The 57,671-nt window shown below is 50.6% G+C and carries 49 protein-coding genes and 1 other annotated feature (2 of these 50 running past the window's edge); of the genes, 14 read left to right on the top strand and 35 right to left on the bottom strand.

What is annotated here, in order from left to right:
* The 4 genes from GS12_RS00670 to GS12_RS00655 all read right to left on the bottom strand — a co-directional run.
* A protein-coding gene (locus tag GS12_RS00670; protein WP_084089518.1) for an MFS transporter crosses the window boundary here: on the bottom strand, positions 1–1,006 show its 5' portion. It extends 104 nt beyond the left edge of the window; 1,006 of the gene's 1,110 nt are visible here — the first part of the coding sequence; the start codon lies at positions 1,004–1,006; the stop codon falls past the left edge of the window.
* A 39-nt stretch (positions 1,007–1,045) separates the two neighbouring features.
* Positions 1,046–2,482 (bottom strand): EmmdR/YeeO family multidrug/toxin efflux MATE transporter, encoded by a 1,437-nt coding sequence (locus GS12_RS00665; protein WP_034943081.1) that lies wholly within the window; start codon positions 2,480–2,482, stop codon positions 1,046–1,048.
* Between the two features lie 154 nt (positions 2,483–2,636).
* Positions 2,637–2,957 carry a DUF496 family protein gene (locus GS12_RS00660; RefSeq protein WP_034915818.1) on the bottom strand — a complete coding sequence of 107 codons (321 nt, stop codon included), beginning with the start codon at positions 2,955–2,957 and terminating at the stop codon, positions 2,637–2,639.
* Between the two features lie 160 nt (positions 2,958–3,117).
* Positions 3,118–4,176 carry an FUSC family protein gene (locus GS12_RS00655; RefSeq protein WP_034915820.1) on the bottom strand — a complete coding sequence of 353 codons (1,059 nt, stop codon included), beginning with the start codon at positions 4,174–4,176 and terminating at the stop codon, positions 3,118–3,120.
* Positions 4,177–4,339: 163 nt separating this feature from the next.
* Between GS12_RS00655 and sbcB the strand changes: the two genes are divergently transcribed.
* Complete coding sequence (gene sbcB, locus GS12_RS00650) at positions 4,340–5,767, top strand: exodeoxyribonuclease I (protein ID WP_034943080.1); 1,428 nt, start codon at positions 4,340–4,342, stop codon at positions 5,765–5,767.
* A 52-nt stretch (positions 5,768–5,819) separates the two neighbouring features.
* On the opposite strand, the gene GS12_RS00645 is transcribed toward sbcB, so the two are convergent.
* On the bottom strand, positions 5,820–7,184 hold the full coding sequence (locus GS12_RS00645; protein ID WP_034943078.1) for an APC family permease: 1,365 nt from the start codon (positions 7,182–7,184) through the stop codon (positions 5,820–5,822).
* Between the two features lie 727 nt (positions 7,185–7,911).
* Here GS12_RS00645 and GS12_RS00640 point away from each other — a divergent pair.
* The gene (locus GS12_RS00640) at positions 7,912–9,189 is read left to right on the top strand and encodes an NAD(P)/FAD-dependent oxidoreductase (protein ID WP_034943076.1); all 1,278 of its coding nucleotides are present in this window, start codon (positions 7,912–7,914) and stop codon (positions 9,187–9,189) included.
* Between the two features lies 1 nt (position 9,190).
* Here the strand turns inward: GS12_RS00640 and GS12_RS00635 are convergent, their stop codons facing one another.
* Entirely contained in the window at positions 9,191–10,018 is an 828-nt protein-coding gene (locus tag GS12_RS00635) for an SDR family oxidoreductase (protein WP_034943075.1), read from the bottom strand.
* A 167-nt stretch (positions 10,019–10,185) separates the two neighbouring features.
* Here GS12_RS00635 and hisL point away from each other — a divergent pair, with 167 nt between their 5' ends.
* From hisL to hisIE, 9 genes are all read left to right on the top strand, one after another.
* Positions 10,186–10,233 carry a his operon leader peptide gene (hisL, locus tag GS12_RS24180; RefSeq protein ID WP_152601326.1) on the top strand — a complete coding sequence of 16 codons (48 nt, stop codon included), beginning with the start codon at positions 10,186–10,188 and terminating at the stop codon, positions 10,231–10,233.
* Positions 10,209–10,329, top strand: a sequence feature (His leader region). It overlaps the preceding gene by 25 nt.
* Before the next feature lie 67 nt (positions 10,330–10,396).
* Complete coding sequence (hisG, locus tag GS12_RS00630; RefSeq protein ID WP_034915831.1) at positions 10,397–11,296, top strand: ATP phosphoribosyltransferase; 900 nt, start codon at positions 10,397–10,399, stop codon at positions 11,294–11,296.
* A gap of 3 nt (positions 11,297–11,299) precedes the next feature.
* Positions 11,300–12,607, top strand: coding sequence for a histidinol dehydrogenase (hisD, locus tag GS12_RS00625; protein WP_034943074.1), 1,308 nt, complete (start codon positions 11,300–11,302; stop codon positions 12,605–12,607).
* The gene (gene hisC / locus GS12_RS00620; protein WP_034943072.1) at positions 12,604–13,692 is read left to right on the top strand and encodes a histidinol-phosphate transaminase; all 1,089 of its coding nucleotides are present in this window, start codon (positions 12,604–12,606) and stop codon (positions 13,690–13,692) included. Before hisD ends, hisC begins: the two co-directional genes overlap by 4 nt.
* A complete protein-coding gene (gene hisB / locus GS12_RS00615; protein WP_034943071.1) occupies positions 13,689–14,756 on the top strand; it encodes a bifunctional histidinol-phosphatase/imidazoleglycerol-phosphate dehydratase HisB in 1,068 nt (355 codons plus the stop codon). Before hisC ends, hisB begins: the two co-directional genes overlap by 4 nt.
* Entirely contained in the window at positions 14,756–15,346 is a 591-nt protein-coding gene (gene hisH, locus GS12_RS00610; protein ID WP_034915840.1) for an imidazole glycerol phosphate synthase subunit HisH, read from the top strand. The genes hisB and hisH overlap by 1 nt, the downstream gene beginning before the upstream one ends.
* Positions 15,347–15,351: 5 nt before the next feature.
* Positions 15,352–16,089: a 1-(5-phosphoribosyl)-5-[(5-phosphoribosylamino)methylideneamino]imidazole-4-carboxamide isomerase gene (hisA, locus tag GS12_RS00605; RefSeq protein WP_034943069.1), complete on the top strand. Its 738-nt coding sequence runs from the start codon at positions 15,352–15,354 to the stop codon at positions 16,087–16,089.
* Positions 16,071–16,847, top strand: coding sequence for an imidazole glycerol phosphate synthase subunit HisF (hisF, locus tag GS12_RS00600; RefSeq protein WP_034943068.1), 777 nt, complete (start codon positions 16,071–16,073; stop codon positions 16,845–16,847). Before hisA ends, hisF begins: the two co-directional genes overlap by 19 nt.
* On the top strand, positions 16,841–17,452 hold the full coding sequence (gene hisIE, locus GS12_RS00595) for a bifunctional phosphoribosyl-AMP cyclohydrolase/phosphoribosyl-ATP diphosphatase HisIE (RefSeq protein WP_034943067.1): 612 nt from the start codon (positions 16,841–16,843) through the stop codon (positions 17,450–17,452). Before hisF ends, hisIE begins: the two co-directional genes overlap by 7 nt.
* 57 nt (positions 17,453–17,509) lie before the next feature.
* Here the strand turns inward: hisIE and wzzB are convergent, their stop codons facing one another.
* From wzzB to wbaP, 26 genes are all read right to left on the bottom strand, one after another.
* Entirely contained in the window at positions 17,510–18,514 is a 1,005-nt protein-coding gene (gene wzzB / locus GS12_RS00590; RefSeq protein WP_407637839.1) for an LPS O-antigen chain length determinant protein WzzB, read from the bottom strand.
* 408 nt (positions 18,515–18,922) lie between these two features.
* The gene (locus GS12_RS00585) at positions 18,923–20,149 is read right to left on the bottom strand and encodes a lipopolysaccharide biosynthesis protein (protein ID WP_034943063.1); all 1,227 of its coding nucleotides are present in this window, start codon (positions 20,147–20,149) and stop codon (positions 18,923–18,925) included.
* Positions 20,150–21,049, bottom strand: coding sequence for an ATP-grasp fold amidoligase family protein (locus GS12_RS00580; RefSeq protein WP_052118309.1), 900 nt, complete (start codon positions 21,047–21,049; stop codon positions 20,150–20,152).
* A gap of 247 nt (positions 21,050–21,296) precedes the next feature.
* Positions 21,297–22,703: an NADP-dependent phosphogluconate dehydrogenase gene (gene gndA / locus GS12_RS00575; protein ID WP_034943061.1), complete on the bottom strand. Its 1,407-nt coding sequence runs from the start codon at positions 22,701–22,703 to the stop codon at positions 21,297–21,299.
* 127 nt (positions 22,704–22,830) lie between these two features.
* On the bottom strand, positions 22,831–23,847 hold the full coding sequence (locus GS12_RS00570) for an EpsG family protein (protein ID WP_034943060.1): 1,017 nt from the start codon (positions 23,845–23,847) through the stop codon (positions 22,831–22,833).
* Between the two features lie 17 nt (positions 23,848–23,864).
* The gene (locus tag GS12_RS00565; RefSeq protein ID WP_034943059.1) at positions 23,865–24,608 is read right to left on the bottom strand and encodes a glycosyltransferase family protein; all 744 of its coding nucleotides are present in this window, start codon (positions 24,606–24,608) and stop codon (positions 23,865–23,867) included.
* On the bottom strand, positions 24,605–25,573 hold the full coding sequence (locus GS12_RS00560; protein WP_034943058.1) for a glycosyltransferase family 2 protein: 969 nt from the start codon (positions 25,571–25,573) through the stop codon (positions 24,605–24,607). The genes GS12_RS00565 and GS12_RS00560 overlap by 4 nt, the downstream gene beginning before the upstream one ends.
* A complete protein-coding gene (locus GS12_RS22885) occupies positions 25,566–26,321 on the bottom strand; it encodes a glycosyltransferase domain-containing protein (RefSeq protein ID WP_052118308.1) in 756 nt (251 codons plus the stop codon). Before GS12_RS22885 ends, GS12_RS00560 begins: the two co-directional genes overlap by 8 nt.
* Positions 26,322–26,376: 55 nt before the next feature.
* On the bottom strand, positions 26,377–26,925 hold the full coding sequence (rfbC, locus tag GS12_RS23135; RefSeq protein ID WP_034943057.1) for a dTDP-4-dehydrorhamnose 3,5-epimerase: 549 nt from the start codon (positions 26,923–26,925) through the stop codon (positions 26,377–26,379).
* Positions 26,926–26,928: 3 nt separating this feature from the next.
* Complete coding sequence (rfbA, locus tag GS12_RS00545) at positions 26,929–27,804, bottom strand: glucose-1-phosphate thymidylyltransferase RfbA (RefSeq protein ID WP_034943055.1); 876 nt, start codon at positions 27,802–27,804, stop codon at positions 26,929–26,931.
* A gap of 46 nt (positions 27,805–27,850) precedes the next feature.
* Positions 27,851–28,750 carry a dTDP-4-dehydrorhamnose reductase gene (gene rfbD / locus GS12_RS00540; protein WP_034915868.1) on the bottom strand — a complete coding sequence of 300 codons (900 nt, stop codon included), beginning with the start codon at positions 28,748–28,750 and terminating at the stop codon, positions 27,851–27,853.
* Positions 28,747–29,835 (bottom strand): dTDP-glucose 4,6-dehydratase, encoded by a 1,089-nt coding sequence (gene rfbB / locus GS12_RS00535; RefSeq protein ID WP_034943053.1) that lies wholly within the window; start codon positions 29,833–29,835, stop codon positions 28,747–28,749. Before rfbB ends, rfbD begins: the two co-directional genes overlap by 4 nt.
* Positions 29,836–30,221: 386 nt before the next feature.
* Entirely contained in the window at positions 30,222–31,235 is a 1,014-nt protein-coding gene (gene galE, locus GS12_RS00530) for a UDP-glucose 4-epimerase GalE (RefSeq protein ID WP_034915873.1), read from the bottom strand.
* A gap of 49 nt (positions 31,236–31,284) precedes the next feature.
* Entirely contained in the window at positions 31,285–32,181 is an 897-nt protein-coding gene (gene galF, locus GS12_RS00525) for a UTP--glucose-1-phosphate uridylyltransferase GalF (RefSeq protein WP_034915875.1), read from the bottom strand.
* A gap of 194 nt (positions 32,182–32,375) precedes the next feature.
* Positions 32,376–33,716 carry a lipopolysaccharide biosynthesis protein gene (locus GS12_RS00520; RefSeq protein WP_034915876.1) on the bottom strand — a complete coding sequence of 447 codons (1,341 nt, stop codon included), beginning with the start codon at positions 33,714–33,716 and terminating at the stop codon, positions 32,376–32,378.
* Positions 33,713–34,936: a glycosyltransferase gene (locus tag GS12_RS00515; protein ID WP_034943051.1), complete on the bottom strand. Its 1,224-nt coding sequence runs from the start codon at positions 34,934–34,936 to the stop codon at positions 33,713–33,715. The genes GS12_RS00520 and GS12_RS00515 overlap by 4 nt, the downstream gene beginning before the upstream one ends.
* 4 nt (positions 34,937–34,940) lie before the next feature.
* On the bottom strand, positions 34,941–36,188 hold the full coding sequence (gene wcaK / locus GS12_RS00510; protein ID WP_034943049.1) for a colanic acid biosynthesis pyruvyl transferase WcaK: 1,248 nt from the start codon (positions 36,186–36,188) through the stop codon (positions 34,941–34,943).
* A 147-nt stretch (positions 36,189–36,335) separates the two neighbouring features.
* On the bottom strand, positions 36,336–38,555 hold the full coding sequence (locus GS12_RS00505; RefSeq protein WP_034915881.1) for a phage tailspike protein: 2,220 nt from the start codon (positions 38,553–38,555) through the stop codon (positions 36,336–36,338).
* 79 nt (positions 38,556–38,634) lie between these two features.
* Positions 38,635–39,435: a glycosyltransferase family 2 protein gene (locus GS12_RS00500; protein ID WP_034943048.1), complete on the bottom strand. Its 801-nt coding sequence runs from the start codon at positions 39,433–39,435 to the stop codon at positions 38,635–38,637.
* Between the two features lie 12 nt (positions 39,436–39,447).
* Positions 39,448–40,503: a glycosyltransferase family 4 protein gene (locus GS12_RS00495; protein WP_034943047.1), complete on the bottom strand. Its 1,056-nt coding sequence runs from the start codon at positions 40,501–40,503 to the stop codon at positions 39,448–39,450.
* A gap of 116 nt (positions 40,504–40,619) precedes the next feature.
* Positions 40,620–41,747 carry an EpsG family protein gene (locus tag GS12_RS00490; protein ID WP_034915886.1) on the bottom strand — a complete coding sequence of 376 codons (1,128 nt, stop codon included), beginning with the start codon at positions 41,745–41,747 and terminating at the stop codon, positions 40,620–40,622.
* Positions 41,748–41,780: 33 nt separating this feature from the next.
* Positions 41,781–42,686: a glycosyltransferase family 2 protein gene (locus GS12_RS00485; protein ID WP_034915889.1), complete on the bottom strand. Its 906-nt coding sequence runs from the start codon at positions 42,684–42,686 to the stop codon at positions 41,781–41,783.
* A 100-nt stretch (positions 42,687–42,786) separates the two neighbouring features.
* Positions 42,787–44,967 (bottom strand): tyrosine-protein kinase Wzc, encoded by a 2,181-nt coding sequence (gene wzc / locus GS12_RS00480; RefSeq protein ID WP_034943045.1) that lies wholly within the window; start codon positions 44,965–44,967, stop codon positions 42,787–42,789.
* A gap of 12 nt (positions 44,968–44,979) precedes the next feature.
* Positions 44,980–45,414 carry an arsenate reductase/protein-tyrosine-phosphatase family protein gene (locus GS12_RS00475; RefSeq protein ID WP_034915894.1) on the bottom strand — a complete coding sequence of 145 codons (435 nt, stop codon included), beginning with the start codon at positions 45,412–45,414 and terminating at the stop codon, positions 44,980–44,982.
* A 10-nt stretch (positions 45,415–45,424) separates the two neighbouring features.
* Positions 45,425–46,558, bottom strand: a complete 1,134-nt coding sequence (locus GS12_RS00470; protein WP_034915895.1) for a polysaccharide export protein — start codon at positions 46,556–46,558, stop codon at positions 45,425–45,427.
* A gap of 272 nt (positions 46,559–46,830) precedes the next feature.
* On the bottom strand, positions 46,831–48,264 hold the full coding sequence (gene wbaP, locus GS12_RS00465; protein ID WP_034915896.1) for an undecaprenyl-phosphate galactose phosphotransferase WbaP: 1,434 nt from the start codon (positions 48,262–48,264) through the stop codon (positions 46,831–46,833).
* A gap of 800 nt (positions 48,265–49,064) precedes the next feature.
* Between wbaP and GS12_RS00460 the strand changes: the two genes are divergently transcribed.
* Positions 49,065–50,636, top strand: a complete 1,572-nt coding sequence (locus GS12_RS00460) for a TerC family protein (protein ID WP_034943043.1) — start codon at positions 49,065–49,067, stop codon at positions 50,634–50,636.
* 25 nt (positions 50,637–50,661) lie between these two features.
* Here the strand turns inward: GS12_RS00460 and asmA are convergent, their stop codons facing one another.
* From asmA to udk, 3 genes are all read right to left on the bottom strand, one after another.
* On the bottom strand, positions 50,662–52,494 hold the full coding sequence (gene asmA / locus GS12_RS00455; protein ID WP_034943041.1) for an outer membrane assembly protein AsmA: 1,833 nt from the start codon (positions 52,492–52,494) through the stop codon (positions 50,662–50,664).
* A gap of 116 nt (positions 52,495–52,610) precedes the next feature.
* Positions 52,611–53,192, bottom strand: coding sequence for a dCTP deaminase (gene dcd, locus GS12_RS00450; RefSeq protein WP_034915902.1), 582 nt, complete (start codon positions 53,190–53,192; stop codon positions 52,611–52,613).
* A 12-nt stretch (positions 53,193–53,204) separates the two neighbouring features.
* Positions 53,205–53,846 carry a uridine kinase gene (gene udk, locus GS12_RS00445; RefSeq protein ID WP_034943040.1) on the bottom strand — a complete coding sequence of 214 codons (642 nt, stop codon included), beginning with the start codon at positions 53,844–53,846 and terminating at the stop codon, positions 53,205–53,207.
* Between the two features lie 277 nt (positions 53,847–54,123).
* On the opposite strand from udk, the gene GS12_RS00440 reads away from it, so the two are divergent.
* Both GS12_RS00440 and GS12_RS00435 read left to right on the top strand, forming a co-directional pair.
* Complete coding sequence (locus tag GS12_RS00440) at positions 54,124–54,783, top strand: phosphatase PAP2 family protein (protein ID WP_034915906.1); 660 nt, start codon at positions 54,124–54,126, stop codon at positions 54,781–54,783.
* Positions 54,784–54,884: 101 nt separating this feature from the next.
* Positions 54,885–57,671, top strand: the 5' portion of a protein-coding gene (locus tag GS12_RS00435; protein ID WP_034943038.1) for a diguanylate cyclase. 546 nt of this gene lie beyond the right edge of the window; the window shows 2,787 of its 3,333 coding nt (coding positions 1–2,787); it begins with the start codon at positions 54,885–54,887; its stop codon lies beyond the right edge, outside the window.

The following is a 57,671-nucleotide window of genomic DNA, read 5'->3' as shown; positions in this document are numbered from 1 at the left end:
GGACCAGCGAACCGCGAATGACCACGCTGACCATATCAAATCCGCCGAGCAGAAACAGCGCCAGCAGCGACAGCCCCAGGTGAGTGGACAGCGCAAAAGCCACCGTCGCCACGCCAAATCCCGCCACTGACGCAAACATGATCATCCCCACGTTGCGCTCCAGCGTACGGCGGCTGAGCCAGAAACCGACCAGTAGCCCGCCGACCGCTGGCGCGCCGCGCAGCAGTCCCAGCCCCCAGGGGCCGGTATGCAAAATATCTTTAGCAAAAATCGGCAGCAGCGCCGTAGCGCCCCCAAGCAGTACGGCAAAGAGATCGAGTGATATCACGCCCAGCACATCGGGCCGGTTGCGAATAAACTTCACCCCGGCAAACACCGTGGCAAAGGTGGCAGGCGCGCGCGGCGGCGGTGCCTTTTCATAACGCAGGCGGCTGACCATCAGCACGGAAATGAGGTAAAGCGCGCCGGTAGTCAGGTAAACCACGCCCGGCCCGGCGACGTAGAGAAAGCCGCCCAGCGCCGGGCCCAGCATCGACGCGGTCTGCATCGACGCGCCGTTGGCGGCCGTAGCGCGTGAGAGCAGCGACAGCGGCACCAGCGCGGGCAGCATTGATTGCAACGACGGCGCTTCCAGCGTGCGCGCTACCGAAATGATAAAAATCAGACCGAGGATCACCGCCTCATCGGTACGGTGTGCGAGCGTCAGGCCCGCCAGCGCCATAATCGCCACCCATTCCGTGATCTGCCCGAACAGCACCACGCGGCGGCGGTCGAACTGGTCGGCGATGTGTCCGGCGGGAAGCGCCAGCAGTACGGCAGGCAGAAACTGCGCCAGCCCTATCAGCCCCAGATCCAACGCGCGGCCGGTCACCGCGTAGATCTGCCAGCCGACGGCGATGGAGAGCATCTGGAAAGCAAAGCTGGAGGTGGTTCGGGCCAGCCAGAACGCCACAAACGAACGATGTTGAAACAGCGATTCCGCCGCAGCGGAGGAAGAAGACGGCATAACGTTTCCCGTGCAGGTCAGGTGAATATTTTTATTTTTTTACGGCAGCTTCGCCGGTTTAGTATACTTCCACAGCCAGCGACCGCTGACCAGTCTGCGATAGAAGAACAGCGCGCGTACGATCCAGTCCAGGAACATACCCATCCAGATGCCGACCACGCCAAATCCCAGCATTACGCCAAGCGTGTAACCTGCCACAATGCGGCAGCCCCACATGCCAAGCAGCGACACCCATATGGTGAATCGGGCATCCCGCGCGCCTTTCAGGCCCGCAGGCAGCACCCAGGAGGCGGCCCAAAACGGCATAAAGGCGGCGTTCAGCCAGACCAGCATTTTAACCACGTGAATAACTTCCGGGTCGCGCGTGTAGAAAGACGCCAGGATGCCGGCAAACGGCACCGTCAGGGCCGACACGATGCACAGTCCAACCGTAGACAGCATGAAAATATTGTGTAGCTGCCGTTCCGGCTGGAGAAGCTGCCCTTTGCCCAGCCGCGTGCCGACGATGATGGTTGACGCCGATCCCAACGAGTTGCCCGGCAGGTTGATCATGGAGGCGATGGAAAAGGCGATAAAGTTACCGGCAATCACGTCGGTGCCCATCCCGGCGACAAAAACCTGCGTGAGCAGCTTGCCGCCGTTGAACAGGACAGATTCAATGCTCGCCGGTACGCCGATGCCGAGTACTTCTTTCAGAATGCCAATATCCAGCTTGCGGAAATAGCTTTTCAGCGAAATTTTCAGCTGTGGCGTAAAGCCAGTCATCAGCACGTAAATCACCGCAATCGCGCCGACGTAGCGAGAAATCGTCAGTCCGACGCCTGCGCCGGCAAAGCCCATGCCTTTCCATGAGAAGCAGCCGTAGATCAGCACTGTACTAAAAATGATATTGAGGATATTCATGCCGCCGTTGATCAGCATGGGGATTTTGGCATTGCCCGCGCCGCGCAGCGCGCCGCAGCCGATCAGGGCGATCGCCGCCGCCGGATAGCTCCACGCGGTAATTTGCAGATAGACCAGTGCCAGCGCTTTCACTTCGGGTTCGGCGCTCCCTGCAATAACGTCAATAATCGCTTCGCCAAACAGGGCGATCAGCAGCGCCAGCGCCACGGCAAACAGCGTCATCAGCACCAGCGACTGACGCGCGGCGGCCTGCGCCCGTTCGCGGTTGAGTTTACCCAGGCTGAAAGCCACCACCACGGTTGTGCCCAGATCGATAGCGGCAAAGAAGGCGATGATCACCATATTGAAACTGTCGGCCAGCCCGACGCCCGCCATGGCCTCTTTACCCAGCCAGCTGACCAGGAAGGTGCTGAGCACGCCCATCAGCAGTACGCAGAGGTTTTCGAAAAAGATTGGCACCGCCAGCGGTGTAATTTCCCGCCAGAAAAGTACGCGTCTTGAGCGCCGTCGGGTGTACCACATCGAATTTTTGAAAGTTTGAAGCAGAGAAGCGCTGAAGTATTGCAAGGTCATTCCAGCCGGAAAAGGGAAAAGGCTTTAGTGATGATGATTACTGGCGACGATTTATGCAAAGTTTTTTATTAGCAAAAAATGTGATAGGCGGCGGGCGTTGGGGAAAAGAGAGAGAAATGCAGAAAAACCGGGGCAACGGCCCCGGTGGCGGAGCTTATTGCGCTTTGGGTTCACCCATCGCCTTCAGCTTTTTAGAGAGTTCACGACGCTCTTTCGACAGGTCAGCGTTTTTGATGATGTAATCATCAACGCGATCTTCATAGTCACTGCGCATGCTGGCGATAATCTCCTGGATGGCCTCGACGCTCATGCCTGGTTTGATGTATTCACTGAGGTTGTCGAGCAGCAGCACGCGTTTCTGGTTGTCGCGAATTTTCTTTTCAATATCGTGGATTTCGCGCTGAAGCTTATTTTTGCGACGAAACATCCGTACGAATTCCAGCACGTTCTGGAATGACTGTTTTGCATTTTCCATGAAGCCACCTTTTATTCAGGCCTGTTAGTACAGGCACCATTATCATAGCCATCAGCTTAGCGGTTTGCCGCCCCAGATGGCAATTTTCAGATTGCAGAATAAGACCTGCGCTCATCTTATCGTGAAGCGCTCTTTCGCGCAGTAAGTTGTTGCAAATCGCTTATTTACGCAGCGCCATGCGGATCAGATCGGACAATCTTTCCAGCTGTCCTGCCATCTCCAGGCTGAGCCAGACATAGCCATGAATCGGCGTTTCAACCTGTACGCTGCTGTTGGACGCGGAAATTAACTCCCGCAGTTCACGGCTGATTTCCGCCAGCTCGTCGCTGTTGGCGTCGATTTTCCCCGCGTTGCCCTCCACCACCGCCGTCGACAGCGCGCGGAGCGTCTTCTCGGTCATCTGCTGCGTGCGCCGCAGCGTTGGCGCGTTCAGCATGATCAGGTGGCTTTCGCGCAGCGCCCACCAGGCATTGATCTGAAGCTCAAGCGTGCAGACCATATTGCGATTCAGCGTCTGAATCCCTTCAAATACCGAGCGCGGCGTGCGCGTCTCTTTGCTGGCGGGATCGAGCATTGCCCGCATTTTCACCACGCCGGTGAGTAAACGCTGAAGAGGCTGCGTCAGGCGCGGTTTATCCACCAGATTCGGTGAAAAGCCCGCATGGTAAATCTTCGCGGTCTCAAGCAACGAGTCTGAGAGCTTAATTCGCCAGTGCGTGTAGGCTTTTTGCGGATAGATGCTGGTAAAGAGCAGCGCCAGCAGTGAACCGAAAATCACATCGCCTCCTCGCCACAGCGCCGTGGTCATGTCCCCCGGCGGCGCGCCGCAAATCACCGCCAGCGTAATGCCGATAAGCAGCGCCATATAGGGATGTTTGCCAAGCGTCAGAAAGCCGCAGAGAAACATGACCACCGTGCACCAGAGCAGCATCACCGGCAGCGAAAGCAGCTCCAGCTTCAGCGCTATCAGCCCGGAAACCGAACCGAAAATGGTGCCGCCAATCCGCTGCACCGCGCGCGGAAAAACGTTTCCCCACGACGAAACCGGCCCCATCACCACCACCAGCGTGATCAGCGGCCAGCTCCCTTCCGGGATCTGAAGCAGCCGGACCAGCAGAAAGGTGAGCACAAACGCCAGCGCAATGCGGGCACCGTGCACGATGCGATAGTTACGGTAAAGCGTGAACTCGAAGGGTGAAAGCGGCTTGTCGGGACGCACTACGTTCTCCAGAAACTCAATCGTCGCCCCGCAGCATAGCGCATCGGCCCCGCGCCGTAATTGATTCGGGTCGTTTTCTTGCCCACTTTTAACCTGTTGGCTTCGAACTTCCCATCAAATGCTCTACCATAAGGGGAATTTTCCCTGACTGGATGCGAGCCGAGTGAAACAAGACGCCCCACAACCCACCTTCCTGTTCCACGACTACGAAACCTTCGGCAAGAGCCCGTCGCTGGACAGGCCCGCCCAGTTTGCCGGGGTGCGTACCGATATGGATTTCAATATTATTGGTGAACCGGAGGTGTTTTACTGCCGTCCTGCGGATGACTATTTACCGCAGCCCGAAGCCGTGATGATCACCGGCATCACGCCGCAGGTGGCGCAGGAAAAAGGGGTTGATGAAGCCGCGTTTGCCGGTCGTATCCACCGGCTGTTCAGCGAGCCCAATACCTGCGTGGTTGGCTATAACAATGTGCGTTTTGATGATGAAGTCACGCGGAATCTGTTTTACCGCAACTTTTACGATCCCTACGGCTGGAGCTGGCAAAACGGCAACAGCCGCTGGGATCTGCTTGACGTTATGCGCGCCTGCTACGCGCTACGCCCCCAGGGCATTACGTGGCCTGAGAACGATGACGGCTTTCCCAGCTTTCGCCTGGAACACCTGACCAAAGCCAACGGTGTGGCGCATGAAAACGCGCACGATGCGATGTCCGACGTTTACGCCACCATTGCGATGGCAAAACTGGTAAAAGAGAAGCAGCCCCGCCTGTATGATTTTCTGTTCAGCCATCGTAACAAACAGAAGATCGTTACGCTGGTTGATATACCGCAGATGAAGCCATTGCTGCACATTTCCGGCATGTTCGGCGCATTTCGCGGCAATACCAGCTGGATTGCGCCGCTCGCCTGGCATCCGGAGAATAAAAATGCGCTGATCGTATGCGATTTGGCCGGCGATATCACGCCGCTGCGCGAGCTGGATGCGGAGGCGTTGCGCGAGCGCCTTTACACGCGACGCGACGATCTGGGCGACGCTGCGCCGGTGCCGCTCAAGTTACTGCATATTAACAAGTGTCCGGTGGTGGCCCCGGCGAATACGCTGCGCCCGGAGGATGCCGGGCGCCTCGGTATCGATCGCCAACGCTGCCTGGATAACCTCGCCCTGCTGCGTCAACTGCCTGACGTTCGTGAAAAAGTGGTGGCGCTGTTCGCGGAAGCTGAACCCTTCCCCCCTTCTGATGATGTGGATGCACAACTGTATGACGGTTTTTTCAGCGATGCTGACCGTTCGGCGATGCGCATTCTTCAACAGACCACGCCGGAAAATCTCCCGGCGCTGGATCTCACCTTTAACGATGCCAGAATCAATAAGCTGCTGTTCCGCTATCGCGCGCGCAACTTCCCCGGCACGCTGGATGAAGCCGAGCAAAAACGTTGGCTTGAGCACCGCCGTGACGCGCTCAACCCGGAACGGGTGCGAAATTATGTGCAGGAACTGGAGATGTTGTTGCATCAGTACGAGGGCGACCAGGAGAAGATGAAGCAGTTGAAGGCGCTGTTTGACTATGCACGCGAGCTGACGTCGTAAGTCTGTTTCGCGCAGCAAAAAGGGCGCCGGAGCGCCCTTTTTTATCTCACCGTTACATCGGCTCTTCAGTACACTGCGGCACCGGATTGCGGAAGCTGCGCGTCACCCAGGCCAGATAAATCAGACCAATAGTGCCCCACACCAGCCCCAAAATCATAGAGCTCTCTTCAAGATTGATCCACAGTGCGCCTACCGTCAGCGCGCCGCACAGCGGCAACAGTAAAAAGTTAATGTTGTCTTTCAGCGTCTTGTTGCGCTTCTCGCGGATCCAGAACTGCGAAATCACCGACAGATTCACAAAGGTAAAGGCAACCAGCGCGCCAAAGTTGATCAGCGCCGTGGCGGTCACCAGATCGAAGGTAACTGATGAAAGCGCGATCGCCCCCACCAGCAGCACGTTCAGCGCTGGCGTACGCCATTTCGGATGGATATAGCCAAAGAAGCGCTCAGGAAAGACGCCGTCGCGGCCCATTACGTACATCAGCCGCGAGACGCCCGCATGCGCCGCCATACCGGACGCCAGCACGGTGACGCACGAGAAAATCAGGATGCCGAACTGGAAGGCTTTACCCGCCACGTACAACATGATCTCCGGCTGTGAGGCATCGGGATCTTTAAAGCGCGAGATGTCCGGGAAATAGAGTTGCAGGAAATAGGACACCACAATAAAGATCACGCCGCCAATCAGTGCGGTAAGGAAAATCGCTTTTGGTATTACGCGACCGGCGTCTTTGGTCTCTTCCGACAGCGAGCTGATGCCGTCAAAGCCAAGAAATGAGAAGCAAAGAATGGTCGCACCGGTGATCATCGGCACAACGTGCGCGTTTTCCGACCAGAACGGACGCGGGCTGACCAGCGTGCCGGCGCCTTCGCCATGCGCAACGCCGTAAATCACCATGCCCATGATAACCACCATTACCGCGACCTGAAGCACAACAATGACGCTGTTGAAATTGGCGACGGTTTTGATGCCTTTCAGATTAGAAAGGGTCATAAAACCGACCAGCAGTACCACAAAGAGCGATGACGGAATGCCCGGCACCAGCGCTTCAAAATAGATTTTTGCCAACAGGATGTTGATCATCGGCATGAACAAATAGTCGAGCAATGATGACCAGCCGACCATAAAACCCACATGCGGGCTGATGGCTTTTTGCGCGTAGGTATAGGCCGATCCGGCGGAGGGGAAACGGCGAACCAGCTTTCCGTAGCTCAACGCGGTAAATAAAATCGCGATCAGCGCGAAAGCGTAGGCGGTGGCAACATGGCCGTCGGTCAGGCCGGAAACAATGCCAAAGGTATCGAACAGGGTCATAGGCTGCATGTAGGCAAGGCCCATCATGACCACCGGCATCAGCGTCAGCGTTTTTTTCAGGTGCGCGCGCGGCGCAGCAGCGGTCGGCTTATCAAGCGACATGATTCAGCCTCCCCATAGCGCCAACCTTTTCAGGCTGAACCACAGGGAAACTTCGCGTTATGCGTAAGCGCTTCTTCAGAGGAGAAAGGGAGTGGCAGGAACAGAGAGACGTGGAACCTGCTGCGGCACCGTAATCATCCCGCAGTCGGTTTCCAGCGTAAGCCGGTGTAAATAAGTGAAGCCCCATTTTTCTTTTTCCTCAACGCGCGTGTAAATGACGAATATCTATCCGGGCTGGCCCGGCCTCTTAAATGCGATTAAGTTTCTGCAAAAAAATAACCGGCGCGGTGAGCGTCGGCTATCAATGCGATTTTGCAGGGCGCATATTTTGCCTGGTCGCCGGTCAGAAGACAAGACATTACGACCGTGAGTGACGCTTTCTTTATTTACGATCAACGCAGTCTGTGTTGCTTCAGCTATTTTTCAGCGTCCGGTCAATCCTTCTGACGCTCACCAGCCGTTCAACCTGCATCTGCGCGTGTTTTTTGCGGTGTGCCGGACGAAGCCGAAGCGTTCTTCCGCCAGTGGAGGCAGGGATCAACGCTGCGCAGCTTCTCGCAGCGCGTCGCGTCGGGGAAGCGCAGAATCGCTGCTATCCACCGGCCTGCATTTCAGCCATGCGTGGTTCAAAAAAACGCCAGGAGAGTTGCCATAGACCTGACGCGAATTATGGGCAAATATTACAGTAGCCGTCACGCATGGCCAAAAAAATAAACAGGATGGTGGGATGGAACATGTTAACAGCTACTACGTCGCAACGGTGAACCCTCACTCTTCCTGGCCGCCGCTTCAGGACGCTATTCTCTGCGATGTCTGTATCATCGGTGCCGGTTTTGCCGGACTCTCCGCCGCGCTGCATCTGACTGAAGCAGGCTACGACGTGGTGGTGCTGGAAGCCGCGAAAGTGGGCTTTGGCGCCAGCGGCCGCAGCGGCGGGCAGATGGTGAACTCCTACAGCCGGGATATGGATGTGATTGAACAACGCTACGGACAGGAGAGCGCGAGGCTGCTGGGCAGTATGATGTTTGAAGGCGCAGGCGTGATCCGCGACCGCATCGATCGTTACGCCATCGCCTGCGATTACCGGCCGGGCGGCATTTTTGCTGCGCAGAATAAACGTCAGCTCAACGCTCTGCGCGCGCAGCGCAAACGCTGGCAGCAGTTTGGTAACAGCGAGCTGGAAATGCTGAGTGAAACGGGTATCCGCCGCGAAATTGCCAGCGAGCGCTATAAGGGCGGCCTGCTCGATCATCGCGGTGGCCATCTTCACCCGCTCAATCTGGCGCTGGGCGAAGCCGAGGCAATCCGCCGTCACGGCGGCAGGATCTATGAACAGTCGGAAGTGATTTCCGTGACCTATGGCATACCGCACGTCATCAAAACGGCACGGGGAAGCGTGACGGCGAAAATCGTGATTTTCGCGGGTAACGCCTACCTTGCGCCCCATCTGGAGCCACGTCTGACAGGAAACAGCATTCCCTGTGGTTCGCACATTGTTACCACAGAACCGCTCTCCGCCGACCGGGCGCTGTCGCTGTTACCCAATAATCGCTGCGTCGAGGACGTCAACTATCTGCCGGACTACTTTCGCCTGACCGCCGACAACCGGCTGCTATACGGCGGCGGCGTCGTCTATGGCGCAAGGGAACCCGGCGATGTCGCGTCGATCCTCCGCCCAAAACTGTTGAAAACCTTTCCGCAGCTCGCCGGCGTGAACATCGATTATGCCTGGAGCGGCAACTTCCTGCTGACGCTCTCCCGCCTGCCGCAGATCGGCAGGCTGGATAACAGCGTGTTTTATATGCAGGGCGACAGCGGTCACGGCGTCACTCTGACGCACCTGGCCGGAAAGCTGGTGAGGGAAGCGATTGGCGGACGTCCGCAGCGCTTCGACGCGTTTGCCCGGCTGCCGCATCTGCCGTTTCCGGGCGGCCGGCGCCTGCGCGTGCCGCTGACCGCCATCGGCGCGGCGTGGTATTCGTTAAGGGACAGGCTGGGCGTGTAACTCAGCCCAACGGCATCGCCGACGGGTCCGGATAGCGATACTCGAAACCCAGCTCGCGACAAATTTTCCCTCCATCAATGACTTTACCTTTATCACCGCTTTCGTCTGGCAAAAAGGTGGGCGGTGCGAGGTTAAGCTGCCGCGCAACCGCAGGATAAAAATCGCGGCGTGCCGGATGTGCCGGCGCGCACAGATTGTAAATGTGCCCGCCCTTTGGCGTTTGCAACAGCAGCGTAATCGCATCGATCACGTCTTCCAGATGCACCAGATTGACGCCGTGCGCGCCATTACTCAGCCCGCTTTTTCCCGCCAGGAAGCGTCCCGGATGACGATCCGGCCCCACCAGGCCGCCGAGTCGGAGGATATCCACCGAGGTGCCGGGCAGATGATGCAACCACTCCTCAAGCTCTTTCAGCGTGCGGCCAGCCACCGTTGTCGCCTCCAGCGGACTGTTCTCTTTCATCACGCCCGACCCGTTGCCGTAAACCGAGGTGGAACTGGTGAAAATGATACGCGGAATATGATAAGCCAGCGCGCTGTCTACCATCTGCTGCACGGCAAGCAGGTAGTTTTCGCCGCCCGCTGCCGTACGACTGGCCGGCAGCGTAACAATCAGCGCTTCGACATTCATCAGCGCCGCCAGGTCGTCCGGCTCGCAGATCAGCGCCGGTGTCAGTTCCAGCAGGCAGCTCTCTATGCCGCACATGCGTGCAGCCTCCACGCCATCCGGGGTCGTTTTCGTGCCTTTCACCTGCCAGCCATGTGCCGTTAATGAAAGCCCCAGCGGCATGCCGAGCCATCCTAATCCAACAATCGCAACGCTTTTCATGCCGTGGCTCCTGATAATTCCGTTAATTTCCGTTTACGCTACGCCAGCCGTACGTCGATGACAATCCACATTGTGTTGCTTTTCAGGTAAAAAAGGGTTGCGCGCGGCCGTTATCCCGGTTAGGTTAATCGTTACCGAATGAATAGACATCCATCCAAGAGAATTTTATGACACGCGTTCAGTTTACTCACCGCCATCACCATCATCCTGACTAGTCTTTCAGGCGATGTGTGCTGGAAGACATTTGATCTTCCAGCGGTGCAGAACGCAAGATAAGCCCCCGGAAGATCGCCTTCCGGGGGCTTTTTTTTGAGCCGGGTTTGGACGAAGCGCAAACGAAATTTGGTCGAAGCAGACAGGAAAAGAGGATAAGCACCGATGTTAGATAACTCACGTTTACGCATAGCTATGCAGAAATCAGGCCGTTTAAGCGACGAATCACGCGAACTGCTGGCCCGCTGCGGTATTAAGATTAATCTTCAGCAACAGCGGCTGATCGCCTTTGCCGAGAACATGCCCATTGATATTCTGCGCGTGCGTGACGACGATATTCCGGGGCTGGTTATGGACGGCGTGGTTGATCTCGGCATTATCGGCGAGAACGTGCTGGAAGAGGAGCTGCTGACGCGCCGCGCACAGGGCGAAGATCCGCGTTACTTCACCCTGCGACGCCTCGATTTTGGCGGCTGCCGCCTGTCGCTGGCAATGCCGGTTGACGATGAATACAGCGGCCCGCAGTGTTTACAGAACGCCCGTATCGCCACCTCCTATCCTCACCTGCTGAAAAAGTACCTCGACAAACAGGGCATTGCCTTTAAATCCTGCCTGCTTAACGGCTCCGTCGAAGTGGCGCCGCGTGCCGGTCTGGCCGACGCGATTTGTGATCTGGTCTCCACCGGCGCCACGCTGGAAGCCAACGGCCTGCGCGAAGTCGAAGTCATTTATCGCTCCAAAGCCTGCCTGATCCAGCGCGACGGTGAACTGCCGGCCGCCAAGCAGGCGCTGATCGACAAGCTGATGACGCGCATTCAGGGCGTGATCCAGGCGCGCGAGTCAAAATACATTATGCTGCACGCGCCGAGCGAGCGGTTGGAGGACATCATTTCGCTGCTGCCGGGCGCCGAGCGCCCAACCGTCCTGCCGCTTGCGGGCGATAAGAGCCGCGTGGCAATGCACATGGTCAGCACCGAAACGCTGTTCTGGGAAACCATGGAGAAGCTGAAAGCCTTGGGCGCCAGCTCAATTTTAGTTCTGCCTATTGAAAAAATGATGGAGTAGACCATGGCTGATTTCGCAACCCCCATTGACTGGCAGACATGCAGCGCGGCGCAGCAACAGGCGCTGCTGATGCGTCCGGCAATGTCCGCATCAGAGAACATTACCGCCACCGTTCGCACCATTCTCGACCGGGTAAAAAACGACGGCGACGCGGCGCTGCGTGAGTACAGTGCAACCTTTGATAAAACGCAGGTTGACGCGCTGCGCGTCAGCCCGGAGCAGATTGATGCTGCCGCCGGCCGGTTAAGTGACGAGCTGAAACAGGCGATGGTGCTCGCCCTCGGAAATATTGAAACGTTTCATCTGGCGCAGCGGCTGCCGGAAGTGGACGTCGACACGCTGCCGGGCGTTCGCTGCCAGCAGCTCACCCGCCCTGTAGCCTCTGTAGGATTGTATATTCCGGGCGGCTCCGCGCCGCTGTTTTCCACCGTGCTGATGCTGGCGACGCCGGCGCGCATTGCCGGATGTCAGCGCGTCGCGCTCTGCTCGCCGCCGCCGATTGCCGATGAAATTCTTTACGCGGCGCAGCTTTGCGGCGTGAACGAGGTCTATCAGGCCGGGGGCGCGCAGGCCATTGCCGCCCTCGCCTTCGGCACCGAATCTGTGCCGAAAGTTGATAAAATTTTCGGCCCGGGCAATGCGTATGTCACCGAAGCCAAGCGGCAGGTCAGCCAGCGGCTCGACGGCGCGGCCATCGACATGCCCGCCGGCCCGTCTGAAGTATTGGTGATTGCCGATGAGCAGGCCAATCCTGCTTTCGTCGCGTCTGATTTGCTGTCGCAGGCGGAACACGGACCCGATTCGCAGGTCATTTTGCTGACGCCATCAGCAGCCATGGCCGCTGCGGTAGCGGAGGCGGTTGACGCCCAGCTTGCCGCTCTGCCGCGCGCGGAAACGGCGCGTCAGGCGCTGGCGAGCAGCCGCCTGATTGTGGCGCGCGATCTTAAACAGTGCATTGAGATAAGCAATCGCTACGGGCCGGAGCATCTGATTATTCAGACGCGCCAGGCCCGCGATCTGGTCGCCGATATCACCAGTGCCGGATCGGTTTTTCTTGGCGACTGGTCGCCGGAGTCGGCGGGCGATTACGCCTCCGGCACTAACCATGTTCTGCCAACCTATGGCTATACCGCCACCTGCTCCAGCCTGGGCCTGGCGGATTTTCAGAAACGCATGACGGTGCAGGAACTGACGCCCGCAGGCTTTCTTTCGCTGGCACCGACTATTGAGATCCTCGCCGCGGCGGAGCAGCTTGCCGCCCATAAAAATGCCGTAACGCTGCGCGTTTCCGCGTTGAAGGAGAAGCCATGAGCAACAGTATCGACGCGTTGGCCCGCGCCAACGTCCGCGCCCTGACGCCTTATATGTCCGCTCGTCGCCTTGGCGGCAACGGCGACGTCTGGCTCAATGCCAATGAGTATCCGCTGGCGGTGCCGTTTGAGCTGAGCCAGCAGACGCTGAATCGCTATCCTGAGTGCCAGCCAAAGCAGGTTATTGAGCGTTACGCCGCCTATGCGGGCGTGTCACCGGAGCAGGTGCTGGTAAGCCGCGGCGCAGATGAAGGTATCGAACTGCTGATCCGCGCCTTCTGCGAGCCGGGAAAAGACGCGGTACTGTTTTGTCCGCCAACTTACGGCATGTATAGCGTCAGTGCCGAGACGTTTGGCGTCGAATATCGTACGGTTTCCGCGCGGGAAGAATGGCAGCTTAATCTGCCCGCCATTGCGGACCAGCTCGACGGCGTCAAGCTGGTCTATATTTGTAGTCCGAATAACCCGACCGGCAACCTGTTGAACCCGGAAGACATCCGGCAGCTGCTGGAGATGACGCGCGGCAAAGCGCTGGTGGTAGCCGATGAGGCCTATATCGATTTTTGCCCGGAAGCCTCGCTGGCTGGCTGGCTGAAAGACTACCCGCATCTGGTGGTATTGCGCACGCTCTCTAAGGCTTTTGCGCTCGCCGGGCTGCGCTGCGGGTTTACGCTGGCCAACCAGGACGTGATCGCCCTGCTGTTGAAGGTGATTGCGCCTTATCCCCTCGCCACGCCGGTTGCCGATGTGGCAGGCCAGGCCCTGAGCGACGAGGGTTTACGTATCATGCGCGATCACGTGCGCGTGCTTGTCGCCACGCGGGAAAACCTGATTGAGCAACTGCGTAACTGCGACGGCGTGGAGGCGGTGTTCCCCAGCAATGCCAACTACGTGCTGGCCCGCTTTACCCATGCCAGCACCGTGTTTAAAGCGCTGTGGGATCGCGGCATTATTTTACGCGACCAGAGCAAGCAGCCGGGCCTGACAAACTGTCTTCGTATTTCCATCGGCACGCGAGAAGAGTGTGACCGCGTAATTAACGCGCTGAAAACGTTAAGCGCCTCTGACGCTCCGGAGCAAGCATGAGTCAGAAAGTTCTTTTTATCGATCGTGACGGCACCATAATTACCGAGCCGCCGGAAGATTTTCAGGTGGATCGTCTCAACAAGCTGGCCTTCGAACCAGGCGTGATCCCGGCGCTGCTGGCGCTTCAGGAGGCGGGCTACCGCCTGGTGATGATCACCAACCAGGATGGACTCGGCACCGACAGCTTCCCTCAGGCGGACTTCGACGGCCCGCACAACCTGATGATGCAGGTGCTCAACTCGCAGGGCGTACGTTTCGACGACGTGTTGATCTGCCCCCACAAGCCGGAAGACGGCTGTGACTGCCGCAAGCCGAAGACAAAAATGGTTGAAGCCTGGCTGGCCGACGGCGCGCTGGATGCGGAACACAGCTACGTCATCGGCGACCGGGCGACCGATATCGAACTGGCGGAAAATATGGGCATCAGCGGCCTGCGTTACCATCCACGCGATCTGAACTGGCAGAGTATCGCTGAGAAGTTGACGCATCGCGATCGCCACGCGCTGGTGAGCCGTAAGACCAAAGAGACGCAGATAGAGGTCGAAGTGTGGTTGGATCGCGAAGGAGAGAGCCAGTTCAACACCGGCGTGGGTTTCTTCGACCACATGCTTGATCAAATCGCCACGCACGGCGGTTTCCGTATGAACATTCTGGCGAAGGGCGATCTGCATATTGACGATCACCATACGGTCGAAGATACCGGCCTGGCGCTGGGCGAAGCCTTGCTTAAGGCGCTGGGAGACAAGCGCGGCATCGGTCGTTTTGGATTTGTGCTGCCAATGGATGAGTGCCTGGCGCGCTGTGCGCTGGACATTTCCGGACGGCCACACCTTGAGTTTAAGGCCGAGTTTTCTCATCAGCGCGTGGGCGATCTGAGCACCGAAATGGTCGAGCACTTTTTCCGCTCCCTCTCCTACGCAATGGCCAGCACGCTACATTTAAAAACCAAAGGCAAAAACGATCATCACCGCGTGGAAAGCCTGTTTAAAGCCTTCGGGCGCACCCTGCGCCAGGCCATCCGCGTAGACGGTAACACCCTGCCCAGTTCAAAAGGAGTGCTGTGATGGAGGTGGTGATTCTGGATACCGGCTGCGCCAATCTCTCTTCGGTTAAGTGGGCAGTGCAACGCCTGGGTTACGATCCCCTCGTCAGTCGCGAATCGGACATTGTGCTTCAGTCCGACAAGCTGCTGCTGCCGGGCGTAGGAACCGCACAGGCGGCGATGGATCAGCTCCGCGAGCGTGAACTCATTGAGTTAATTAAAGCCTGTACGCAGCCCGTATTGGGCATCTGCCTTGGCATGCAGTTGCTGGGCGCTGAAAGCGACGAAAGCGGCGGCGTCAAAACGCTGGGAATTATCGATACGCCGGTACAGCACATGACCGATCACGGCCTGCCGCTGCCGCATATGGGCTGGAACAGGATCGTTCCGCAGGCAGGAAATCACCTGTTTCGCGGCATTCCCGACGGTTCGTACTTCTATTTTGTACATAGCTACGCCATGCCGGTTAATGAATACACCATCGCCCAGTGTCAGTATGGTGAAGCGTTCAGCGCAGCGATACAGAAAGATAACTTTTACGGCGTGCAGTTTCATCCGGAACGCTCCGGCGCGGCGGGCGCACAGCTGCTGAAAAATTTCCTGGAGATGTAAAGGTCATGATTATTCCTGCGTTAGATTTAATTGAGGGCAAGGTGGTACGCCTTCATCAGGGCGATTACGGCCAGCAACGCGATTACGGCAGCGATCCGCTGCCGCGCCTTCAGGACTACGAAGCACAAGGCGCCAGCGTACTGCACCTCGTCGATTTGACCGGCGCGAAAGATCCCGCCGCGCGTCAGATCCCCTTGCTGAAAAAGCTGCTGGCGGGCGTCAGCGTGCCGGTACAGGTTGGCGGCGGCATTCGTACCGCGCAGGATGTTGAAGCGCTGCTTGAGGCGGGCGCGCGTCGTGTGGTGGTTGGCTCAACGGCGGTGAAACAGCCTGAAGAGGTGCAGCGCTGGTTTCAAAAATACGGCGCGGAGGCCATTGTACTGGCGCTCGACGTGCGTATTGACAGCCGCAACCGTAAAGAGGTGGCCATCAGCGGCTGGCAGGAAGCGGCAGGGGTGACGCTGGAGCAGGTGATTGAACAGTTTTCACCCTCGGGACTGAAGCATGTGCTGTGTACGGATATTTCGCGCGACGGCACGCTCAGCGGATCGAACGTCGCGCTTTATCAGGACGTGTCGTCGCGTTTCCCATCGATTGCCTTCCAGTCATCCGGCGGTATCGGCTCGCTGAATGATATCAGCGCGCTGCGCGGCAGCGGCGTACAGGGCGTTATCGTTGGCCGCGCGCTGTTGGAAGATAAATTCACCGTTAAGGAGGCCATTTCATGCTGGCAAAACGGATAATTCCCTGTCTCGACGTACGCGAGGGTCAGGTGGTAAAAGGCGTGCAGTTTCGCAATCATGAAATTATTGGCGATATCGTGCCGCTGGCGCAGCGCTACGCGCAGGAAGGCGCCGACGAGCTGGTCTTTTATGACATCACGGCCTCCTCTGACGGACGCGTGGTGGATAAAAGCTGGGTATCCCGCGTGGCGGAAGTGATCGATATCCCCTTCTGTGTGGCAGGCGGTATCAAAACGCCGGAAGATGCCGCACAAATTTTGTCATTCGGCGCCGACAAGATCTCCATTAACTCCCCTGCCCTGGCCGATCCCGATCTGATTACGCGTCTGGCGGATCGTTTTGGCGTGCAGTGCATCGTGGTGGGCATCGATACCTGGTTTGACAGTGAAAGCGGTAAGTATCACGTTAATCAGTACACCGGCGATGAAAGCCGTACAAAAGTAACGTCGTGGGAAACGGTGGCGTGGGTGCAGGAAGTACAGCGGCGCGGCGCGGGCGAGATCGTACTGAATATGATGAATCAGGATGGCGTGCGCAACGGTTACGATCTCACCCAGCTACAAAAGGTGCGGGAAGTGTGTAAAGTGCCGCTGATCGCCTCCGGCGGCGCGGGTACAATGGCGCATTTCCATGAGGCTTTTCGTGATGCAGACGTAGACGGCGCGCTGGCCGCTTCCGTATTCCATAAACAAATTATTAATATTGGTGAGCTGAAACGTTACCTGATTGAGAAAGGTGTGGAGATTCGCGCGTGTTAACACAACAACAGCAAGACCAGCTCGACTGGAAAAAAACCGACGGCATGATGCCTGCTATCGTTCAGCACGCCGTTTCGGGCGAAGTGCTGATGCATGGTTATATGAACCCGGCCGCGCTGGAGAAAACGCTGGCAAGCGGTCAGGTCACCTTCTGGTCGCGCACGAAGCAGCGCCTGTGGACCAAGGGCGAAACGTCAGAAAACTTTTTGAACGTGGTCAGCATTACGCCGGACTGTGACAATGATACGCTGTTGATCCTGGTAAACCCGCTTGGGCCAACCTGTCACCTTGGAACATCAAGCTGTTTCTCTCCTGCCGCCCCAGACTGGACGTTTCTCTATAAACTGGAGCAGCTACTGGCAGAGCGCAAGCATGCCGATCCTGAAAGCTCATATACCGCCAGCCTGTATGCCAGCGGCACCAAGCGCATCGCGCAGAAGGTGGGTGAAGAAGGTGTGGAAACCGCACTGGCCGCAACGGTAAATGACCGGGAAGAGTTGAAGAACGAGGCTTCCGATCTGGTTTATCATCTGCTGGTGCTGTTGCAGGATCAGGAACTGGATTTGAGTGCGGTGATAGGGAATTTACGGGAAAGGCACAGGTAAATTAATGCAAAAAACGGGCGCCGTAAACTCAGGCGCCCGTTTTTTTTGCCAACGATTTTATACTTTCTGTTTGTGCTTAAGCAGCGCATTGCGACCGAGCACAATTCCCCCGCCTACAATACCGCCTAATAGCAGAGCCAGCATCATCGTTACAGCGCGCTTTGGACTATCGCGACGGAACGGCAATGTTGGCTTCATCACGTAGCGGTATGCATGAAAGTTAGTGACTATCGAGTTATTATTACTGTTGGTGGTCGTCACTAAATTATTGACATCCAGTAGCCGCTGGCGAACCTGATAATAGCTATCCGGAAAGGTAAGTGGGCGAGTCGCCTCGTTTTTCACCATTGATGATAACGCATCGCTCCCCAGCATGAACATTGTGTCCTGGGATACCTGCTCTGCCTGTTGGACCTGCGGAGTTTTGATTTTAGCCTGTTCGGCTATTGTCAGCGCCTGAGCAATCTGCGCAATGCGCAGCGCTTTCTGCTCGGTAGCCACTTTCTCACTACTCACTAACAATTGTTCCAGTTCGCTTTTGCGAGAAATGATGCTGGAATCAAGATCTGCTTTAACCGCGTTTACCACGTCGTCATCAATCTGCTGAATATACTGCGCCAGAATTTTCTGTGCTTGTTCCGCAGAATTTGCAACATATGAGACACGCAAAGGCAAATTCTGCCCTTTAATTGCAGCTTCTACATTAAGTCTTTCTGGTTTTTCCTGATTGTCCAGTTTTTCTGATAACGCCGAGAAAGACGAGTTAAAATGTGAAATAAGATTCTGCTGAATAGTCGTAATTGTCGGCGCGTTAGTATCATACAGAATGTTCATAGCATTAGCGTAACTGGAGACCTGACCAGAATCAGGCTGAGTAATCAGCGCCGTTGATGTCCATTTTTCTTTAGCGAAAAATAAATAACTCGTTGCGAGTAAAATAGCCACAATCATGCACACGATAACAGTGAGCTTTCCATGCCAGATCTGTATACCCAAATCAATCAGATCGACCTGCTCAGGTTCACTGTAGCGAGCGGTACTGCTGTTATTATTATCCTGTATCATATAAACCTTAACAACATGTTATAAGAGAATGCATACCATGAACGATAGTTTACCTGGACGCATGAGAATTGCTACCAATCTAATGACTGATTTTTGCATGGAGTCCGAAATATAATTCAAATCCGCCACTGTTAAAACCGGCAGGCATCAGAGAAGGTCCGTTAAAGATAACAATTTTATTATATAAACCTTTTACTTATAGGGGTTTACATACAATAAGATAGTGCCATTTTCAGAAAGGCTTAAGATTCAAAGATGACATACTCTTCTTATCACACAGTACACTACCTTATAGCCTGATATTTGCTGGATCATGAAGACGCACTTCTGAGTAACTTCCTACGCAGCATTATTTATAGCATTGCGTATTATAAAAAATCACATTCAGCTTGTAATAGGAGTGCTTCAGATCGCAGAGCCCTTTTTTAATTTAAAATAATAGTATGCGAATAGAGATGCAAATAGTAGCCTTGCCATTAAGAGCATCAAAATTGCACCATAAGCATGGTAAATTTGAATTAAAGGGTAGCAAACTACAGCGGGAAGAATTGAAGATATTATTGAAATTCTTTTAAAATGTGTATCCAGCCTTTGCGGCAAGAAAAAACCATAGGAAAACGAGCACAGAATTGAATATAAAACAATACCTGGCGAACACAACAGTAAATATTTTTGGGCCAATTCATATCCCTGGCCTAAAAACAGATAGATAATTTCTTTTCTGAAGAGAATAATAGCTATAAAAGGAATTGCTGAAAGCGATAAATTTATTAACAACAAAGCCTTCAACGTAGACTTTCCTTTTACGACCATAGGATACACGGATTTCGCTGCGATAGCCTGAAAACTTCCCGCAATGTTTATAATCCTCAATGCAATTGAATAACAGGCAAAAACCATTGGACTAACAATTGCACCAATAACCAAAGGCGGTATATTACTATAGAGATTCGGTGCAAACTCGCCTATAAATGCATCAAGGCCTTCTTTAAAATCTTTACCTATAGAGTTCGTATTACTTATTTTTTTAACTTTGATCCGATGAAGTCGATAGATATACATTATAACGCCAGCTATCAGGAAAGCATATGCATTTAACCTGACAGCCGATGACACTGAATCATGATCCTTAACAAATACAAAAATCAGTAATAACTGTAAAATTCGTGTTGCGACTGTTACAAGGGAAAAGAATTTCAGTGTGGACGTACCTTGATGGAACCATGGCGCTGACAAATAATATCCAACCGCCGAAGCCACCATCACTTCGAAATAAAAAAGCAAACTAAAGCCAGGAATAAAAAAATGACAATATATAAGGGATAAAGGAATAAAAAGCAGAGTTAATAAAAAACGAATCCGTTGATACCTTGAGTAAACATAGTTCAGTGCCTCTTTATCGCCTTTTTTTTCAGCAGCGTCTCTCACCCCTGTAATATTTGTACTGTAGTCTATGATAATAAGCATAAATATAGACAGTGTACTAAAAAGTAAAACTGTACCATATCCATTTACACCAAGTACCCGGGAAAGGTAAGGCATTGTTATGATAGGAATCAACATTCCAATAATATTTATCGATGATAATCCGATAAAATTACTGAGAAACTCTTTATTGAAAAACTTTAACATTCACGAAGCCTGTTCAGAAGATTTATTTTCATTATATTTTTCCTCATAGTCGTCATTCCAAAGCTCTCCCCATATATCATTATACTTTTCCGGATTAAAGGTTTCACCTGCACAGCCATGGGTCAAAGTTATCTCACCGAACAGAGGCTTATTGTTAACAATATACCAATCAATGCGCACATAGGCTAATCCTTCGCTGAGTTTCTTTGACAGTGATAATAACTCATCAAGTTTATTTGGTTTTTCAGCAGGTATCGTGGAATTGGGGTGATCCAGGGTAAAAGGTATAAAATTCCAGTCCTCATCGAAAAAATCACGAGTATGCGCATCGCCATTATCTTCAAACCTGTCATAATCAACCTGGATGAAAAATTTAGATCCTTGCTTAGAATTAAAACAGTGCACCTTATAATCATATGGAATTTTGCCGTCATCAGAAACAAGTAGTTGTTCAACCATAAGACTAGGCTTTATATATTTATAATGTTTTTCGAAATTTATTCGACTGAAATCCATTTCAAGCCAGCTATTAGTCAACGATAAAACATCGCTAAAGGCATGTTCAGCTTTCGATGTAACAATTAAATTTGTTCCACTGGCATGATTAGCTTTAATAACAAATGATTCAGGAAAGTGGTTCCAGTCATTTATGGTGAGTTTATCGCCTTGCCACAATAGAGGGATTAAATAATCCGTACCAATACGGTTTTTAATATATTCACGGACAGCTAATTTATCAGCCAATAATGCATAAAACTGCTTAGGCCTACGCATTCTTAAAGCAATTTTTTCATTAAATTTTTTCGGGTGAATTATATTGGGAAGAACACCATGATGAAAATAATAACGATAAAGTGAATGAATTGAATCAGGGATCAATTTTTTAATTAGACGTTTCATTTCAAGAATTCTTCTGAAGAGTTGGAGTTTAGATTGTGGAATCTGATTTTAGAATCTCACTAATGCAATATTCTCATTAATAACAGGTGAAGTTTTCCTCAAGCCATATAACCTTCTCGGGTTACCTCCAACAATTATCATCGGCGGCACATCAGCTTAATGCAGTATAATAATTATTGCTAAAAACACGTAACTAATAAAAAACCCGGAAAAATTTCCGGGTTTTATACAGATAAAACGAAAACGATTAATTCATCCAGTCAGTGTGAAATACACCTTCTTTATCGGTACGTTTATATGTATGCGCACCAAAATAATCACGCTGAGCCTGTATTAAGTTTGCTGGCAGTTTTTCTGAACGATAGCTATCGTAATAGGCGATTGCAGCAGAGAACGTCGGAACCGGAATACCATTTTGCACGGCATAAGCCACTACATCGCGTAGCGCCTGCTGATAGTTGTCAGCGATTTGCTTAAAGTATGGTGCCAGCAAAAGGTTTGCAATGCCCGAATTTTCTACGTAAGCATTGGTGATTTTTTGTAGAAACTGAGCACGAATGATACAACCTGCGCGGAAAATTTTCGCGATCTCACCGTAATTGAGATCCCAGTTGTTTTCATCAGAAGCCGCACGTAATTGAGAGAAGCCCTGTGCATAGGAAACAATTTTACCCAGATAGAGCGCACGGCGTACTTTTTCAATAAACTCTTTCTTATCATCTGCGGGTTTGGATTGTGGACCGCTCAATACTTTTGAAGCGGCGACACGCTGGTCTTTCAGAGATGAGATATAGCGTGCAAAAACAGATTCAGTGATTAAAGATAGCGGCTCGCCAAGATCAAGGGAACTCTGGCTAGTCCATTTTCCTGTTCCTTTATTAGCGGCTTCATCCAGAATAACGTCAACCAGATATTTACCGTCTTCATCCTTTTTATTAAAAATATCTTTAGTGATATCGATTAAGTAGCTACTTAACTCGCCACTATTCCACTCGGTAAAAGTCTGTGCCAACTCTTCATTTGAAAGATTCAGACCGCCTTTAAGCAGAGCATAGCTTTCTGAAATTAACTGCATATCTCCGTATTCGATACCATTATGAACCATTTTGACATAGTGTCCTGCTCCGTCCGGACCTATATATGACACGCAAGGTTCGCCATCCTCTGCAACAGCGGCAATTTTTGTCAAAATAGGTGCAACCAGTTCATAAGCATCCTTTTGACCACCAGGCATTATTGAAGGCCCTTTCAAAGCCCCCTCTTCTCCACCTGAGACGCCCGTACCGATGAAGTTGAAACCCTCTTCCGAAAGTTCCCGATTACGGCGAATTGTGTCATGATAGAAAGTGTTACCCCCGTCGATAATGATGTCGCCTTTATCAAGGTAGGGTTTGAGGGAATCGATTGCTGCGTCAGTACCAGTGCCCGCTTTTACCATTAACAGGATACGCCGTGGCGTTTCGAGAGACTCAATAAATTCCTGTACTGTATAATAAGGAACGAGTTTTTTTCCCGCATTCTGCGCGACAACTTCTTCAGTTTTTTCGCGGGAACGGTTAAAGACGGAAACAGTATAACCACGGCTCTCGATGTTGAGCGCCAGGTTGCGCCCCATGACTGCCATACCGATGACGCCGATCTGTTGCTTGGACATTATATACTCCTGTCTGGTGTATCACCGCGAGCTAAGTTCGCGGATTAGTAATAATTTTAATATTACTCTATCTGACAATACGATCTGTTGAAGTATTTCAATGAAATCGCTAATCACACTAATTCTGTCAAAACGAGAGCAAACGATATGGTTCAATAATGGCTGCCTTGTTGTAAGTCAAATATAATTGCAAAGCAGAAAAGACAAACAAAACTGAACTATATATCCATCGTTGATCGCTTCTGACAAACTTTATGGTATTGGCTAACAGAACAACCTGATAAATTAAGAAAAATTCGCTTATCCTGAAACTCAACACAGGAAAATCAATAAATACGTAAAATGAAATAATGGAAATACCGTAAAGTTTAAAAGCCACATTCATTTTGGAATCAATAAATGCCTTCTTGAAAAAACAATAGGTAACAAAAATAGCCACGTTAAGAACTGCTAATACGTTTAAGGGATTAACAGTTGAATTATTAGCGTTATCAATATAAGTCAGGTAGTTAAGAGGTAAATGTAAGTATATCATTGAAATATAAAGATAATACTTAATATTAATAAAAGAAAACCCTAACCCGCATAATAATGCAACAAGCCAGAATGTCGCATTCGGCTTTTTTCGATTAACAAAAAATATGACGATAAACATTATTGAGCTTAGATGAAAAAAAAATGCAAGTATTATATATATGAATGCCATTACTTTTTTATTTTTTATATAAGCATCGAATGACAAAAGGCATACAGATACAGCAACAGCCGCTCGCACTTGCGTCAGGTCTAAAAGTAAAAATAGCTTTCCAAAATACACTAAGAAAAAGAGACTAACAGGCAATGATAATCGTCGCAGAGCTTTAATCTTTAGAACCGTCGCCAAAAAAGCCAAAATTATAAAACTAACTGCTATAGGCAACGAAAAATGCTGAGCGCCACTAAATATTAAACTGGATATTGGTTCAGGAAAATATCTGGGTTGAGCTAAATAATATCCGTTATAATAGTTTTGGAAATCATGACTTACCTCTGGAGCAATGAAACCCGCCATAACAAATAAAGCAACTAAAACTAAAGCAATTAAATAATTATTACGCGCAAGGGTGCTGATAAAAAGAATAAAAAGTACCACCCAATAAGCCATAATTTCAATTTCCAATATTAATATTTAGCAAAAAAGCAATATCTAAATACACTTTTAATATGCCATAAAAAATGTTTAGAGAGGATATTTCTATTGTTATGCGCTGCGAGGTGAAGCGCTTCTATTCCAGGAATGTACAGAACACGTTGATTAGTAAGCGAATAAATCCTACGACATATATCAAGGTCTTCACAATACATAAAGAATTTCTCATCAAAGCCATCGACCTTGTCATACAAACTACTTTTTATAAGTAAAAAAGATCCTGAAGCCCAATCTACGAGGCATGGTTCTTTTATTTTAGATTTATCAATTATTGTCTCATTTTTATTTAAAAGAAAAGATTCAATAAAATGCTTGATAGTAGGGAAATTCCGAATATTAGCATCCCGTTCAGTTTCTTTTTTTACCAGATCTATTGTCGCAATGTTAGCTGAATATACTTTCATCTCATTCATTGCATCTATTAATATTTCGGCAGTGACACTAACATCTGGATTAAGCACCAGGAATAAATCATCAGGTTGCAGATTCAGAATATCTTTCGCATATCTATAATTTTGGTTGTTATTTTCGCCAAAGCCTTTTTTTTTACTATTTTTAATATAATGTAATTTATGCCGAAGGCAATAATTTTCTAATTCGCTCTCACCGACATTATCGGTCACAATTACAGGGAAGTTTTGAGCTAATTTCAGTAATGTTCCAAGTTTTTTTATTAATGAGTAATGCCCATGAGACACTATTGAAATAAAAATCATTTACCTATGCCTTTAAATATAATTAAATATGTTCCGACAGTTTTTAGTGACGAACTTTTTTTTAAGTTTACTTTTAATGCTGCGTATACTCTTTTTATTTTAGACGATTTCGCATCGACATATAAAGATAAAGCATCAATATAAGCTAAGCTTTCATCTGAAAGATCATTTAAATAACGTAGTTTGATATCCAGCATTTGTTGAATAGTGCGTTCATAATTACGACTTGCAGAATAAAATGACTTTTTAAAGTTGAAAAATGCATTCAAAAAACTATTACTTTTTGCGCCTACTTGATTGTTGGCATGTTGCCTGTATTTAATAAATGTCTCATTGCTGATAAATCGAATCTCTCCATATATTTTACAGACTACTATGAGCCACCAATCATGCATCAGACATTTATCTGGTAATGGAAAACTCTTTTGAATTAGTTTTTGATTGAACATCATAGTACATCCTGGAGAAAGATTTTGAATCAAGAGATTATTGATATTATTCACCCAGGACTCTTTGATCGATTGATAATGCAAAAATGATTTATCCACCAAACGTAAATCAGAATCAACAACTTCCAGATCGCTAAATATTAGCAATGGCAGGTTTTTGTTACACTTCTCTGCTTCTTTAATATATGCAATAATTTTATTCGGCATCCAGATGTCATCCTGATCAGACAGCATAATAAATTCACTGTTTGCCAATCTGATGCCTCGTTCAAAATTTTTTGCGGGACCATAAGGCTTTCCCTGGTCACTTTTAACTAATATTAATTTATTGGGAGGGATTGTCCTGGCAATAATATCTAGTGTATGGTCCGTCGAGTTATCATCGCAAACAATGATTTTATTAATTATTTCGTCGAAACTATGCATTGCGAGGATAGAATTAAGTTGTTCGGATAAATACTTCTCTCCATTATATGTCGCCAACACAATATCTATCTTTCCTGACACGTCATACATTAAATAGACTTCCTATTGTTCTGTTAATAATTTTCTTAAATTTTGTCTCTAATGTTTTGTGTCTGTTATTTGCATGCCCCATATAACGGAAATATTTATTCTCATATCTGGCATCGCTAGGCCCCATATTATTAACACGGAATTCCGTTCTCCATATTACATAGGGTAATGCAAGCTGATCTCTCTTTGCATTAAATTTATCTATATATTCCAGCCACCATTTTTCCATCAACTCGATGACTTTAGGTTCATTATGTGAACGCAATAATATGTTCGCTTCATATAATGCATCATGGCAGAAATTCTCTTTCTTGTATTTCCGTAATTGCCTGTTAATAATCCAGAAATAATCCGTCCCTATGAAAGAGCAAATTTTACCTTCATCAAAAATATTATCTCTCTCAGGGTGCGAAAAAATTGAGAAATCAGACTTAGAAAGTTGACTGGAACTCCACTCAAATATATCTCCACACAGTAAAATATTCCCATCAATATAGAGGGAATATTTGTAATCAGGAAATACAAGATGAGGGTTTAATTTATAAAAACGGTTAAAATCTTTATTATTAAGATTTTTTTTAGGTGGTGTCAGCAATTTCCATGGGGCAGGCAGGTCAATATATTCATTACTGATGATAAAATAGTCGCATCGTTCATCTATTGATTTAACCGGCAATATCTGATCGTAACCACCCGTGATGACACTATAAACTGCAAGCTCTTTGGTTTTAACTTCTTTAATTTTCATAGCGTTTCAATATAAATTGAATATATATTTCAAATACAATGCAATAATCTTGCATTCATTGAAATATTTCAGCCTGGCCAAGTGTTGGTTGCTTGCTATCTTTAGTAGAAAGAATTTTTTCCGAAATCTTTGGCCAATCGATACCAATATCAGGATCATTCCAAAAAATTCCGCGATCGCTTTCAGGATGATAATAATTTGTAGTTTTGTATACAAATTCAGCAGTATCACTTAGTACTAAAAATCCGTGCGCGAATCCTTCTGGGATCCACAGCTGTCGTTTATTTTCAGCAGATAAATGTACGCCGACCCATGCTCCAAATGTAGGAGAAAATCGTCGGATATCTACTGCTACATCAAACACTTCGCCAACTACGCAACGTACTAGTTTACCCTGAGCGTGCGGAGCGAGCTGATAATGAAGCCCTCGCAATACTCCTTTAGCGGACTTTGAATGGTTGTCTTGAACAAATTCAATTTTTCGTCCAACTGCTTCTTCGAAAACTTTCTGACTGAAGCTTTCAAAGAAGAATCCGCGTTCATCGCCAAACACATTCGGCTCGAAAATGAGCACATCAGGTATATCAGTCTTTATAACATTCACAGGCTAGTACCCTTTCACCATCTTGAGCAAATACTGCCCATATTCGTTTTTTGCCAGAGGCGCTGCTAATTTTTTTACCTGATCGACATCAATGAAGCCTTTACGATATGCAATTTCCTCTGGACAGGAAACTTTTAAACCCTGACGCTGCTCTATGGTCTGGATAAAGTTGCTTGCTTCAATCAGACTATGATGTGTTCCCGTGTCCAGCCATGCATAGCCACGTCCCATCATCGCGACGGAGAGATTGCCCTCCTCCATATACAGGCGATTGATATCGGTAATTTCCAATTCACCACGCGGTGAGGGCTTAAGTTTTTTCGCCATTTCCACTACGCGATTATCGTAGAAATAGAGACCTGTAACTGCGTAATTGCTTTTAGGCTTCAACGGCTTTTCTTCAAGGGATACAGCTATACCATTTTCATCAAATTCAACCACGCCATAACGTTCAGGGTCATTAACGTGATAAGCAAATACAGTTGCTCCGGTAGTTTGATTCACGGCTGCCTGAAGCTCTTTAGGTAAATCGTGCCCATAAAAAATATTGTCACCTAAAACCAGAGCACAGTTTTCATTACCGATAAACTCTTCACCAATAATAAAAGCCTGGGCCAGACCATCAGGACTGTTCTGTACCTTATAGGTAAGATTCAGCCCCCACTGGCTTCCATCACCAAGTAGTTGCTCGAAGCGTGGCGTATCCTGCGGAGTGCTGATAATCAACATATCGCGAATACCCGCGAGCATCAGTGTGCTAATCGGATAGTAAATCATGGGTTTATCATAGATTGGCAGCAGTTGCTTACTTACTGCCATGGTCACCGGATACAGACGGGTACCCGAACCACCAGCCAGAATAATGCCTTTACGTGTCATGCTATCTCTCTAATTTTTTGATATTCAGAATATCTTTCCTGCAAGATTATATTGCCCGCAAGGCGATCAATTCTTCAAGCATGCGCCTCACACCATACTGCCAGCCAGGAAGCGTCAGCCCAAAGGTCTGACGAAATTTCTGCGTATCCAGTCGGGAGTTACCAGGCCGACGGGCAGGTGTTGGATAGCTGCTGGACGATACCGAATGAACCGTATTCAGCGCCAGCTCAATTCCAGCACTCTCAGCCTGTGCGAACACAAGGTTTGCATAATCGAACCATGTTGTTGTACCCGCCGCCGCCAGATGGTAAAGACCGGCAACCTCTGGCTTTTGTTGCGCCATCAATAAGGCATGAGCAGTGGCGTCGGCGAGTAAGTCTGCGCCCGTTGGTGCTCCGAACTGATCGTTGATAATCGATAATTCTTCACGAGCCTTTGCCAGATTCAGCATGGTCTTCGCAAAATTATTCCCTTTAGTCGCATAAACCCAACTGGTGCGAAAGATCAGATGCTTCGTGCAATATTGCTGTATTGCCTGCTCGCCCGCCAGTTTGCTTGCGCCATAGCTGTTCAACGGCCCGGTAGCATCATCCTCATTCCAGGGTCGATCTCCGTTTCCCGGAAAAACATAATCGGTAGAATAATGTACCAACCAGGCATTTAAACGCTGGGCTTCTTTAGCGATAGCGCCAACCGTCACAGCATTAATCTGCCGCGCCAGTTCTGATTCACTTTCAGCTTTATCCACTGCGGTATAGGCTGCCGCATTGACGATAATTTCCGGTTTAAGATGTCTGATAGTCGCAATAATGCCGTCGGTGTCAGTGAAATCGCCACAGTAGTCTTGAGAACAGGTAGCCAGTGCAGTCACCTCGCCCAGTGGTGCAAGTGCTCGTTGTAAAGCCCACCCAACCTGGCCATTTTTACCAAAAAGCAGAATATTCATGGCTGGCGTTCGCTATAATTTTGTTTGATCCACGCCTGATATGCGCCGCTCTTAACGTTTTTTACCCACTGGCTGTTTTCAAGATACCAGTGAACGGTTTTTCGGATGCCGCTTTCAAAAGTTTCAACGGGTTTCCAGTTAAGTTCTTTGCTAATTTTTTCTGCATCAATGGCGTAGCGGCGATCATGGCCGGGTCGGTCTTTTACATAGGTAATCTGACGATGATAACTGTCATCTTTTGGCACCAGCTCATCCAACAGATCACAAATAGTCTCCACTACCTGTAGATTCTGTTTTTCATTATGACCGCCAATATTATAAGTTTCACCCACCTTCCCTTGGGTAACCACGGTATAAAGCGCGCGTGCGTGATCTTCTACATATAACCAATCACGAATTTGATCTCCCTTGCCGTACACCGGTAGTGGTTTTCCTTCAAGTGCATTAAGTATGACCAGTGGGATGAGTTTTTCGGGGAAATGATAAGGGCCATAGTTGTTGGAGCAGTTAGTAACAATCGTTGGGAAGCCATAGGTGCGCAACCAGGCACGAACTAAATGGTCACTGGACGCTTTTGACGCTGAGTAAGGGCTGCTGGGGGCGTAACTCGTTTTTTCAGTAAAGAGAGGTAGTGGCGCCCCTCCCTTGACTTCATCAGGATGCGGCAGGTCGCCGTACACTTCATCGGTGGAGATGTGGTGAAAACGAAAAGCGGATTTACGGGCCGCATCCAAATTTTGCCAATAGGCGCGGGCCGCTTCGAGCAATACATACGTGCCGACAATGTTTGTTTCAATAAAATCTGCTGGCCCGGTGATAGAGCGATCGACGTGACTTTCAGCGGCCAGATGCATTACCGCATCAGGCTGATGCTCAGCAAAAATTGCGTTAATCGCAGCTTTATCACAGATATCTGCCTTCACAAAAGCATATCGCGGGTCCTTACTCACCGCCGCAAGCGATTCTACATTGCCTGCATAGGTTAATTTATCAACATTGATTACGCTATCTGGCGTAGACGTAATAATATGACGCACCACTGCTGAACCGATGAAACCCGCTCCGCCTGTCACTAAAATTTTCACGCAAAATTTCTCTCTTGTCTGTTCACCCGGTATTTTGACACGCTACCGCCCCTGGCTTTTGCTACCAGTTGCAATGAATCGTCTTAAGGCCCGATTTTCATAATTGTTAACGTGATTAACATCTCCGGGGCTGCAATCTCACTGCGGCCCTGGTTAGCAAAAACGCTACAATTCTCGTACGATCCCTGTCTGCATACAAGACATAACCTGCACTAAATGCCCAAGAGCAGATAAAAATTGTTAAGAAAGCTGCATCATGATGAAAAAATAGCTGAAAGGGATACTTAATTTTGAAGTGTTATCAGAGCGGCGCTTAATTTTTAAGCTATTACATATTGATTGAAAACAAAAAAACTCCCCTCAGGGAGTTTGTCAGTTGGGTATGTCTAGCGGTATCCGTTAGGATTCTGGCTCTGCCATTTCCAGGTATCGCGCATCATCTCATCAATACCGCGTGATACGCGCCAGTCCAGTTCTTTATCCGCCAGGGAGGCATCGGCCCAGAATGCGGCCAGGTCGCCATCGCGGCGTGGTGAAACCTGATAAGGGACAGAACGGCCTGAAGCCTGCTCAAAGGATTTCACCATTTCCAGCACTGAATACCCTTCACCCGCCCCAAGGTTATACGCTTTATAACCCTGAATCGCCGGTAAATGATCCAGCGCTTTCAGATGTCCTTCGGCTAAGTCCATCACGTGAATATAATCGCGTACGCCGGTACCATCTTTGGTGGGATAGTCATCACCAAACACGCCCAGCTTCTCAAGGCGACCAATGGCAACCTGCGCAATGTAAGGCAGCAGATTGTTTGGCGTACCGTTTGGATCTTCGCCAATCTGGCCGGATTCGTGCGCGCCAACCGGGTTGAAGTAACGCAACGCAATGGTTTTAAAATCAGGATTGGCTTTGGCGTAGTCACGCAGGATGAATTCAACCATCAGCTTTGAGGTGCCGTAGGGGCTGGTCGTCCCGCCGATTGGCGTGGTTTCCACATACGGAACCGGCGCATCCGCCCCGTAAACCGTGGCAGAAGAGCTGAATATAAACTGATTGACGCCCGCTGAACGCATCTCTTCCAGCAGCACGAGTGTGCCGGTAACGTTATTCTGATAATACTCCAGCGGCATACGGGTAGACTCGCCTACCGCTTTCAGGCCGGCAAAGTGTATTACCGCAGTAATATCGTGCTGTGCGAACAGATCGCGCAGGCAGGCGCGATCAAGAATATCGCCTTCGCAAAAAACGGCTTTTTTACCGGTTAGCTGCTCAACACGCGTGAGAGATTCACGTGAAGCATTGCTCAGGTTATCCAGCACCACCACGTCATCGCCGCGCTCAAGCAGCGTCAGAACCGTATGAGAACCAATATATCCGGCGCCGCCCGTTACTAAAATAGCCATGTGGACTCCTTGCTACCGCGCGCACTGGCGCGATCGAATTCGAAAGTAATTACTTCGCTAAGATGGTTTGGATCGCTTCGCGGAAATCACGGCCCTGGGCATTGCTACGCAGGCCCCATGAGACAAACGCTTTCATATAACCCAGCTTGCGTCCACAGTCAAAGCTTGCACCCGAAAGTTGGTGAGCGTCAACCGGCTGTTTTTTAGCCAGGTTAGCGATGGCATCGGTCAGTTGGTAGCGGCCCCATGCGCCAGGCTCCAGGTTTTCCAGTTCCTGCCAGATATCGGCGGCCAGAACATAACGGCCAACGGCAGCCAGATCGGACTGAAGCGACTGAACGTTTTCCGGTTTTTCGATGAAGTCGACAATTTCGCTGACCTGACCTGGATTATCCATCACTTCTTTCGTCTTAATAACCGAGTATTCAGAAAGTTCGGCTTCAGGCATGTGGTGAGCCAGCACCTGACTGCGTCCGGTCTCTTCAAAGCGCGCTACCATCGCCGCAAGGTTGTAACGCAGCGGATCGGCCGTAGAATCATCCAGCAGAATGTCCGGCAATACCACGACAAAGGCTTCATCGTGCAGCATTGGACGCGCGCACAAAATTGAGTTTGCCAGGCCCAGCGGTTGTGGCTGACGCACGTTCATAATCGTCACGCCGGGCGGACAGATTGACTGGACTTCGCTCAGCAGTGAACGCTTAACGCGTGCTTCAAGCAGCGCTTCCAGCTCATAAGAGGTATCAAAATGGTTTTCAACCGCATTCTTGGATGCGTGAGTGACCAGAACTATTTCCTTGATGCCAGCCGCAACGCATTCATCAATGATGTACTGGATCATTGGCTTGTCGACGATGGGTAACATCTCTTTAGGAATGGCTTTTGTAGCAGGGAGCATGTGCATACCCAGACCCGCAACGGGGATTACTGCTTTAAGCTTGGTCATATTTTTTCCATATAAATGAAGTAAAAAACGTTCAGCGATTATGCAATAAAGTCATGATCGCTAAGTATAATCTTTATCTGAAAATTTTCCGCTCGGCCTGAGTAAATTAAGCGATAAGCGTATCAGTCAATTCTGTTAATTAAAAAAAAGGTAACCGCTTAAGGGTTACCTTTTGCAATGCCTGATAATTTGATTTAAAACAAGCCGCTAAACCATTCAGGCCGGATAAATAAATTGAAATGCGCGACCAGCGCCATTATCCCGACAAACACCAGCGATACGGAAACCCACTGTCTGGCGTAAGGAATAAAGCCAATCCCAATCACCGGCTTAATGAAGAACGGATGAGCAAAGGCAGAGATCAGGGCTTGTGACAGCGACAGCGTCAGCGCCACATACCACACCTGTGGATAGAACCACGTTGTCGCCAGCACCAGAACCACAATAATGCTTGCCACGATATTCCACCAAAACTCAACGTTGGTTCGTCCGTTCGCCTGTGAGATAGCGCCTGTCAGGCCGCCCATCGGCCGCAGCATTCCAAACAGCAGCATCAATGGAATAAGCTGTCCGACAGCCTCATGCGCCGTACCGTACAGCACGCGAACGATCACTGGCGACATGATGCCAATAGCCAGATAGAGCAGACTACTGAAGAGCATGATAACCAGCGTTCCTTTGAGGAACAGTTTTTGCAACTGTGCGGGCTCATGCTGCTTTTCCGCAAAGCGCGGTAGCGCAAGGCGATTAATGACCGGCGTGACAAGTTTGAGCGGCTGGAGCACCAGTTCTTTCGCCAGCGAATAAACACCGAGCATTTCCGCGCCCATTACTTTCCCGACGATCAATGAATCAGCCTGCGTCCGTAACTGGTTAACGGTTTGCGAACCGAGCTGATAAACGCCATATTTTAACGAACTGAAAAAAGTACTTTTATCGAATTCGAACGTAGGCCGCCAGGATTTTTCGCCCAGCCAGATCATGCAAAGTACCCGCAATGCAGCATTCGCAAACAGGCCTAAAATAACGGCGGAAACGTTCAGCGGAGAGAAATAGAGCAGCGCAACGGTAAATATAAAGGCCAGCAGCTTGGTGACCATTTCTATCTGCGCCAGCAGCACCATTCTTTTGGCTTTAATAAAATGTGCCTGATATTGCGACAACGAGCCTAATATCAGAAAGTTAAGGCTGGTCAACATTATCAGCCCGGTCAACTGCGGTATATGGTAGAAATACGCAATCGGCCAGGCGATGGCGATCAATATCAGACCGGTAATCAGACTTAAGGTAACGTTGACCCAGTAAATGGTGCTCTGCTCCCGGCGGGTGATGTCCTGGCGATGAACGATATAGCTGCTCATCCCCATATCCTGAAGCACCATGGCAACGGCCAGAATCGCATTGATGATGGCCAGAATGCCCAGCTCGTGCGTTTCAAGCTTGCGGGCAAGAACCCCCAGTTGCACCACCTGTAATGCAGCGGCAAAACAGGTGCCGCCAAACAGCCAAACGGCCTGGTTTTTAAAACTACTCACGCCAGCCGCTCCAGAAGCTGAGCCAGCTCGCGATAGGCGATGTGTTGGTTAAATTCCGTTTCAACTTTTTGACGCGCAGCCGCAACGACAGGCGCAACATCAATATTGCCGTTTGCCAGCCTGAATAAAATTTCACTAAGCGCTTTCGCATCGCCTTCTGGCGCAAGCCAGCCGGAAACGTTGTTTTCAATCAGTTCCGGGATACCGCTGTGCTCGGTTGATACCACCGGCAGACCAACCGCCATCGCTTCCATCAACGCGACAGGAATGCCTTCCATATCGCCATCCGCCGCGGTCAGCGAAGGCAGCAGGAAGATATCAGCCTCATCAAGATAGCGCTTAATCTCTTCCTGTGGCTTAAAGCCCACCAGCTTCACGCAATCTTCAAGGTTTGCATTGCGAATACTTTGCAGCAGTTCGTCTTCCAGATCGCCGTTACCGACGATGGTGTACTCAAAATTGGCGCCCTGCTCTTTCAGATAGCGACAGGCCTCAACGGCGGTGCCTAACCCTTTTTTCTCCGTTAGGCGCGCAACAGAAAGAATGCGCAGCGGCGAATGCAGCGTATCACGCGCTTTGAGATTGAATTTTTCCGGTTCAATACCCATTCGCGTTACGTGAATTTTCTCCGGCGGACACCCAAGCGAAATCAGCTTGTTCTTCCACAGATGACTGATCGGCAGCACCAGTTCGGTCTGTTTGAACAGGTTCACGTAATCCTGCTTATGTTCTTCCAGAATATGACGACGCGAAACATCGGCGCCGTGGAAAACGGTAACCTGTTTGCCCTGGAGAATATTCAGCTCGCGCAGTTTATTGGCCAGCGCGCCCGCATAGCCAAAGTGAACCAGAAAAATATCAGCGGTCCAGGTTTGCTTCGCATGCGCCACAATGGCCGGCAGCAGCAGCTTCATCGACTGCGCGCCATAACGGCCAACGTTAAACGATTTCAGCGTGGTCGGGCTGAGGATTTTCGGCAGCACAATTTTCAGGCGCTCCTTGAGTTTTGCCGCGCCGGAGTCCTGATCCTCCGGCAGCAGATAGTGAATCCTGTCGGAAAGATTGTAGCTGTCGAAAGCGCCGTGGCGGTTAACGTGGTCACCCGGAAAAACCGAAATAATCTCCACGTCGTAGCCGATATCAATAAAATGGGTGACCTGATTCAGTACAAACGTTTCAGACGAAACGGGAAACCGCATTGTAAAAAAAGTAAGTTTCATTCATTTACCCCAGAACCCGGACGACATCTTCGGTAATTTTATTGCCCAGAATCCTTTCCTGCTCAACCGCAAGGTCAACCTGCTGTTTAACGCTCTCGTAGTTGTCGAGAATGCCGTTAACTTTCGCAATGATGCTGCCATCCATCAGGCTTTTCACATCGCTTGCCATATCAGGCAGGCCGAGCTGGTTCATCACGCCCAGCGATTTGTGTTCATAGTTGATGGCTACCGCAGGCGTACCGAAGTTCATTGAAATAATGGCGGAGTGCAGACGCGTACCAATCGTCAGATGAGACTCACCCAGCAGGATACCCAGCTCAAGATCGTTAAACTCATCCATAATCACGTGATAGCGATCTTTTTGCGCAACGTGGTCGCGCAGCATCATCGCGACCATGCGATCATCTTTATGGTAGCTGTCGATGCCGGTACAGGTTGACATCGCCACCACCTGGTAACCTCTGTCGATAACGGCATTAATCACCCGACCAAACGCCGCTTCGTATTCCTGCTGCGTCACGCCCAGGCGCTTGTCGAACGGTGCCAGTTCGCGAACGGTGATCGCCACGGTTTTGGTTTCAGCAATTTTTTTCTGCCAGTGCACAAGATTATGGCTTGGTTCGGCAACATGCCGCTCACGCACCAGAAAAGCAGTATCAGCGCCGGACACCACTTTTGCAGTAGTGATACCCGCAGCTTTCATCATGTCCAGACTGACGCTCTCGCGCAGCACCAGACTGTTAACGCGTGCGAAAACGAAATTCGCAATCTGATTAAAGCGCTCTTTCTGGAATGGCCCGACGCTGTGGCCAATCAGGTAAATCGGTTTTTTCGCTAACAGCGCGCACAGGCAATGCTCAAACTGAAGCGGACCGTAAAGATCGACGAAGAAGGAGCCGCCAACCTGAATGACTGCGTCATACTGCTTCAGCTTGTCGATAAACGCCTGAAGATATTTTGGCACGGCAAAGGCTTTGAACGGGCCGCTGCCGCTAATGTGCGCCATCATGATTTTTGGCATCAGACGGCGTTTAACCTTATCAATCAGCTTGTTGGTCTTTTTCGATTCCAGGAATAACTCATCCGGCATAACGTCCTGCTGTAACAGGTAGCCGGAGCTGGTTGGATAGCGGCTGATTACGTCTATTTCGAGATCGTTTCTGGCAAGTTTGAGTGAATCAATGATCCCACGCAAGATAGCGCCATCGCCCCGGTTACCACATGTGTGATTACCAACCAACAAAATCTTCATAATACCCCACAAGTTTTTTTGTAATTTTACAATTTATTATTAATCAGAGCGTGTGAATAAATAAGTGCAGTTATCCGAAAAATCAACAAAGTAACCGCTCACGTGTGAAAAATTGTAAACGATTCAGCACACGAGCGGTTATGGCCCTTATTGCTTAAGCGCAAAGTAAGGGATAGCCACCTGTTGACCGTTAACCACCATTGAGAGGTAGCCTTCGGCTTTTGACGTATCAACCTGGTCGGCGTTGAGGCGACGCGACTGCAACAGCAGATCGCCCTCTTCGTTCGCGCCGATCCCGGCTTTACCGTTATGGAGCGAGAAGCGACGGACGGCACGGTGAACATTGTCGCCCTGTGGCGGGTTTTCGAAACGCATCCGGCTGTCGAAGCGCGCGCACTGGCCTGTTGCAAAGCGATCTTTTGCAGTCGTTTTCATCATCACGCCAGCCGCACCTATCCAGCCCGCCAGCTTGATATAAACCTGCGTGTTGGCGTCCTGATTGGTGGTGTACATGACGTCCACAATCGGGCTGCTCCCTTCCAGATGCCAGCTTCCTTCAAAACCCTTCGTCTTACGTTGCAGGCTGATCATTGCCCTGCCGCCGGTGTTGCGGTCATTGACCACATTTTTCAGCGCGTTTTTGTCGGTGCCGTTGCTGAACTGCGTCTGACCGAAAACTTCGATCTCCCAGCTGTCGCCGACGTCAGGCGTGTGGATATTGCCCAGCAGATACCATTTCTCCTGATCGCTGTGGTTTTCAATGCGAAAACGCGATGAGAGATAGTTATATTTCATGCTGCCGTCAACGGCGATGCCATAAGACTCCACGCGGGTGGAGCCGCGCTCAAAAGAGCTGAGCCATTCGTCGTCGCCAAGAGAATTATCAATCCAGCTACCGGACTGAAGGTTGGTCTGACGCATGTTGAGACGTGAACAGTGCGCGTTAAGCGGGTTTTTACAGGCTTCCAGGCTCAGCGCGTCAACAATCCACTGCCCGTTCGACAGATCGCCGGGGAATTCGCTGTGTTCAATCCAGCCGTTATGAATAATGGACTGGGTACAGCGCGGCAGGTTGAGCACCTTACCTTTTGTGCAGTACTGAACGTTAAAATTAGAAAGCTCAATGGCGGTGCTGTGATCCCAGTTACCTTTTTTGGTGTTGGTCCAGGCGGCCTTGATCACGTCGCCGGTACACTTATTGGCATACCACTGATCGATTTTACAATCGAGCGTATCCAGCAGGCTGAGCGAAACGCCGCCCACGTTAATAAAGCGCAGGCACGAGCCACGGAAATATTGTCCTGCCGGGCAGGCATTGTGAAAAAAGCCCTGGGTATTAGGCTGTTTGTCGATACCGCCCTCAAAACTGATATTGCTGACTTCAACCCAACGCGCGTTAATTTTAAAAAGAAAATCGGATTTGCCATCGGAAACCAGCGTGGTGGCCGGGAAGTAACCAAAATTAACCGTAGCGCCCGACAGGCGGAAAAAGCGGATATATTTTTCTGAGATATCTAACGAAGAAATAAAGAAACGGCCGGCCGGGAACAGTATTGACAGCTTTTGATTATTTTTCTGCGCCCAGTGGTACATGGCAGTAACGGCCGGGAGCGTATCGGTTTTACCATCTGCGATGGCGCCGAAGTCAAACAGCGTGATGCTGTTCAGATCGTCATTTGCGCGACGCCAGTGAAAGTCCTTGCCGGAAGAGGCAATATAGCCGCCATCGTCCTCGCCTGCGCTGAGTTCGCCAATGAACTCACCGCCGCCTGCTTCCACATTCGCATGCCAGCTTTTCAGGCGAACCTTTGCACCGGAGAACAGCGGGCGGGTCTGGCGCAGCTCCTCATAAGAGGGAATTTCGCCGATGAGCTGATAGCCGGCTGGCTGCGCAAGGCGGCGACTGAATTCGGAGACGCCATTGTTTTTGACATCAGGCACGTAGAACAACTGCTCGCCGTTTTCATTGTGCAGCGCCATTGAATATTCGCTGCCGGACCAGAGCGAGCCTTTCATCGCAACAAATTTTTTCAGCGTATCGCTGTTGAGCGTGATGGGCTGCTGCAACAGGGCAACGTCGCCGTTGGCATTTTTAAAAAAGACGTCAATGAGGTTCTGCGACTGCGTAGGATCGGCACCGGCCTTACCGATATAGAGCTTGCCGGTAAAGTCATGCCAGAACTGGTCCGGCATGGTAAAGACATCATCGGGCGTAACAATCGGCACGTCATTCTTTGGGATAGCGTTGGCTGGCACTTTCTTCAGCTCAACCTGACCCGGCTCCCCTGCACGTGCGGAAAAGGAGCCCAGTGCCGCTGTCGCCACGACGGATGAAAAAGCGGTTCGGATCAAATCTCTGCGTTTCATAAAAATCCCGTGTTTAAAGAGTGTGTGGTTACTGCGTCACCCAGACGTATTCTTAAAAGCGATAACTGCGCACACTGATTTAACCTTTACGGTCTTTCTCATAAAGAAATTGCATGACCTTAACAGGCATAACACGCGTGGAGGTGCGGATCAAAAAATAGATGATGCCGTTGATCGGGTTGGTCTGTTTCAACTTCATTTTCAGCGAAAAGAGCTGAATTTCACTTTTGATATAGACCCATCCACGTCGTTTATTCACCATGTCGCTGCCGGCCCTCACCTTCATCAGCACATCGTGTAAATTAGCCACCTGGTATCCCTGAGCGATCATTCGCAGCCAGAGATTGTAGTCTTCCATAAACAGGTGATGCTGATAGCTTCCCGCCGCAATGACTTTCTCTTTGCGGAACACCACGCACATATGATTAAAGGGGTTTTTCATGCGCGCGAAATGTTTGATTTCATCATTGCCCAGCGGCAAACGCTTCAGTCGCTCCCTGCCGTGCTCATCAAACTCAATAACCGCAGCGCCCAGCAGCGCCACGTCGGGATGCGCCTCCATGTAGGGAATTTGTTTTTCGAAACGGTCCGGCAGGCAGATATCATCGGTATCCATACGCGCAACGATACTGTGCTGGCAGTGATCCAGACCTGCATTAAGCGCTTTACCGAGGCCAACATTATTTTCCAGTGGCACAATTTTTAACGGCAACGAAGCGGTATAGCGGTCAACAACGGCCTTCAGCGCATCGCTTACCGGACCGTCATAGACAATAACGATTTCATCGGCTGGCAGCGTTTGCTGTTGGAGGCTTTCAAGGCACTGATCCAGATTCTCTGGCTTTTCTCTGTTATAAAGTGAAATAAGGACTGAAAACATAATACCTTCTTATTAGTTCAGAATTTGATTCCATTTTTCAAGGATCAGCGTCGGGCCATAATTATCTGAATTCCGCCATGCCGCCTGTGCAAATGCATTTCTTTTCTCTTCGTCAGCGATCGTTTCATTCAGCCGGTTTACGAACGCATCGTTATTATCATACTCAATGACATAACCATCATCGCTGATGATTTCCGACGGCCCGGTTTTACAATCAAAGGCAATGGCAGGCAGCGCGAAATTTTTTGCCTCAATCAGCACCATCGGCAACCCTTCATAACGGGAGGTCATAATAATTATTCCGGCAGCGCGGTAATATTCATCTACCTGCTTGCTTGGGCTGACAATTTCCGTGCTGTCCTGAAGCTGATAACTTTTGATTTTTTGCAGCAGCGCCTCGCGATCTTCACCATTCCCAACGATTTGCAGCGTCCAGCCCTGCTTATTTACCTTCTTCCACACATCAAGCATACGATCGAAGTTTTTCTGATAGGTTAATCGCCCGATAGCCAGCACTCTGTTTTGTTTGCCTGCCATCAACGCAGGAAACGTCGTGTTATTTTTTTCCGTGTAGAATGGCGAAATATTTCGTACGACGTGAACGTTTTTCAGTGCGTAGTGTGTTTCAAGATGGTGTTTGTCATGGTCGGTCAAAACGACAACTTGATCGGCAAGCCGGTAGCAGAATACTTTCAGCTTGCGGATTGGCGTTTTAAACGACTCAATTGACACGTGGTCGCAGCAAATAATTTTTGCTTTCACGCCAAAAAGTTTTAAAGCAAGAATAGACTGTACCGACAGCTTGCCCATTGAAATAATCATGATGCCGTCGGGGTGATTTGCCCGTGCAAAGCGAACAAATTCATGTATTTTTGCGAGTCGCGCAGAGGCACGCGCATACTGGATTTTCACTTTAGCATCGACGGGATAATAAGGGGCGCCCGCTTCAAGCGAAAACAGCGTGACATCATAATTATCATTTGAGAGCAGGCTGGAGAGCGTGCTGGCAACGCGATCCGTGCCGCCGCTGTTCGAAATTCTGTCAATAAGAATCAGCAATTTGTACATATTATTCATCCTGTCAATCGGCCCGGCCGGACGGTAGCTTTCTTTTAACCGGGCCTTCCATCGGGTTTGAACAACCCGTAATTAAAAGGCTATTTCTCGCGCTTTACAGGTCCAGTTCAGCCAAATATTCTGAACAGCGGAGAGACGCTGTAACCGCTTATCGACTGCACCGAAAGGATCGTATTGTAATAGAGGTAGTAAGAAGACATAAAAAACAGCAGCGCGAAATTAAGCATCAAATTCCTGACGCGCATCATCAGGAAAGCGAAAAGAATGGGTTCCGCATGGAGGAACAGGTTACCTACCCTGCCGCCGAAGATACTGAAGTCCGAGAAAGTAATACGTACCGCTGCACCCACGCTGTAGGCAATCAGCAGAATATAGACCAGACGGTCCTCTTTCATAATGCCGTTACGGAAGTAATAAACGGTGAAACCGGCAATGAAAAGAATATTCTTCAGGTTCGCGAGGCCAAATACCGGCGTGGCGGTATCGAAGTTGGTGCCGCTGTAGCTTGCGGCGCGTTCCCCCAGAACCGGAACGATGCCGAGCGAATCAAGAAACAGCTTTTTACCACCGATAATCCCTAACGGAAGAGAAACAAGCACCACCAGCAACGGCAGATATTTACGCTCACGCAGCAGCAGGAACGGCAGGATCAGCAGCACCGTGTAGCCGGTGGAGTGCGATTGCGTACTCAGCACCAAAAACAGCACCGACAGTAAATATTTGCGCGTTGCCAGCGAACAGATAAAAGCGATGGCGAAGGCGCTGGATAATCCGAAGCGGATTTGGTTCATGTCTTTATTTATAAACAGGTGCGTTGAGTATAAACAAAGCGAGCAAAGCATCAGCGGCGAATATTTTTTATAACAATAAGCGTTAGTCGTGACAGCGATCAAACAAATAAAAAACAGAAAGTAGTAACTTTCTTTGGTGAATAATGAAAAGAACCAGGCCAACAGCATAAAGAACTTTTCATAACGATAGATATCGGTGATGGCGTCATAATTGGTAATCTTCAACTGAGAAGAAAAATTATGAAAGAAATCAAGGTATTGGCTATCATCCAGCCCGCTATGCAAACCGCGTATACCACCAAAAAATATCAGTGACATGGTACAGACAAACATCAGCCAGGCGACGACATGTTTAACTCTGGTGTCCTGTAAATTATTTATTGCTGCCAGCTCAAAGATACAGCAGGCCAGTATGCTGTAGCTGATTATCCAATATATTGCCATTCGTTTTTTTCCGCCGTTTTATTATAATTGAGGCTATTTTTTTGATACGCGCTCAGAAAGCTTCTGCTTAACACGGCCTATAAAGTAGTTGCGATTCCCCTTATTCGTCAGCAGAAAATACTGCGCGAAACTCAGGCTCGCCTGAAGAACTTTGCCATCCATTTTATAGCGAATCGGCAGTTTGTAGGCTTTGTAGGTATAAACGTCCCGCTTGCTCAGATAAGGACTCATGCTTTGCAGCCAGAATGTTGAGTACTTAACCGACTCACCTTTATGGCTGGAGTTAAAGGTGGTGACCATATGATAGCTGGCCAGCGGTTTGGCGATCAGGTTGAATTCAAAGCCGCTCTTATCGGCACGAATACAGAAATCGTAGTCCTGATGGCGAATGAAGCGTTCATCAAAGCGGATCTCCGCCGCGTGTTCTCGCTTCAGCACAATGGTGCTGGTCTGAATAAAGCCGTAACAGCCAAAAAGGTATTCTGCAATACTTTCATCGCGCGCGGGCGGAATTAACGGCATGACCTTCAGGAAGCTGCCGTCCTCAATGATGTTGACCTGGCTGTAGATAACAAAGCGATCTTTGCCCTGAGCGGTCAGCTCTTCAATGCGCGTCAGGGTGTCCTTCAGTTTGTCCTGATGCCATTCGTCGTCAGCATCAAGGAAGCAGACATAGTCACCGGTAGAGAGATCGATACCGCGATTCCTCGCCCCGGCGCCGTTCAGCTTAACGTCGGAGAGCACCAGGTTAATTTTCAGCGCGCTATAGCGCTCGCTGTTGACCACTTCCGCCAGCTTTGCCGCATCGGCAGATTTATCATCAACGATAGTGACTTCAAAATTTTGATAGCTTTGCGCTTTCACACAATCAAGCGTGGTGATGATGGATTCTGACGCGTTATAGGCTGGAATAACGATCGAGAAAAAGATTTCCTTCATGGCAAGGCACCTTATAAACGTTCTTCAAAAACGACCTGGCTGGCACAAAAACAAAGAGGAAACTTCCAGATATGATCTGAAAGCTTCCTCCGTTCAGACGTCAGCTTTTGGCGTCGCCCTTGTAGCTGTAATCGTAATAGTCATAGCCATAGCCGTAAGCGTTAGCGGCTTTACGCACCACGGCGTTGAGGATCACGCCTTTGATCTCAATGCCATTCTGCGCAAAGCGCTTATAGCTGACGTCGATTTCTTTCAGGGTGTTGGCTTCAAAACGCGCAACCATCAGCGACGTTCCTGCCAGTTTCCCGATAATCGACGCATCGGTAACGGCCAGAATTGGCGGCGTATCGATAAGCACCAGGTCATAGTTTTTGCTTGCCCAGTCCAGCAGTTGCCCCATGCGATCGTGCATCAGCAGCTCGGAAGGATTTGGCGGAACCTGACCGCGCGGCAGGAAATCAAAACCGTACTCGCCGCGCTGGATCATGTCAGTCGTGAACGCCGTTTTACCCGACAGCACGTTAGAGAGACCGATTTTACCGCTGGCGCCCAGCATTTCATGCGTGTAACCGCGGCGCATATCACCATCAATCAGCAAAACTTTTTGATCCGCTTTCGCAATCAGCGTCGCCAGGTTAGAACAGATGAAGGTTTTACCGATGCCAGGGCTTGCGCCGGTGATCATCAGAATGTTGTTTTTCGCTTCCATCATCGCGAAGTGCAGGCTGGTACGCAGGCTGCGAATCGCTTCAATAGAGAGATCGGTAGGATTACCCAACGCCAGCAGCGTATTGTGCGGATTCACCTTCTCTTTGATGCCGCGTTTTGCCAGTGCTTCGGCATCCTTCTTACGCTGCCATTCAGAGAGCGGCACGCTGGCGTATACGTTGATGCCGTTTTCTTCCAGCTGCTCAGGATTTTCGATACCGTGGTGGAACAGCGCTTTAAGCAGAATATAACCCACGGAAGCCAACAGCCCCAGGATCATGCTCGCCAGAATGATTAACATCTTCTTCGGCGCGACAGGCTTGCTCGCGGTTTCCGCGTTATCAACGATACGCACGTCGCCAACGGTGCTGGCTTTGCTGATGTTCAGCTCCTGCTGACGATTCAGCAGCTGCATGTAGATTTCCTGACCAGCCTGCACATCACGCGTCAGACGAACAATCTCCTGCTGCGTCTGCGGCATCTTGCCAATTTTATCATTCAGCTTCTTCTGCTCGTTTTCCAGCGTCTGGCGTTTCTCAAGCAGCGCACGATAGGTCGGATGGCCTTTCGTAAACAGCTGAGAAACCTCGGCTTCACGGAAGGTCAGTTCGTTCAACTGGCTCTGAATGCTGACGGAGGAGTCCAGCGCCGATTTCGCCTCCAGTGACATATCCACGGAGTCATTTTGACGGCGGTAGATATTCAATTTGTCTTCGGCAGCGTCAAGCTTGGCGCGTACTTCCGGCAGCTGGTTTTTCAGGAATAACAGGCTTTTTTGCGCTTCAGCAGATTTGCGGTCAACGTTCTGACCCACGTAGTTTTCAATAATCTGATTGAGCACTTTACTGATTAACACCGGATCTTCACCGGTATAGGTCAGACCCAGCACGCCGGTATCCTTACCTTTATCAGCAACGGCCAGGTTATCGGTTATCATGCGGATCGCCTGAAGGTTGCTCAGTTTGGTCACGGTAAAGCTGGTGCCGGGATCCACCTGGTCGATGCTTTTAACCAGAATGCTCACACCTTTCTGGTCGACGCGCTGGCCAACTTTGCCTTTAAACAGCTCATCGCCGTCTTTGGTTACGGTATAGCTGTCCGGGCCGTTAACTTCGACTTCAACCTGGCGCTCGTCCCATTCGGTTGGCACGGTCAGTTCAGGAATATCGATCTGACCGGGTTTGTTGCCGCTCAGGCGAGACAGACCGGCGCCGATGACCGGCAGATAATTCTGCTCAACCATCACGTCCAGTCCCAGATCCTTGACCGTCTTGCCAATCACCATGCGCGACGCCACAATTTCAACCTCGGCGGCGGAAGCAGGGGCCGGGCCGCCCATTTCGGTCAGATCGGTAAGCACGGTGTTTGGATTTTTGCTTTCTACCTGCACCAGCGCGTCAGCGCTGTAGATCGGCGTGGCAAACAGGCTATATAACGTGCCCAGCAGCATGAAAAGCGCCGTGACAGCTACAATTACCCATCGATGGTCAATAAGTTGCCCCACAAGATGCGTCAAATCAAACCACTTTGATTCCTCTTTCGACGCTGACGGTATCTTACTTTTTATATTCATGGATAATCTCAACTATCGGCTTAATGCGTTGACCCATTTCTGGGCAGCGTTTTCGAGTAGTCCGTACACGGCTTCAAAGGCTTCGCGGCTTTTCTTATAGGGATCCGCTATTTCCTGCTGGTTGAGCCAGTGACCAAACAACATGGTCTTACCGCGTACGGAAGGGTTGATGCGGGTGACCAGGTCGACATGTTTTTTTTCCATCACCAGGATCAGGTCGTATTGCTGACACATCGCCGAGGTCAGCTGTTGAGCAACGTGGCCCTCCAGCGACAGGCTGTGTTCAGCAGCGACGCTGCTGGCAGTGGCGTCGGCCGCATAGCCGGTCATCGCACTCAGTCCCGCGGAGTCAATCTTTTTATCGGGCAGTGCTTTTCGGAGCAGTCGCTCCCCGGTCGGGGAGCGACAGATATTTCCGACGCAGACCACTAAGACTGAATTGATCATATGTTTCGGATTACCAGTTATGAATTATCTGTACGTTACGCGTCGCGTCGTAGAGACCATTGATGGTTGGTACCAGCTGTGAAATCACACGGTTCCAACGGGTCAGCGGCGTTGAGGTCACGTAGACAATGTCGTAAGGCTGCAACTGGAACTCAGAACCCATCACCATCGCGGAAGCGTCTTTCGTATTCAGCTGATAGATGTTGGCGATCTTGGTGCGGTTTTGACCTTTAATCTGACGAATAACAAACACCCCTGTCGCATCCGCTACGGTCTGATCCATACCCTGCGCATTACCTAGTGCCTCGGCCAGGGTCATGCCGCTGCGATCCATCTTCAGCGTTGATTGCTGACGCACTTCGCCCATCACGAACACTTTCAGATCGTCATTACGCGGCACGTAAAGGATATCGCCAGGATAGAGCAGATGGTTTTGGGACAGATCGCCGTTTTGCATCAGCGCCTGAAGAGAGATTGGGATTTCTTTACCGTTATGGGTCAGCACCACGTTGCGCCAGTCGGCGTTTTCCGCCAGGCCACCCGCTGCGTTGACCGCATCCAGGATAGTCAGTGGAACGTTAGTGATAGGCTGCTGACCGGAGGTGGTGACCTCACCGGTAATATAGGCTTTTTGCGATTTGAACGAGGCGACGCTCACGTCAACCTGCGGGCTTTCAATGAACTGCGCCAGGCGTCTGGACACTTCATCACGTACTTCCTGCACGGTACGATTAACCACGCGGACGCGGCCGATATAGGGATAATAGATGGTGCCGTCAGAGTGCACCCAGTTGCCCGTATCGCTGGCGCTGCGGTACTGGCCCGCTGGCGTAGTCAGTTCCGGGTGATCCCAGACGGTCACGGTCAGCACATCGCCTACACCGATACGATACTGGTAATTTTGCAGTTCAGTTTCCAGCGATTTATTAGGCTGAGCCACCACCGGGCGCGGACGTAACTGCTCCACCAGGCCAGGGGTCATTGGAAATACGTTGACGTATTTATCAATGTCAAAATCGCTGTCTTGTTGTTCAATAACATCTTTTCCGCTGGTGGAGAGATGCGATCCGGGCCCGATGGTACACCCGGAGAGAATGGCTGCTGATACCATCAGGGGTATCAATTTCGTTTTCATTGTAATCATCTATATCATCGCTATCAGTGATTTAATTGATAGTGGCGAATCCGCCGCTGTGTAGCGTCATGCAAAAGTAATAAGGCGAACCGCCTTTTCAGGCACAGTAACTGTTGCTCATCATGTTTTACTCCCTATCCCTTTTATCTCTTGCCGGTATCATTAAAGCCGACGCCTGGAATTCGTCAAAAATTTTATCGTTTTATATCCGACGAATGTTAATCGGCCAGATATCGCATAACCTGAAGAGAAAGATGTCACTCGCTCCCCAGGCGAGGCGGTTAGTATGCGCCATCTCGCTTCAAAACCACGCCTACTGTTTTAAATAAAATGGCAATATCGTTCCAGAGTGACCAGTTTTTAACGTACCAGGAGTCAAAGTAAACGCGCGTTTCATAATCCACATCGTTACGACCGCTAACCTGCCAGAGCCCGGTCATCCCTGGTTTAGCCATCAGGTAATAATCAACGTCACCTGCATAGCGCTCAAGTTCATCTTCGATGACTGGACGCGGCCCGACAAGGCTCATTTCACCGCGCACGACGTTCCAGAGCTGCGGCAGCTCATCAAGGCTGGTTTTACGAATGAAATGGCCGATGCGGGTAATGCGCGGATCGTTTTTCAGTTTAAAGTCTTTGTCCCATTCGGCGCGCGCAACAGGATCGGTACGCAATACCTCTTCCAGCACCTCTTTGGAGTTGACCACCATCGAGCGGAACTTCAGGCACTTAAATTTGCGACCGTTCATTCCCACGCGTTCATGACCATAAATAGGGGCACCACCGTCGCGGGAAACCATAAAGATCAATGCCGCCAGCGCAGGCATCAGCATGGTGATAATACTCAGTGCGCCGATGATATCGAACGCGCGTTTCAGCACGCGCGATGTTCTTTTTGCCAGATTGTTACTGACGCGAAGAATCATAACTTCATGACTAAAAATATACGCCATGTCGGTGCCGTACAGCGGCACGCCACGCAGTGAAGGAATAACGGAAATAGAACGGCATTTATGTTTTGCCAGACTTTTCAGCCAAAGGTCACGATACTGGCTCTGCTCATATTCAACCGCCACAATAAATTGTGTTTCGCTGTTAACGAGCTGCCATAACGATTCTTCTTCCCGTAAAACGGGAATACCGAAAAGTGCAGGCGCTGGCGTCGTATTATCAACATCATAAAAGCCGATAACGTCAAAACCCATCACCTCTTCACTTTGCAAGGCCAGATAAGCCTCTTCGGCATTTTTGCCGCTGCCGATAATGATCGACTGCTTCTTCCACAGACCGTAATTATTCAGCACGCGTTTTACAATTGACCGCCCAACTGGGATGGAGATCATTGCCAGTAACCAGGTCAGCGCCCAAATCCAACGGGACATATCCCATTTAGAGAGCGCGGTAATCGACAGGTCAATCACTGAGAAAATCAGGATGCTGCGTAACACCTCTTTTAATTCAAACCAAAAAGGTTTGCGATAGGTGTAGTGACGCAGACGCACCCAGAACCAACCAATACAGATAACTGAGAGAATAATGTGTGTAGCAATTTTTAACTTAAGATCATGCGTAGAAATATCGTCCAGAAAATTACCCGGAAGCATATTGATCAGCAGAATCGCAATAAATAAAGAGGCATTAAATAAAATGAAATCTGAAAGGGCCAGTGACAATTTTATTAATAACCCTTTGAAGGTAAATTCTATATCGCGCATAGTTAACTCTTATTTTTCTTCGCCTGTGATTTATTAATTTTCATCATTGAAAATTATTGATTATTTTTTAATCACATCATTAATTACACATCAACATATTCCGTTTGGTGTAACCCTGTCATTGTTATACGCAGAATAACGGGAGAATTGACAGGTAAAATCAACAATGCGAACGGCGACTTCCCTAACCTCTTTATGTGCCGTTCTCTCCGGATATACACGCTACCGCCCCTGGCTTGTGGCTGCCAATACGCGCTAATGTTTCCAAATATTGTTGGTTTTATCCTGTCCTCTCCGGTCAACTGCCACCGCATTTTTTCATGATACGCAATTCAGCATTCATGAAAAAGACATTAAAAGGACGCCCGTCGCAAATAGCGAGATTAACGCGGTCGTCTACTTACCCGTTGCTATACTAGTTATAAATGGCCTCTTTACAAGACCAGGAGACAGCCCGCCTGCCCTTTTAGGAATAAGACTACCTTTCATCCCGGACCACCAGAGTCGATCCTCTTTTTTCACTAAGATTAAGCTCAGATTCACCACAATTTTGATTCAGATTAGTCCTGAACGATTTCAGGATGCGTTCACGCCAGCCGCAAAATAATTTTCCCGGCTATGCGAATAACTCTGAAACTTTTACCGCAATATTGGTTTACCTCGCAGGTAATTTTCATTTCACTTCCCCCTACTCTTTCTGGCGATAATCTGAAAGTTGCGCGCTTAAAATGCCAGATTATTTGTTGTATGAATGAATATTCTCTATGATCAGCAAAATCTCATCATCTTGCGAGTATGTAATGTTCGAATGGATCGTTGATCCGTCAATCTGGGCTGGCCTGGTCACGCTTATCGTTTTAGAGCTGGTGCTGGGCATCGACAACCTCGTTTTTATCGCCATTCTTGCTGAAAAGCTGCCCGTTGCACTGCGCGACCGGGCCCGTATCACCGGGCTGCTGTTGGCGCTGGTGATGCGCCTGGTGCTGCTGGCCTCTATCTCCTGGCTCTCCTCATTAACGGCCCCGTTGTTCAACATTGCCGGGCATTTTTTCAGTGCGCGCGATGTCATTATGCTGACGGGAGGCCTTTTCCTGCTGTTCAAAGCCACCATGGAGCTGAACGAGCGTCTGGAAGGAAAAGACGAGGAGGAGGATCCCCAAAAGCGCGGCGCAAAATTCTGGCCGGTGGTTGCCCAGATAGTGGTGCTTGACGCGGTATTCTCGCTGGATTCTGTTATTACCGCCGTTGGCATGGTCGATCATCTGGCGGTAATGATGGCGGCAGTGATTATCGCCATCCTGCTGATGCTGCTGGCCAGTAAACCGTTAACGCGATTCGTTAATGCACACCCCACCATTGTCATTCTCTGCCTGAGCTTTTTGCTCATGATTGGCTTCAGCCTGGTGGCTGACGGATTCGGCTATAACATTCCCAAAGGTTATCTTTACGCGGCGATCGGCTTTTCAGTGATTATTGAGGCGCTCAATCAGCTGGCGCAGTTCAACCGCCGCCGTTTTCTTTCGTCGAAAGGGCCGCTGCGTAAACGCACCGCTGAGGCGGTGCTGCGTTTACTCCGCGGCAATCATGAACCGGCGGAGCTGGATAGCGACACCTCTTCACTGGTCGCCGATCGTCTGGAAAGCCAGGCCATTTTTAATCGGCAGGAACGGATGATGATTGCGCGTGTGCTGGGAATGGGCCAGCGCACGGTGAGCAGTATCATGACGTCACGCCATGATATTGAACATATCGATCTTGCGGAATCGCCGGAGGAGATCATGGCGCTGCTCGACAGTAACCAGCATACGCGATTGGTGATAACCGAGAATAGCGACGAGCCGCTCGGGGTGGTGCATGTTATCGATCTGCTCCAGCAGGCGCTGCATGGCGACAGCCTGGATATTCGCGCGCTCATTCGCCAGCCGCTGGTGTTTCCGGAGCAGCTCAACCTGTTGCCGGCGCTGGAGCAGTTCCGCACGGCACGCACGCATTTCGCCTTTGTGGTCGATGAGTTTGGTTCGGTGGAAGGCGTGGTGACGCTCAGCGATTTGATGGAAACCATTGCGGGCAATCTGCCAAACGAAGGGGGAGAGATCGATCCGCGTTACGATATTCAGCAGAACGCTGACGGAAGCTGGACGGCGAATGGACATATGCCGCTGGATGATTTGATTATGTATGTGGCGCTGCCGCTGGACGAAAAACGCGACTATAACACGCTCGCCGGCCTGTTGATGGAGCATACCCAGCAGGTCCCCGAAGAAGGCGAAGAGATCTGCATTGCGGATTATCTGTTCCGCACGCTTCAGGTTGAAAGCCATCGCGTACAGAAAGTGCAAATTATTCCCTTACGCCACCAGAACGGCGGATAATATCCGGGCGGCGCTGGCCGCCGCCCTACAGATCCTTTATCAGCTTTTGCACAGAGCTGTCGCCGCTTCGATTACGATCTGCCCAGTCCTTCAAACGTTTTTTCGCTTCATCCTGCAACTGCTGACGCAACACCTGGTCGACCTGTAACGAGTAGTTCAACGCCGACCACGGGCCGTAGATGCGCAGCGGCACCGGCGTTTGCTGTAACCGTTTCACCAGTTCATCATCGCCCTGCCAGCCTTTAGTTACGGTCACGCCAAACGTGATATCCGCAAGCTGTTGCGGCAGATTTACCCTGCCCTGCCCGGCGTAGTTGAGTACCGGCGAACTGCCTTTCAGTTCGTCGAATGTCAGCAGGCCATTATTCAGCGTGGCGCCGCCTTTAATTTGCTGTAGATCGTTTTTTGCAGCCGCGTTATCTGTTCCTTTTACCCGGCTATTCGAGCGCTCAACAGCATGCTGGATCATCTGCTGGAAGTTAAGTCCGGCGATTTGCGCATTATCCAGGTTCAGCATTGCGCTGCCCTGCCAGGTGCGTTTAAAGGCAGCAACGGTTAACCCGATGCCGGTAAAGTTCCCTTTCAGCGACAGATCGCCACTGAGCGAGGCCGGTAAACTAAATGCTTTTAGCAGCGCGGCAACATCAATGGCGCTGATTTCTGGCTGTAACGCTACCGCCGTTTGCGCCGCGCGAACGTCGATACTGCCCGGCAGTGAAAAACTGCCGTTCCCCGCTTTGCCGCTGAATCTGGCAAGCTGCATTATCCCTTCGCGGCTGCTGGCGTCAAGTGCGACCTGGCTAAAGTCCACCCCTCGCCAGCGCAGCGTGTCAACGGCCAGCTTCACCTTGCCGTCGATCGCGTTAAGCGGCGAATCACTGTTATCATGCTCTGCGCGCTGGGCGATAACCGGTGCGGCACCCGCGCGCTGCGACTGTGCCTGCTGTCCATCGCTGCTGCCGTCTGCCAGTCCCAGCAGGGAATCCATATTCAGCATCGGAGCGCGCAGATCGATATCTAACTGCGGACGGCCCGTCAGCGTACCGCTGACGTTGCCGCTGAGCTGGCTGTCGTTGGCGTTGAGGGCGATCTCTTTCAGGCTGAACGCCTGCCGATCGCCCAGCCATGAGAACTGCATTTTCGCCTGGCCTTTCACCCCTTCCTGCGGAAGATCGGCGCCGGTGAGCTGATAATCAAGCTGGTTGATCAATGCATTGAGCTGTTGGGGATAGCGGTTAACATCCATGTCGGCGTTGAGGTTCATCACCAGTTCGCGCTGGTCGCGGCTGATGCGGCTGCTTAACTCAACGTGGGCCTGACGGTGGCTGTCCTGAGAAAGCTGTAGATTAACATCGCGCACGTTAATCTGTTCGCCGTTGCTCTGCTGCCAGATAAGCAGGCTGTCGGCCACGCGCAGTTCGCCAATATCAAACGTCCAGCCCTGGGTAATTTCCGATGAGCCTGAACGACCTGGCGCCACCGGCGCATTTTGCGGGCGCTGACTGTCGCTTTCCGGCGTCAGGCGCACCACCGCGCCTTTCAGCATCACCTGTTTTACCGAAAGCTGATGAGAGAGAAGAGGAAGCAGGCGAACGTCCAGACGCATATTCTCAGCGCTCACCACCGGCTGCTGCGCGCCGGGCGCGGTGAGCGTCATCGGCCCGGAGAGAATGCTGAGCTGGGGCCAGACGTGCCAGCGAAGATCGCCGTTCAGCGCCAGCGTATAACCGCTGCGCTGCTCAACCTGACGGGCCATATAGGCGCGGAAATCGTTGGGATTCACCAATAAAACCAGCGCCATCATTCCCGCCACAATCACCACCAGCAAAATGGCCAGAGTGGTAATAAATCTTCTCATGCCTTCCCCTTGTTAACGCAATCTTTACCCGCAGACAGGCTGCCGGGCCGTTAATCCTGGCAGGCTTTAAAGAATTTGCCCGGCGAAAACGCTCTGCCGGAGCTGTCCGACAGACGCTAATCTTTATCTATTCTGCTGGCGTCGGCGCCCTGCTGGCCTTTGTATTTTGCATCCTGCCTGCGGTTGTAGGGCCGTGCGGCAGGCCCGGAAAGTGGTTCAAAGCTCAATGCGCCAATCAACATGCCGGGACGGAGCGCCAGCGGTAGCTTACCTGAATTATAGAACTCCAGCACAATTCGGCCCTGCCAGCCCGGATCGATTCGGTGCGCGGTGACGTGAACCATCAGCCCGAGACGCGCCAGCGATGAACGTCCGTCCAGCCAGCCGACCAGGTTGTCAGGCAGCGTGACGGATTCGAATGTCACCGCCAGCGCCAGTTCGCCCGGATGGAGGAAAAACGCGTCGCCTTCAGCCAGCACGATCTCATCGCTCATGACGCGATCCAGCGCGTCGCTCACCTCGTCTTTAGGGCCGCTCAGATCGATAAACGCGGCGGTATGACCGCGAAAAGTTCGAAACAGGTTACCGAGACGAACATCAACGGTGGCGCCGTTGATGCGCTCAACGGGAGGGCGAGGAGAGATGTCGAGCCGCCCGTCATCCAGCCAGGCTTCAATATCGCGATCGCATAATCTCATCGGAAACGCCCTTTATTCAAAGAATTGATTAATTTTTGCCTTCAGAATATCAATGGCAATACGGTTTTTACCACCGCGTGGCACGATGATATCGGCGTACTGCTTCGAGGGTTCGATAAATTGCAGGAACATCGGTCGAACGGTTTTCTGATACTGCGACATCACCGAATCCATGGAGCGGCCGCGCTCGTTAACGTCGCGTTTCATGCGGCGCATCAGGCAAATGTCCAGCGGCGTATCAACAAAAATCGAGAAATTCATCTCCTGACGCAGACGCACATCGGTCAGCAGCAGAATCCCCTCAAGAATGATGACCTTTTTAGGTTTGAGTTGCACGGTTTGCACGGTGCGGGTGTGCTCAACATAGCTGTACACCGGCAGATCGATGGCCTTGCCCGCTTTCAGCATCTGCAAATGTTGGAACAGCAGGCTGTGATCCATCGCGCTGGGATGATCGTAGTTGGTTTTCACCCGCTCATCCATCGTCAAATGGCTCTGGTCTTTGTAGTAGGCATCCTCAGGGATTACGCCTATATTTTCATCGCCAACCCGCTCGCGGACTTCACGATACAGGGTACTGGCGATAAGACTTTTTCCTGAGGCAGAGGCGCCGGCAATACCTACGATGACGCACTGATGTGACTTGTCAGTCATAAATTAAAGACCTGATTACTGATTGTCAGAGACAATGGGGAGGAGGATTTCGCGCGCAATTATAAGGATTTCACCAGGTTGACGCCAGTAAAATGCGCCCGATGCCTTTTCAGATTTTACCCTTAGCCAAGGTTACGCTTCACCCGTAAACTAAAATTAATGAGATCAACTTCACATTTCGAGCCAGGAGACGGCAGGCTTTCGGCTGCATTGCCGATAAGTATTGATTGCCCCGTTAATTGCTGTCCCGGCTTCAGACAATAAAAAAGGAAACAGAGTGATTTGGCATATCGTTCATATTTTGACCTACTTCGGCGACAGCATGTTACTGATCCCAACTGCCGTTATTGTGGCGATTGCCATCAAATTAAAAAGTAGCGATCCTCGTGCGGTCTGGTACTGGATAGCGGCCTTCTGTACCGCAGGCGCGGTAGTCAGCCTGTCAAAAATCGCTTTTATGGGTTTCGGGATCGGCAATGCCCGCTTCAATTTTACCGGCTTCAGTGGCCACAGCGCGATGTCTGCCACGCTCTGGCCGGTCCTTCTCTGGTTGCTCAGCGGCGGGCTTAGCAGTTTCTGGCGCGGCGTCGCCTGCGCAGTGGGCTATTTTATTCCGCTGATTGTCGGCGCCTCCCGTCTGTTGCTGCACTACCACTCAACCAGTGAAGTGGTCACCGGCCTGACGTTGGGTTTCATACTCAGCACCGTGTTTTTGTTCAGCCAGCGCGGGCGCTTACCTCAGCCTTTCGCCTTCTGGCAGGTTTGTCTCACCCTACTGCTTCCTGTATTACTCTTAGGCCACGGACGGATCGCCACCACCCAGCAGTTCCTCCAGCGGCTGTCGGTCCAACTTGCAGGAATCGATCACGCATGGACGCGTGAAGAGTTGTTAAAATTACGTCATGAGGTTGCTGTCATACAAAAACAGTTGTTCTGAGCGGTTAAATTTACGTAAGGCATTAGAAAGCGTTATATTAGTCAGTCTCAGATGACGTTGCTTGCACAACAGGGTGGTCTTGCTCCATGCTGGATAAGTAAATGACAAAAAACGCTTTTTTAAGCACCGATCGCCTTTCGCCAATAAAACGCGCGCTTTTGCCTGGCGTACTTTCCTTCGGCTTAACGCTTTTCTGCCTTCAACTGATTAAGATCAGCGGGCATATTTCCCCGCTGTGGTTCGCCACCGCGCTGATGACGGTGATGACCTATCGTCTGCCGCCGCGCGCGCTGCCTGCCCCGCTGTTCTGCTGTGTGGCAGGGGTCATCGGCGCCAACGCGCTGGTGTTTGGTCTTTCTTTCGCAAACGTTACCTTTACGTTGATTAATCTGCTTCACGCGCTGGCCGGCGGCGCGCTGCTGCGATGGCTGTTTAAAGATAGCGCCCCGCTGGCGTCGCTAAAGAACTGGGGCAAAATGCTCCTGTCAGTGGGGCTGCTTATGCCGCTGGTAAGCGGCCTGGTGGCCTGTCTGCTTAAGGGCGACACCGCTTCATTTCAATTTTTTTCAACCTGGGTCATGTCGGAAGTGGTGGGGATGCTGGCGCTCGGGCCGGTTTGTCTGCTGTGGAACAGCGATCCTGCCGCTAAAAACGTTAACCAGCATGCCCTGCCCGAAACGTTAATCACGCTGGTGGGCACGCTGTTATTAAACTATATCGCATTGCGCTATCTGCCCTGGCCTTTCACCGTGGTCATCGTTGTGCTGTTTTACAGCGCGGTTCGCCTGCCGCGCTTTGAGGCGTTCGTGGTGTTTCTTGCTTCCCTTTCAATGATGACCATGCTGCTGGCGCTGCATCAACTCAACAACCTGGTTGCCGTGACCAGTTTTATGACCCGCGCGCCCTGGCTGCCCTTTTTGATGGCCATCATTCCCAGCCACGTCATGGCGCTGGTGATGCACTCTTTCCGCGAAGAAAAGAAACATATTCAGGAGAGCGAAACCCGCTTTCGCCACGCAATCGAATTCTCTGCCATCGGCATGGCGTTAGTGTCTCCGGAAGGGCAATGGCTACAGGTCAATAAAGCGCTCTGTCACCTGCTGGGTTATGAACCGGAAGAGCTGAAAAAGTTAACCTTTCAGACCCTGACCCACCCGGACGATTTAAACAATGACCTTGCTTTACGGGATGCCGTATTAAAGGGTGATATCGAAACCTACAGCCTGGAGAAGCGATATTTCCGCAAGGACGGCCAAATCGTCTGGGCGCAGCTGGCGGTATCGCTGGTGCGTGACAACGAAAACCTGCCGCTCTACTTTATCTCGCAGATCAAAGATGTTACCGATCTGAAAAATAGTGAAGAAGAAAACCGCAGCCTGATGCAGCGTATTACCCTGGCGAACGAAGCGGGCGGCATTGGCGTCTGGGACTGGAACCTGAAAACCGGGGAAATGAACTGGGACAAAAGGATGTTCGAGATCTACGATCTGCCTGCCGCAGGGAAAGCAACCTACCTTACCTGGGCCAATAGTCTGCTGCCTGACGATCGTCAGACAGCCATTGATGCCTTCGACCAGGCCGTCAGAAATGCCACGCCGATTGATATTCAGTTTCGTATTCATACCGAGAGCGGCATTCGGTTTGTTCGCAGCCAGTCCACGCTGGTGCTGGATGAAAAAGGCGGGTTGGACAGGATGCTGGGCGTTAATCAGGACGTCAGCACCATGCAGCGGCTCACCGATGCGCTGTACCAGGAAAAAGAGCGAATGCATATCACGCTGGATGCCATCGGCGAAGCGGTGATCAGTACCGACCAGGCGATGCGGGTGATGTTTATGAATCCGGTGGCGGAAGCGATGACGGGTTGGGCGCAGGAGCAGGCGGAAGGCCGGCCGGTTAATGATATTTTGCGCATCACGCCTGACAGTGATGGCCCGCCCATTGATAATCTGCTGCTTTTTGAACAGCATGACAACCGATCGGCAGCGGGTATCGATCAGGAAATGGTGTTGCACAATGTCGCCGGTGACAAATTCGACATCCACTACAGCATCATGCCGCTGAAAACGCAGGCGGGAGAAGATATTGGCTATGTGCTCGTTATTCAGGACGTCAGCGAATCGCGAGAAATGCTGCGCCGCCTGAGCTACAGCGCTTCACATGATATGTTGACACACCTGCCTAATCGCGTGAGCTTTGAACAACAGCTGAAGCAAATGCTGACAACCGCCAGCGACCAGCATCTTGAGCACGCGCTGGCCTTTATCGATCTCGATCGCTTCAAAGCGGTCAACGACACCGCAGGACACGCGGCTGGCGATGCACTGTTGCGGGAAGTTGCCAGCGTAATGAAACACCATCTTCGCGGCACGGACTTTCTGGCGCGCCTGGGCGGTGATGAGTTCGGCGTGCTGCTTCACAGTTGCCCACCGGATAAAGCGCGCGAAATCATCTCCCGCATTATTGCCGCCGTAAACGACTATCGCCTGCTGTGGGAGGGACGTCTGCATCGCGTCGGCGCCAGCGCCGGTATTACCATGTTCGATAAAGATAACGTGATGGCCAGTGAAATTATGGCGCAGGCCGATCTCGCCTGCTACAACGCCAAACATAACGGGCGCGGACAGCTATCCGTGTATGAACCGCAGTTATTGAACACTCTCAAACCGCTGCTTTCACGGCCCGACATTGAACAGATCCTCGCTGACCAGCCGATGCGTCTCCTCGTCTGGCCGGTTGCGCCGCCGCGCAAAACGCAGTCGGTCAGCCTCTGTCTGGCTGAAATCCAGCTGTTCAGCGCGCAGGGCGAAGAAATAGAGGAAGCGAGCTTCCGCGCTGGCCTTCATGACGATGCGCTGTTTATCATGCTTGACCGAAAAATGGTCAGG

This window comes from Erwinia oleae, from assembly GCF_000770305.1.
GTDB classification, from domain to species: Bacteria; Pseudomonadota; Gammaproteobacteria; order Enterobacterales; family Enterobacteriaceae; genus Erwinia; species Erwinia oleae.
This window is presented reverse-complemented; position numbering and strand designations above follow the sequence as displayed.

What these genes read in the sequence shown, in the direction of transcription:
- GS12_RS00665 (WP_034943081.1), bottom strand. Translation starts at nt 2,482, where the DNA reads ATGACCTTGCAATACTTCAGCGCTTCTCTGCTTCAAACTTTCAAAAAT.
- GS12_RS00660 (WP_034915818.1), bottom strand. Translation starts at nt 2,957, where the DNA reads ATGGAAAATGCAAAACAGTCATTCCAGAACGTGCTGGAATTCGTACGG.
- GS12_RS00645 (WP_034943078.1), bottom strand. Translation starts at nt 7,184, where the DNA reads ATGTCGCTTGATAAGCCGACCGCTGCTGCGCCGCGCGCGCACCTGAAA.
- GS12_RS00640 (WP_034943076.1), top strand. Translation starts at nt 7,912, where the DNA reads ATGGAACATGTTAACAGCTACTACGTCGCAACGGTGAACCCTCACTCT.
- GS12_RS00635 (WP_034943075.1), bottom strand. Translation starts at nt 10,018, where the DNA reads ATGAAAAGCGTTGCGATTGTTGGATTAGGATGGCTCGGCATGCCGCTG.
- hisG (WP_034915831.1), top strand. Translation starts at nt 10,397, where the DNA reads ATGTTAGATAACTCACGTTTACGCATAGCTATGCAGAAATCAGGCCGT.
- hisD (WP_034943074.1), top strand. Translation starts at nt 11,300, where the DNA reads ATGGCTGATTTCGCAACCCCCATTGACTGGCAGACATGCAGCGCGGCG.
- hisC (WP_034943072.1), top strand. Translation starts at nt 12,604, where the DNA reads ATGAGCAACAGTATCGACGCGTTGGCCCGCGCCAACGTCCGCGCCCTG.
- hisB (WP_034943071.1), top strand. Translation starts at nt 13,689, where the DNA reads ATGAGTCAGAAAGTTCTTTTTATCGATCGTGACGGCACCATAATTACC.
- hisH (WP_034915840.1), top strand. Translation starts at nt 14,756, where the DNA reads ATGGAGGTGGTGATTCTGGATACCGGCTGCGCCAATCTCTCTTCGGTT.
- hisA (WP_034943069.1), top strand. Translation starts at nt 15,352, where the DNA reads ATGATTATTCCTGCGTTAGATTTAATTGAGGGCAAGGTGGTACGCCTT.
- hisF (WP_034943068.1), top strand. Translation starts at nt 16,071, where the DNA reads ATGCTGGCAAAACGGATAATTCCCTGTCTCGACGTACGCGAGGGTCAG.
- GS12_RS00585 (WP_034943063.1), bottom strand. Translation starts at nt 20,149, where the DNA reads ATGTTAAAGTTTTTCAATAAAGAGTTTCTCAGTAATTTTATCGGATTA.
- GS12_RS00580 (WP_052118309.1), bottom strand. Translation starts at nt 21,049, where the DNA reads ATGAAACGTCTAATTAAAAAATTGATCCCTGATTCAATTCATTCACTT.
- gndA (WP_034943061.1), bottom strand. Translation starts at nt 22,703, where the DNA reads ATGTCCAAGCAACAGATCGGCGTCATCGGTATGGCAGTCATGGGGCGC.
- GS12_RS00570 (WP_034943060.1), bottom strand. Translation starts at nt 23,847, where the DNA reads ATGGCTTATTGGGTGGTACTTTTTATTCTTTTTATCAGCACCCTTGCG.
- GS12_RS00565 (WP_034943059.1), bottom strand. Translation starts at nt 24,608, where the DNA reads ATGATTTTTATTTCAATAGTGTCTCATGGGCATTACTCATTAATAAAA.
- GS12_RS00560 (WP_034943058.1), bottom strand. Translation starts at nt 25,573, where the DNA reads ATGTATGACGTGTCAGGAAAGATAGATATTGTGTTGGCGACATATAAT.
- GS12_RS22885 (WP_052118308.1), bottom strand. Translation starts at nt 26,321, where the DNA reads ATGAAAATTAAAGAAGTTAAAACCAAAGAGCTTGCAGTTTATAGTGTC.
- rfbA (WP_034943055.1), bottom strand. Translation starts at nt 27,804, where the DNA reads ATGACACGTAAAGGCATTATTCTGGCTGGTGGTTCGGGTACCCGTCTG.
- rfbD (WP_034915868.1), bottom strand. Translation starts at nt 28,750, where the DNA reads ATGAATATTCTGCTTTTTGGTAAAAATGGCCAGGTTGGGTGGGCTTTA.
- galE (WP_034915873.1), bottom strand. Translation starts at nt 31,235, where the DNA reads ATGGCTATTTTAGTAACGGGCGGCGCCGGATATATTGGTTCTCATACG.
- galF (WP_034915875.1), bottom strand. Translation starts at nt 32,181, where the DNA reads ATGACCAAGCTTAAAGCAGTAATCCCCGTTGCGGGTCTGGGTATGCAC.
- GS12_RS00515 (WP_034943051.1), bottom strand. Translation starts at nt 34,936, where the DNA reads ATGAAACTTACTTTTTTTACAATGCGGTTTCCCGTTTCGTCTGAAACG.
- wcaK (WP_034943049.1), bottom strand. Translation starts at nt 36,188, where the DNA reads ATGAAGATTTTGTTGGTTGGTAATCACACATGTGGTAACCGGGGCGAT.
- GS12_RS00505 (WP_034915881.1), bottom strand. Translation starts at nt 38,555, where the DNA reads ATGAAACGCAGAGATTTGATCCGAACCGCTTTTTCATCCGTCGTGGCG.
- GS12_RS00500 (WP_034943048.1), bottom strand. Translation starts at nt 39,435, where the DNA reads ATGTTTTCAGTCCTTATTTCACTTTATAACAGAGAAAAGCCAGAGAAT.
- GS12_RS00495 (WP_034943047.1), bottom strand. Translation starts at nt 40,503, where the DNA reads ATGTACAAATTGCTGATTCTTATTGACAGAATTTCGAACAGCGGCGGC.
- GS12_RS00490 (WP_034915886.1), bottom strand. Translation starts at nt 41,747, where the DNA reads ATGGCAATATATTGGATAATCAGCTACAGCATACTGGCCTGCTGTATC.
- GS12_RS00485 (WP_034915889.1), bottom strand. Translation starts at nt 42,686, where the DNA reads ATGAAGGAAATCTTTTTCTCGATCGTTATTCCAGCCTATAACGCGTCA.
- wzc (WP_034943045.1), bottom strand. Translation starts at nt 44,967, where the DNA reads ATGAATATAAAAAGTAAGATACCGTCAGCGTCGAAAGAGGAATCAAAG.
- GS12_RS00475 (WP_034915894.1), bottom strand. Translation starts at nt 45,414, where the DNA reads ATGATCAATTCAGTCTTAGTGGTCTGCGTCGGAAATATCTGTCGCTCC.
- GS12_RS00470 (WP_034915895.1), bottom strand. Translation starts at nt 46,558, where the DNA reads ATGATTACAATGAAAACGAAATTGATACCCCTGATGGTATCAGCAGCC.
- wbaP (WP_034915896.1), bottom strand. Translation starts at nt 48,264, where the DNA reads ATGCGCGATATAGAATTTACCTTCAAAGGGTTATTAATAAAATTGTCA.
- GS12_RS00460 (WP_034943043.1), top strand. Translation starts at nt 49,065, where the DNA reads ATGTTCGAATGGATCGTTGATCCGTCAATCTGGGCTGGCCTGGTCACG.
- asmA (WP_034943041.1), bottom strand. Translation starts at nt 52,494, where the DNA reads ATGAGAAGATTTATTACCACTCTGGCCATTTTGCTGGTGGTGATTGTG.
- dcd (WP_034915902.1), bottom strand. Translation starts at nt 53,192, where the DNA reads ATGAGATTATGCGATCGCGATATTGAAGCCTGGCTGGATGACGGGCGG.
- udk (WP_034943040.1), bottom strand. Translation starts at nt 53,846, where the DNA reads ATGACTGACAAGTCACATCAGTGCGTCATCGTAGGTATTGCCGGCGCC.